The 56,504-nt window shown below is 67.1% G+C and carries 52 protein-coding genes and 1 pseudogene (1 of these 53 running past the window's edge); 30 read left to right on the plus strand and 23 right to left on the minus strand.

Annotation, left to right across the window (positions count from 1 at the left end):
• Positions 1–687 precede the first annotated feature (687 nt).
• A complete protein-coding gene (locus FV242_RS09660; protein ID WP_147938762.1) occupies positions 688–1,923 on the plus strand; it encodes a DUF3095 domain-containing protein in 1,236 nt (411 codons plus the stop codon).
• Positions 1,924–1,951: 28 nt separating this feature from the next.
• Positions 1,952–2,125, plus strand: coding sequence for a hypothetical protein (locus FV242_RS34465; RefSeq protein ID WP_187278378.1), 174 nt, complete (start codon positions 1,952–1,954; stop codon positions 2,123–2,125).
• Between the two features lie 131 nt (positions 2,126–2,256).
• On the opposite strand, the gene FV242_RS09665 is transcribed toward FV242_RS34465, so the two are convergent.
• Together FV242_RS09665 and FV242_RS09670 are read right to left on the minus strand one after the other, a co-directional pair.
• Positions 2,257–4,023 carry a monovalent cation:proton antiporter-2 (CPA2) family protein gene (locus FV242_RS09665; protein WP_147938763.1) on the minus strand — a complete coding sequence of 589 codons (1,767 nt, stop codon included), beginning with the start codon at positions 4,021–4,023 and terminating at the stop codon, positions 2,257–2,259.
• A gap of 104 nt (positions 4,024–4,127) precedes the next feature.
• Positions 4,128–5,066 (minus strand): pirin family protein, encoded by a 939-nt coding sequence (locus tag FV242_RS09670; protein ID WP_147938764.1) that lies wholly within the window; start codon positions 5,064–5,066, stop codon positions 4,128–4,130.
• Positions 5,067–5,747: 681 nt separating this feature from the next.
• Between FV242_RS09670 and FV242_RS09675 the strand changes: the two genes are divergently transcribed.
• Both FV242_RS09675 and FV242_RS09680 read left to right on the plus strand, forming a co-directional pair.
• Positions 5,748–7,319, plus strand: a complete 1,572-nt coding sequence (locus tag FV242_RS09675; RefSeq protein WP_147938765.1) for an ABC transporter substrate-binding protein — start codon at positions 5,748–5,750, stop codon at positions 7,317–7,319.
• Positions 7,320–7,560: 241 nt separating this feature from the next.
• Positions 7,561–8,580: an SMP-30/gluconolactonase/LRE family protein gene (locus tag FV242_RS09680; RefSeq protein WP_147938766.1), complete on the plus strand. Its 1,020-nt coding sequence runs from the start codon at positions 7,561–7,563 to the stop codon at positions 8,578–8,580.
• 310 nt (positions 8,581–8,890) lie between these two features.
• Here FV242_RS09680 and FV242_RS09685 read toward each other — a convergent pair whose 3' ends face one another.
• Positions 8,891–9,637: a dienelactone hydrolase family protein gene (locus FV242_RS09685; RefSeq protein WP_147938767.1), complete on the minus strand. Its 747-nt coding sequence runs from the start codon at positions 9,635–9,637 to the stop codon at positions 8,891–8,893.
• Positions 9,638–9,870: 233 nt separating this feature from the next.
• Between FV242_RS09685 and FV242_RS09690 the strand changes: the two genes are divergently transcribed.
• From FV242_RS09690 to FV242_RS09700, 4 genes are all read left to right on the plus strand, one after another.
• Positions 9,871–12,258: an EAL domain-containing protein gene (locus tag FV242_RS09690; protein ID WP_147938768.1), complete on the plus strand. Its 2,388-nt coding sequence runs from the start codon at positions 9,871–9,873 to the stop codon at positions 12,256–12,258.
• 83 nt (positions 12,259–12,341) lie between these two features.
• Positions 12,342–12,611, plus strand: a complete 270-nt coding sequence (locus tag FV242_RS34470) for a hypothetical protein (RefSeq protein WP_210248927.1) — start codon at positions 12,342–12,344, stop codon at positions 12,609–12,611.
• Positions 12,608–13,183 carry a PilZ domain-containing protein gene (locus FV242_RS09695; protein ID WP_187278380.1) on the plus strand — a complete coding sequence of 192 codons (576 nt, stop codon included), beginning with the start codon at positions 12,608–12,610 and terminating at the stop codon, positions 13,181–13,183. The genes FV242_RS34470 and FV242_RS09695 overlap by 4 nt, the downstream gene beginning before the upstream one ends.
• 518 nt (positions 13,184–13,701) lie before the next feature.
• Positions 13,702–14,064 carry a transposase gene (locus FV242_RS09700; protein WP_147938770.1) on the plus strand — a complete coding sequence of 121 codons (363 nt, stop codon included), beginning with the start codon at positions 13,702–13,704 and terminating at the stop codon, positions 14,062–14,064.
• A 53-nt stretch (positions 14,065–14,117) separates the two neighbouring features.
• On the opposite strand, the gene FV242_RS09705 is transcribed toward FV242_RS09700, so the two are convergent.
• From FV242_RS09705 to FV242_RS09730, 6 genes are read right to left on the minus strand one after another with little or no spacing between them, the layout of a single operon-like run.
• Positions 14,118–15,080 (minus strand): acetamidase/formamidase family protein, encoded by a 963-nt coding sequence (locus tag FV242_RS09705; RefSeq protein WP_147938771.1) that lies wholly within the window; start codon positions 15,078–15,080, stop codon positions 14,118–14,120.
• A 20-nt stretch (positions 15,081–15,100) separates the two neighbouring features.
• Positions 15,101–15,808: an urea ABC transporter ATP-binding subunit UrtE gene (urtE, locus tag FV242_RS09710; protein WP_147938772.1), complete on the minus strand. Its 708-nt coding sequence runs from the start codon at positions 15,806–15,808 to the stop codon at positions 15,101–15,103.
• On the minus strand, positions 15,805–16,515 hold the full coding sequence (locus tag FV242_RS09715; protein ID WP_147938773.1) for an ATP-binding cassette domain-containing protein: 711 nt from the start codon (positions 16,513–16,515) through the stop codon (positions 15,805–15,807). The genes urtE and FV242_RS09715 overlap by 4 nt, the downstream gene beginning before the upstream one ends.
• Complete coding sequence (urtC, locus tag FV242_RS09720; RefSeq protein ID WP_187278381.1) at positions 16,512–17,612, minus strand: urea ABC transporter permease subunit UrtC; 1,101 nt, start codon at positions 17,610–17,612, stop codon at positions 16,512–16,514. Before urtC ends, FV242_RS09715 begins: the two co-directional genes overlap by 4 nt.
• Complete coding sequence (urtB, locus tag FV242_RS09725) at positions 17,609–19,285, minus strand: urea ABC transporter permease subunit UrtB (RefSeq protein WP_246692652.1); 1,677 nt, start codon at positions 19,283–19,285, stop codon at positions 17,609–17,611. The genes urtC and urtB overlap by 4 nt, the downstream gene beginning before the upstream one ends.
• Complete coding sequence (locus tag FV242_RS09730; RefSeq protein WP_147938774.1) at positions 19,278–20,504, minus strand: transporter substrate-binding protein; 1,227 nt, start codon at positions 20,502–20,504, stop codon at positions 19,278–19,280. Before FV242_RS09730 ends, urtB begins: the two co-directional genes overlap by 8 nt.
• Before the next feature lie 510 nt (positions 20,505–21,014).
• Here FV242_RS09730 and FV242_RS09735 point away from each other — a divergent pair.
• Genes FV242_RS09735 through FV242_RS09755 form a run of 5 tightly spaced genes read left to right on the plus strand, consistent with a single transcriptional unit; the run spans position 21,015 to position 26,164 of the window.
• On the plus strand, positions 21,015–22,067 hold the full coding sequence (locus tag FV242_RS09735; protein WP_147938775.1) for an ABC transporter substrate-binding protein: 1,053 nt from the start codon (positions 21,015–21,017) through the stop codon (positions 22,065–22,067).
• Between the two features lie 4 nt (positions 22,068–22,071).
• Positions 22,072–23,001: an ABC transporter permease gene (locus FV242_RS09740; protein ID WP_147908352.1), complete on the plus strand. Its 930-nt coding sequence runs from the start codon at positions 22,072–22,074 to the stop codon at positions 22,999–23,001.
• Positions 23,002–23,050: 49 nt separating this feature from the next.
• Entirely contained in the window at positions 23,051–23,827 is a 777-nt protein-coding gene (locus tag FV242_RS09745) for an ABC transporter ATP-binding protein (protein ID WP_244039868.1), read from the plus strand.
• A gap of 27 nt (positions 23,828–23,854) precedes the next feature.
• Positions 23,855–25,396 carry an amidohydrolase family protein gene (locus FV242_RS09750; RefSeq protein ID WP_147938776.1) on the plus strand — a complete coding sequence of 514 codons (1,542 nt, stop codon included), beginning with the start codon at positions 23,855–23,857 and terminating at the stop codon, positions 25,394–25,396.
• 3 nt (positions 25,397–25,399) lie between these two features.
• Complete coding sequence (locus FV242_RS09755; protein ID WP_147938777.1) at positions 25,400–26,164, plus strand: aspartate/glutamate racemase family protein; 765 nt, start codon at positions 25,400–25,402, stop codon at positions 26,162–26,164.
• Between the two features lie 10 nt (positions 26,165–26,174).
• Here FV242_RS09755 and FV242_RS09760 read toward each other — a convergent pair whose 3' ends face one another.
• Positions 26,175–26,876: an aspartate/glutamate racemase family protein gene (locus FV242_RS09760; RefSeq protein ID WP_246692653.1), complete on the minus strand. Its 702-nt coding sequence runs from the start codon at positions 26,874–26,876 to the stop codon at positions 26,175–26,177.
• Between the two features lie 402 nt (positions 26,877–27,278).
• Here FV242_RS09760 and FV242_RS09765 point away from each other — a divergent pair, with 402 nt between their 5' ends.
• The 7 genes from FV242_RS09765 (at position 27,279) to FV242_RS09795 (ending at position 35,156) form a co-directional block, all read left to right on the plus strand.
• The gene (locus FV242_RS09765) at positions 27,279–28,781 is read left to right on the plus strand and encodes an ABC transporter substrate-binding protein (protein ID WP_147938779.1); all 1,503 of its coding nucleotides are present in this window, start codon (positions 27,279–27,281) and stop codon (positions 28,779–28,781) included.
• A gap of 4 nt (positions 28,782–28,785) precedes the next feature.
• On the plus strand, positions 28,786–29,757 hold the full coding sequence (locus tag FV242_RS09770; protein ID WP_147938780.1) for an ABC transporter permease: 972 nt from the start codon (positions 28,786–28,788) through the stop codon (positions 29,755–29,757).
• 2 nt (positions 29,758–29,759) lie between these two features.
• Complete coding sequence (locus FV242_RS09775) at positions 29,760–30,587, plus strand: ABC transporter permease (protein WP_147938781.1); 828 nt, start codon at positions 29,760–29,762, stop codon at positions 30,585–30,587.
• Entirely contained in the window at positions 30,584–32,200 is a 1,617-nt protein-coding gene (locus tag FV242_RS09780; protein WP_147938782.1) for an ABC transporter ATP-binding protein, read from the plus strand. The genes FV242_RS09775 and FV242_RS09780 overlap by 4 nt, the downstream gene beginning before the upstream one ends.
• Positions 32,197–33,381, plus strand: coding sequence for an amidase (locus FV242_RS09785; protein WP_147938783.1), 1,185 nt, complete (start codon positions 32,197–32,199; stop codon positions 33,379–33,381). Before FV242_RS09780 ends, FV242_RS09785 begins: the two co-directional genes overlap by 4 nt.
• Positions 33,382–33,780 carry an oxalurate catabolism protein HpxZ gene (hpxZ, locus tag FV242_RS09790; RefSeq protein WP_147908362.1) on the plus strand — a complete coding sequence of 133 codons (399 nt, stop codon included), beginning with the start codon at positions 33,382–33,384 and terminating at the stop codon, positions 33,778–33,780.
• 83 nt (positions 33,781–33,863) lie between these two features.
• Positions 33,864–35,156 (plus strand): hydantoinase/carbamoylase family amidase, encoded by a 1,293-nt coding sequence (locus FV242_RS09795; protein ID WP_147938784.1) that lies wholly within the window; start codon positions 33,864–33,866, stop codon positions 35,154–35,156.
• A 15-nt stretch (positions 35,157–35,171) separates the two neighbouring features.
• Here FV242_RS09795 and FV242_RS09800 read toward each other — a convergent pair whose 3' ends face one another.
• Together FV242_RS09800 and FV242_RS09805 are read right to left on the minus strand one after the other, a co-directional pair.
• Positions 35,172–36,491 (minus strand): dihydroorotase, encoded by a 1,320-nt coding sequence (locus tag FV242_RS09800; RefSeq protein WP_147938785.1) that lies wholly within the window; start codon positions 36,489–36,491, stop codon positions 35,172–35,174.
• On the minus strand, positions 36,473–37,186 hold the full coding sequence (locus tag FV242_RS09805) for an aspartate/glutamate racemase family protein (RefSeq protein ID WP_147938786.1): 714 nt from the start codon (positions 37,184–37,186) through the stop codon (positions 36,473–36,475). Before FV242_RS09805 ends, FV242_RS09800 begins: the two co-directional genes overlap by 19 nt.
• Before the next feature lie 295 nt (positions 37,187–37,481).
• On the opposite strand from FV242_RS09805, the gene FV242_RS09810 reads away from it, so the two are divergent.
• Positions 37,482–38,948, plus strand: coding sequence for an amidohydrolase family protein (locus FV242_RS09810; protein WP_147938787.1), 1,467 nt, complete (start codon positions 37,482–37,484; stop codon positions 38,946–38,948).
• An 18-nt stretch (positions 38,949–38,966) separates the two neighbouring features.
• Here FV242_RS09810 and FV242_RS09815 read toward each other — a convergent pair whose 3' ends face one another.
• Both FV242_RS09815 and FV242_RS09820 read right to left on the minus strand, forming a co-directional pair.
• A complete protein-coding gene (locus FV242_RS09815; protein ID WP_147938788.1) occupies positions 38,967–40,559 on the minus strand; it encodes an ABC transporter substrate-binding protein in 1,593 nt (530 codons plus the stop codon).
• 334 nt (positions 40,560–40,893) lie between these two features.
• On the minus strand, positions 40,894–41,505 hold the full coding sequence (locus tag FV242_RS09820) for a helix-turn-helix domain-containing protein (RefSeq protein WP_147908367.1): 612 nt from the start codon (positions 41,503–41,505) through the stop codon (positions 40,894–40,896).
• A gap of 201 nt (positions 41,506–41,706) precedes the next feature.
• Here FV242_RS09820 and FV242_RS09825 point away from each other — a divergent pair, with 201 nt between their 5' ends.
• The 4 genes from FV242_RS09825 to FV242_RS09840 all read left to right on the plus strand — a co-directional run bounded on the left by FV242_RS09825 (position 41,707) and on the right by FV242_RS09840 (position 45,011).
• Positions 41,707–43,005, plus strand: coding sequence for an MFS transporter (locus FV242_RS09825; protein WP_187278389.1), 1,299 nt, complete (start codon positions 41,707–41,709; stop codon positions 43,003–43,005).
• Positions 43,006–43,100: 95 nt separating this feature from the next.
• Complete coding sequence (locus tag FV242_RS09830) at positions 43,101–43,493, plus strand: RidA family protein (RefSeq protein ID WP_147908368.1); 393 nt, start codon at positions 43,101–43,103, stop codon at positions 43,491–43,493.
• A complete protein-coding gene (locus tag FV242_RS09835; protein ID WP_147908369.1) occupies positions 43,490–44,059 on the plus strand; it encodes an MOSC domain-containing protein in 570 nt (189 codons plus the stop codon). The genes FV242_RS09830 and FV242_RS09835 overlap by 4 nt, the downstream gene beginning before the upstream one ends.
• A 4-nt stretch (positions 44,060–44,063) precedes the next feature.
• Positions 44,064–45,011: a PDR/VanB family oxidoreductase gene (locus FV242_RS09840; protein WP_147908370.1), complete on the plus strand. Its 948-nt coding sequence runs from the start codon at positions 44,064–44,066 to the stop codon at positions 45,009–45,011.
• On the opposite strand, the gene FV242_RS09845 is transcribed toward FV242_RS09840, so the two are convergent.
• The gene (locus tag FV242_RS09845) at positions 44,995–45,291 is read right to left on the minus strand and encodes a PAS domain-containing protein (RefSeq protein WP_147938790.1); all 297 of its coding nucleotides are present in this window, start codon (positions 45,289–45,291) and stop codon (positions 44,995–44,997) included. The two genes, FV242_RS09840 and FV242_RS09845, sit on opposite strands and share 17 nt — an antisense overlap.
• A 71-nt stretch (positions 45,292–45,362) precedes the next feature.
• Between FV242_RS09845 and FV242_RS34475 the strand changes: the two genes are divergently transcribed.
• Together FV242_RS34475 and FV242_RS09850 are read left to right on the plus strand one after the other, a co-directional pair.
• Positions 45,363–45,512: a hypothetical protein gene (locus tag FV242_RS34475; RefSeq protein ID WP_187278382.1), complete on the plus strand. Its 150-nt coding sequence runs from the start codon at positions 45,363–45,365 to the stop codon at positions 45,510–45,512.
• Between the two features lie 81 nt (positions 45,513–45,593).
• Positions 45,594–45,707, plus strand: a pseudogene (locus tag FV242_RS09850) (IS481 family transposase); the annotation flags it as partial.
• A 237-nt stretch (positions 45,708–45,944) separates the two neighbouring features.
• Here FV242_RS09850 and FV242_RS09855 read toward each other — a convergent pair.
• Positions 45,945–47,123 (minus strand): peptidoglycan-binding protein, encoded by a 1,179-nt coding sequence (locus tag FV242_RS09855; protein WP_147908372.1) that lies wholly within the window; start codon positions 47,121–47,123, stop codon positions 45,945–45,947.
• Positions 47,124–47,362: 239 nt separating this feature from the next.
• On the opposite strand from FV242_RS09855, the gene FV242_RS09860 reads away from it, so the two are divergent.
• The 3 genes from FV242_RS09860 (at position 47,363) to FV242_RS09870 (ending at position 49,688) form a co-directional block, all read left to right on the plus strand.
• The gene (locus FV242_RS09860) at positions 47,363–47,596 is read left to right on the plus strand and encodes a hypothetical protein (RefSeq protein ID WP_147938791.1); all 234 of its coding nucleotides are present in this window, start codon (positions 47,363–47,365) and stop codon (positions 47,594–47,596) included.
• A 99-nt stretch (positions 47,597–47,695) separates the two neighbouring features.
• Positions 47,696–48,793 (plus strand): two pore domain potassium channel family protein, encoded by a 1,098-nt coding sequence (locus FV242_RS09865; protein WP_147938792.1) that lies wholly within the window; start codon positions 47,696–47,698, stop codon positions 48,791–48,793.
• A gap of 67 nt (positions 48,794–48,860) precedes the next feature.
• Positions 48,861–49,688: a Crp/Fnr family transcriptional regulator gene (locus tag FV242_RS09870; protein WP_147938793.1), complete on the plus strand. Its 828-nt coding sequence runs from the start codon at positions 48,861–48,863 to the stop codon at positions 49,686–49,688.
• Positions 49,689–49,813: 125 nt separating this feature from the next.
• Here FV242_RS09870 and FV242_RS35395 read toward each other — a convergent pair whose 3' ends face one another.
• From FV242_RS35395 to FV242_RS09905, 7 genes are all read right to left on the minus strand, one after another.
• The gene (locus FV242_RS35395) at positions 49,814–50,473 is read right to left on the minus strand and encodes a response regulator transcription factor (RefSeq protein WP_246692654.1); all 660 of its coding nucleotides are present in this window, start codon (positions 50,471–50,473) and stop codon (positions 49,814–49,816) included.
• A gap of 120 nt (positions 50,474–50,593) precedes the next feature.
• Positions 50,594–52,009 (minus strand): PAS domain S-box protein, encoded by a 1,416-nt coding sequence (locus tag FV242_RS35400; RefSeq protein ID WP_246692655.1) that lies wholly within the window; start codon positions 52,007–52,009, stop codon positions 50,594–50,596.
• Positions 52,010–52,231: 222 nt separating this feature from the next.
• Positions 52,232–52,822: a hypothetical protein gene (locus tag FV242_RS09885; RefSeq protein WP_147908377.1), complete on the minus strand. Its 591-nt coding sequence runs from the start codon at positions 52,820–52,822 to the stop codon at positions 52,232–52,234.
• Between the two features lie 17 nt (positions 52,823–52,839).
• On the minus strand, positions 52,840–54,015 hold the full coding sequence (locus tag FV242_RS09890; protein ID WP_147938794.1) for a zinc-dependent alcohol dehydrogenase: 1,176 nt from the start codon (positions 54,013–54,015) through the stop codon (positions 52,840–52,842).
• Positions 54,016–54,218: 203 nt separating this feature from the next.
• Complete coding sequence (locus FV242_RS09895) at positions 54,219–55,388, minus strand: zinc-dependent alcohol dehydrogenase (RefSeq protein ID WP_147908379.1); 1,170 nt, start codon at positions 55,386–55,388, stop codon at positions 54,219–54,221.
• 14 nt (positions 55,389–55,402) lie between these two features.
• Entirely contained in the window at positions 55,403–55,942 is a 540-nt protein-coding gene (locus FV242_RS09900) for an SRPBCC family protein (RefSeq protein WP_246692068.1), read from the minus strand.
• A 381-nt stretch (positions 55,943–56,323) separates the two neighbouring features.
• Positions 56,324–56,504, minus strand: the 3' portion of a protein-coding gene (locus tag FV242_RS09905) for a hypothetical protein (protein WP_147938796.1). Its footprint extends 44 nt past the window's final position; the window shows 181 of its 225 coding nt (coding positions 45–225); its start codon lies beyond the right edge, outside the window; its stop codon occupies positions 56,324–56,326.

The following is a 56,504-nucleotide window of genomic DNA, read 5'->3' on the forward strand; positions in this document are numbered from 1 at the left end:
CCAACCCGGCGTCGCCTTCGGCTACGTCGGCTGAGCCGGGTGGGCTGAACCGGACGGCGCCCGCCCGAACGGGCCGCCGCCACACGGACGCCCTCGACGCCCCGCGGGCCCACGACCAGGTCCGCGGAAATGGATAGAGACAGAAACACATATTTTTAAACATCAGGAATACCAACCCTGATCGGGCGGGACTCACGGGGTCAGCATCGGCGGCTGTGGGGCGATTCTGTCTTCGGGTTTGGAGCCTGGGGGGATGCAGTGGCTACTCCGGTGCCACTGCTCTCGGTCTTTGACGCAGAGGGCCTGCGCGCCTTGGCAAGGCGAAGCGTTTCGACATGCCATGCTCGGCAACGACGTTGTCGACATACTCTCAGCGGCGAGCCGGGCTCAGAAGTTTCCCGAGGCTTCCTCCTTCGGGATCAGCTTCTCCAAAGGTCAGGTCTAAGATCGTCCGCGGAGGCTCCGGTTCTCGCTCTCCGGAGACTTCATCCGCTTGACTTAGTCGCCCTTCAGGCCGCCGTACTTGGGCTCGCTCCTGCGCAGAGCGGTCGCGAGTGTGTCGCCGCCGTAGCGCGTTCGCCTAAAAGCGTGCACGTGACCGTGGTGATGGTGGTTCCACCGAGGATGATGTCGGTTCCGGGATCGGGGCGCGTCACGCGGCCGGAGGCTGCGCCGGGGAGCAGGGCGATGGCGGCGATGCGGAAATCGGCAGGTACAGCTCGGCAGGGCGAGCTCGCCATGCGCCGCACGGCCCCTGATTTCTACCGGAGCCTGCCCCGGTTCACCGCCTTCTCCAGCCTCATGGATCCAGGCCTGTATCGGCCGCTGCCCGCGACCTGGTGGCTCGGTGTGGCCGATGTCGTCTGCTCCCAGCAGCAGATCGGGCTCGGCCGCTACAAGGCGGTCAATGCGGCCGGCGCCGCCACCATCGCGGCCGTTTCGAATGCCCTCGGCCGGCGCGAGTTCCCCTTCGTTTTCGGCGGTGACGGAGCAAGCCTCGCCATTGCCTCGGAAGACGTTGACACCGCCAGAGACGCGCTGGCGGCAACGGCCGTCTGGGTCCGTGAGGCGCTGCAACTCGAGCTGCGCACCGCTCTCCTGCCGGTCGCAGCCGTGCGCGATCGCGGGCTTGACGTGCGCGTCGCGCGCTACGCGCCCAGTCCCCACGTGTCCTACGCCATGTTCAGCGGAGGCGGCCTTCCTTGGGCGGAAGCCGCCATGAAGGCCGGCGACTATGCCGTCGCGCCGGCCGAGCCCGGCAGCCAGCCTGACCTGACCGGCCTCTCCTGCCGCTGGCAGGAGATCCGTCCCCGCCACGCGTTGATGCTCTCGCTCATGCTTGTGCCGAAGCACAGCGGCGACGCGCCGGCCTTCCGGCAACTCGTGCAGGAGATCCTGCACAGCCTGGATATCAGTGACGAGGTCGCACGTCCGATGCAGGATGAGGGACCGCAGATGCGCGGACCGTGGGCGGGGCTGGATCTTGAACTGCGCGCCGTGCCGGGCTCTCGTAGGAGCCGCCTCTGGCGCAAGCTTCACATCGTAGCACGATCAATTCCGGAATACCTGATCTATCGCTCAGGCTTGAGGGTAGGAGCGTTCGATCCAGCGGTGCTTCGGCATGAGATCGTCGGGAACACGGACTTCCGCAAATACGATGATGCGCTGCGGATGACACTGGACTGCACCGAGGTCTTCGCGGATCAGCTAGAGGCGCAGCTCACCGCTGCCGAGGCGCAGGGGATCTGCCATTTCGGCCTGGAGCGGCAATTGGCTGCGCAGTTGACCTGCATCAGCCCTCCGGTGCCCGGCAGCGGGCACATGCACTTCATCGATGGCGCTGGCGGAGGCTACGCCGCGGCCGCCGCAAGGCTGAAAGGTCGGGCGGCAAGCGTCGGGGCCGTGGTGCCGAGCAACCCGTGAGGGGGCTGTGAAGCGTGGCTGATGCCGGATGAAGCGCGGGCGCTCGGGACGACCTCCTCGAGCGGTGTTCAAGATCATTGTGCAGCACCGCATCAGCGAGCATTTGGTCGATGGCGGGACCTTCGCGGTCGGCGCCAGCCTGATCCGTGCCGATGCCTGCGAGCGGCGACCGGTCGAAGGCGCGAAAATCTTCACCGTGTAGGAGCTTTTCCGGCCCGGGATCTTTTCTGATGGGATGTCCGCTTCGGCGCTTTCTCGAAACGGGCTGAATGATCGAGATGGGCGCGGCGCCGAACGTCCGCTTCCTGGCCAAGTACCAAGTCGCTTGCAGTGCTAACCTACCTTGTGCGCCGAGCCTTCAATGTTGCCTTGGAGCAGTTCTCGACCAGCGTAGATGCCGCCCACGACTTCCAGATCGAGCCGCTCCGTGTCGCGACGGCGAACCTGCTCCATGATCGCGCTCGCCACTTCAGGCTCGGCCCCGACCGTCAGGAGCGCCTGCTTGCCCAGTGCCAGGGCTGACTCGGCCGTCTCGCGGATCTGGTAGGCTACTCCGGCCTCAATGAGCGCGACCGCATGTTCCCGGTCGCGGGCGCGGGCGAGAACCGGCACCGGGGGGAACTCGGCCTTGGCGAGTTCGGCGATGCGCTTTGCCATCGCGGGGTCGTCGACGCAGATCAGGATCGCCCGTGCGGTCTCGGCGCCCGCCGCGCGCAGGATGTCGAGCCGGGTGCCGTCGCCGTAATAGACCTTGAAGCCGAAGCTTTCGGCAAGGCGTATGTTCTGGGCGTTCGTGTCGATGATCGATACGAAGCAGCCCTGCGAGATCAATGGCTGGCTGGCGATCTGCCCGAAGCGGCCGAACCCGACGATCAGGGCGCTCCCGACGAGGTCCTCCGGCGCATCAACGCCGTCAGTCGAGGTCACCGCCTTCGGCACGAGCAGGTCGAAGGCTATTACCATCAAGGGCGTGATCGCCATCGACAGGATGACGGTCGCGGTCAGGACGGAGTTGGTCGTGCCGTCGATGATGCCCGCGCTTGCGGCCGCTGCGTATAGGACGAAGGCGAATTCGCCGCCCTGGGCCATCAGGGCCGCGCGCTCCAGCGATTCGGCGTGCGAGGCGCGCAAGAGCCGGGCGACACTGTAGATGAACAGGGCTTTGACGGCCATGTAGGCGGCGACGCCCATGAGGATCAGGCCCGTATTCGCCGCGATCACGGTTAGGTCGAGCGACATGCCGACGCCGAGGAAGAATAAGCCGAGCAGGATACCGCGAAACGGCTCGACATCTGCCTCTAGTTGGTGGCGGAAGCTCGACTCTGAGAGGAGCACGCCGGCCAGGAAGGCGCCCATCGCCATGGAGAGGCCGCCGAGTTGCATCGCGAGCGCCGAGCCGAGCACTACCAGAAGAGCCGCAGCCGTCATTACCTCCCGCGCCTTAGCGGCAGCGAGGATATGGAACAGCGGGTTGAGCAGCCAGCGACCCGCGGCCACAAGCGCCGCGACCGAGCCCAGGGCGATGGCGACTGCGACGGCGCGCTCCGTCCCGCTGGACTCGACGCCGCCCGGCGCCAGCAGCGCGACGATGGCGAAGAGGGGAACGATGGCGAGGTCTTCGAGCAGCAGGATCGCCACGATCCGCTGGCCCTTCGGCGTGGAGAGCGCGCGGCGCTCCTCCAGCAGTTGCATGACGATGGCGGTCGAGGTCAGCACGAAGCCGGTGCCGGCCACGAAGGCCACGGTGACCGAGAACCCCAGGCCGATCCCGACCAGGGTGAGGGCGGCGATACAGGCACTGACCTGAACAAGGCCGAGCCCGAAGATCGACCGGCGCATGCCCCAGAGCCGGGAGGGCTCCATCTCCAGCCCGATGATGAAGAGGAACATCACGACGCCGAGTTCGGCAACGTGCAGGATGGCGTGGGCGTCATTGAACAGGCCGAGGCCGAAGGGGCCGATGGCCAACCCCGCCAGAAGATAGCCGAGGACCGAGCCGAGGCCGAGCCGCTTGAACAGCGGCACGGCGACGACCCCCGCCGCCAGCAGGGCGACGACTTGCACGAGATCGCTTCCCGCGCCGGACGCTTCGACAGCCATGGCGTTGTTCAACCTCGTGCGTGCGGGAGCGCCCGCGATGGGCCGCGGAACCTTGTATCAGCCACGATCACGCCGCCGTGAACGGGAGCGGCGCTGGCGTCGACTCACGGATAGCGGACCGGAGGCGGATCCTCGGGCAGCGGGATGAACTCGGCATCGTTCGGCACAGTATCGAACCGGCCCTGGCGCCAATCCTCCTTGGCCTGTGCGATCCGCTCGGGCCGCGAGGATACGAAATTCCACCAGAGGTGACGCGGCCCGTCCATCGGCTCGCCGCCGAGTACCATGAACCGGGCGGCTTCCGTCGCGCGGATGCTGATTCGGTCACCGGGGCGGAATACCAGCAGTTGCCCGGGCCCAAAGCCGTCGCCGGCGATCTCGATAGCGCCCGAGACCGTGTAGATTGCCCGCTCGTCGTAGGTCGGATCAAGGGGGAGCACAGCGCCCGCCTCCAGCGCCACGTCGGCGTAGACCATTGGACTTGAGGTCCGCACCGGCGAGCGCGCCCCGAAGGCCTCGCCCGCGATCAGCCGGACAGTCTTGCCCTCGCCGGTCAGGACCGGTAGCGACGGCGCGTCGTAGTGCTCGAAGGCTGGCGCCGTCTCCTCGTCCTTTGAACTCAGGGCAACCCAGCTCTGGATCCCGAACAGTTTCGAGCCAGTCTGCCGGAGGGTCGACGCGGTGCGCTCGGAGTGTGTGATGCCGCGTCCGGCGGTCATCCAGTTCAACTCGCCCGGCCGGATCGGCAGCGCGGTGCCGAGGCTGTCGCGATGCATGATCTCGCCGTCGAACAGGTAGGTGACGGTCGAGAGACCGATATGCGGGTGGGGCCGCACGTCCATCCCGGTGCCGAGCAGGAACTCGGAGGGGCCCATCTGGTCGAAGAAGATAAACGGCCCGACCATCCGACACTCGGTCGAGGGCAGTGCGCGGCGCACTGCGAAGGAGCCAAGGTCCCGCGAGCGCGGGACGATCAAGGTCTGGATCGCGTCGCAGCTGAAATGGTCGCCCGGAACCGGATCATCCGCACTGTGCCAGCTCATCACTCTTTCTCCTGTTTTGGCCAAGGCCGACCGGGTGATACGGGATGCGCCCTGACGACGCGTCGCCGGAAGCACATTGCGTGATCCTGTCAGCGTCGAATATGGAAACCGGCGAAACGCAACGTTTCCATTTCTGAGCGCAGACCCTTGGCCTTGGGTGGTCGTCAAGTCGTTATCGGCTGGGTCATTCGCCGGCTGCTCGTGCGGCGTCACGGATCAGGCACTGTGGTATGATCTCGCGTGTGAGGATCTCACGCCAGTAGCGATCCTCAACTGCCTGCAAGACCTAGACTGCAGGTGCGAGCCTCCACGAGGTCTGCTTGCGGGCTACCGTCGAGCAGTGCTGTACGGCAGCAATGGGCGCATTGCGGATCTTCCGCTTGCGGTAGGCGGTCATCTTCCGCGCCTGACCCAGCGCAGGCCCTCGCAACATCCGCTTGAAGGCGGTCTGATCAGCGGCGTGAGCTACTGACGGTGGCCGGTAGCGGGCGCATACCACACTGATCCGGGACGCTCGGAGCAAACTCTACGGTTGCCCTCAACTAATGCGCCGGGCGCTTCGCGGGCCGTTCTTCCGCAGCAATCGGGAGGCACTGTGACAGCGATTGCAAAGACATGGCGCGCGCCCTCTCGCGTTGGTCCGGCGGTTGCTATGCTGGTGCGTCTCGTTGGGGGGCCACGATGAAGCGACGCACATTCCTCGCCGCAGGTGCCTCGACACTGGCAGCGCCAATCGTCGGCCGAGCGCAAGACGCCCGGGTGCTGCGCATGGTGCCCCAGGCGAACGTGACGTCCATTGACCCGATCTGGACGACCGCGATCGTGACGCGCAATCACGCCTATATCATCTATGATACCCTGTTCGGCCTCGATGCCGACCTGCAGCCCCAGCCCCAGATGGCGGCCGGCTACCGGGTCGAGCAGGATGGGCGGAAAGTGACGATCGCCCTCCGCGAGGGGCTGCGCTTTCATGACGGGACCCCCGTCCTCGCGCGCGATTGCGTCGCCAGCATCAGGCGGTGGGCCGCGCGGAACGGGTTTGGCCAGACGTTGATGGCCGCGACCGACGAGATCGTGCACGATGGTGATGCGAACATCGTCTTCCGTTTGAAGGCGCCTTTCCCGCTGCTGCCGAACGCACTGGCGAGCGTCAGCCAACCCGCCTTCATTATGCCGGAGCGGATCGCGCAGACTGATCCGTTCAAGCAGATCACGGATGCCACCGGCTCCGGGCCGTTCCGCTGGAAGGCGGACGAGTTCAACTCGGGCAGCTTGATGGTTTACGAGCGGCACGCGGGATATGCGCCCGCTCCCGGTGCCCCGAGCCTGACCGCCGGCGGCAAAGTCGCCCATTTTGACAGGGTCGAGTGGCAGATCATCGCCGACGGCGCCACTGCGGCGGCTGCGCTGCAGAACGGCGAGATCGACTGGTACGAGCAGCCACCGCCGGAACTCCAGCAGCTCCTCGCCCGCAATCGTAACATCGTCGTGGAAGGGCTCGACCGCTTCACCAATCCAGCCATCCTGCGCATGAATCACCTGCAGCCACCGTTCGACGATGTCGAGGTGCGCCGGGCTGTGCTGCCGGCCATCATCCAGAGCGACTTCATGGCAGCCGTGGCCGGTGATGATCCCGCCAACTATGACGACCGGTGCGGGATCTTCACGCCGAGAACGCCTATGGCGACGGATGCCGGCATGGAGGTGCTCACGGCCTCGCGAAGCATCGAGAAGGCGCGGGCGGCGCTGAAAGCCGCGGGCTATAACGGCGCGAAGGTTCGGCTGATCGGTCCGACGGATATCCTGGCGCCCTCGGCGATCACCCAGGTCGCGGCCGATCTGCTGCCCCGTATCGGCTTCAATGTGGATCTGGCCCTGAGCGACTGGGGTACGGTCATCCAACGCCGCGTCTCACGCGAGCCCGTTGATAAGGGCGGCTGGTCCGTGCTGCTGACTACGTTCTCGTCGTTCGACAATGCTGATCCGGCGGCGCTTCAACCGCTCAGAGCCAACGGCGCGGGTGCCTGGTTCGGCTGGCCGTCGATTCCGAAGCTGGAGGAACTCCGCGCCGCCTGGTTCACCGCTCCGGATGTGCTTGTGCGCAAAGCGCTCTGCGCGGAGATGCAGCGGGTCGCACTCGACCAAGTGGCCTACGTACCAGTCGGCTCCTATCGATCCATGACCTCTTTCCGGCGCAATCTGACGGGCCGGGTCCTCGGATTTCCCATCCTCTGGAACATCAGAAAGACCTGAGCGAAACGTCCGGTCACCGAAGGCCGCCGGAGGTTTTTGGTGGGATCAGCCGGGCCGGTTCTCGCCGGGTCTGCGTATCTTTCCGCCGGCCATGGTGTCTCTCTCACGAACGCACCGCCTCCCCGTTCCACGTCCGGATCCAGCACCATCCCCTCATCCATCAGAAAACCACGAGACAGAGTGCCCGGCTTCCATAAAATCCTCCGGTCGGGCACGAAGACCGGACCGGAGGAGACGAGTGATGAATAGACGTGATGTCCTCGCGGGCGCCGCCGCCCTGACGGCGACCACGGTCGCGGCCCAGGCCGACCGGCTGCCCCTCGGCGACCTGCTGGGTACCCGCTATCCCGATCCGCGGGTCGAGGCGCTCGACAAGCGCTTCCGCTACAAGGTCGGCAACGCCGCAATTGAGCGCATCGCCACTGGCTTCCGCTGGGCGGAAGGCCCCGTCTATTTTAGGGATGGCGGATACTTGTTGTGGAGCGACATCCCGAACAACCGGATCATGCGCTGGCTCGAGAACGGCCACGTCAGCGTCTATCGGGCGAACTCGAACTACTCGAACGGCAACACCCGCGACCGCCAGGGCCGACTGATCACCTGCGAGCACGATACCCGCCGGGTGACCCGCACCGAGCCGGACGGGAAGATCACGGTCTTGATCGACACGTTCGACGGCAAACCGCTCAACGCTCCCAACGACGTGGTGGTGGCCTCCGACAACGCGATCTGGTTCACCGATCCGGGCTACGGCATCGACGGGTTCTACGAGGGTCACAAGGACAAGGCGGAACTGCCGACCCGGGTCTACCGGCTCGATCCCTCGACCGGGCAGGCCAAGGTCACGGCTGAGGGCATCGATCGGCCCAACGGCCTCGCCTTTTCACCCGACGAGAAGATCCTCTACGTCGTTGATTCAGGCATCACCCATGGTGGGCGGGCCAATATCCGCGCCTTCACGGTCGAGGGCGACCGGCTCATCGGCGACCGCGTCTTCGCCGAAGGCTTCGCGCCGGGCTTCACAGACGGAGTCCGCACCGATGTCGACGGCAATGTCTGGTGCTCGATGGGCTGGGCCGACCCGAAGGAGGACGGAGTGCGCTGCTACATGCCGTCGGGCGACCTGATTGGCAAAATCAACCTGCCCGAGACCTGCGCCAATCTCTGCTTCGGGGGGCCGAAGAAGAACCGGCTGTTCATGGCGGCGAGCACCTCGATCTACGCGGTCTATGTCGAGACGCAGGGAGCAATGGTGCCGTAGGGTACCTCGGCCGCCCCACAACGACTGCCGCGCGTGAACTCTCAACCCTTGCGCAGGAGAGGCTGGGTCGCCTGTGGGCATGACGGCAGCGTCTAATTCGACGAGTTTTCGCTCGGAAGTGGACAGGCGGGTTCCACCCATCTGAGACATTCATGCGAGCGATGCGACGCGGCTGATGCTGGCCGATTGCGGTCTGTCCGCTTCGGGGCAAGGCTGCCGGGAAAGCAAACGATCTCCTACCGACCCGATCTTGCCGTTCAGACCATTCCACTGCCTGCCGAGAAAGGAAATGTTGGATCAGGGCCACGCGTCATCTTTCGCCGCCGTACAGGGTTCGCCCAAAGAGCGCGAGCATTGCGCTCCAGCCACGCTCGGCAGCGGCATGATCGTAGACTGGAAAGTCCGGCATCATCCAACCGTGCGCGGCTGGATACGTTTGCGATGTATAGCGTACGCAGGCCTCCGTCAGAGATCGCTGCAGCCGCTCGGCCATCGCAGGCGGGTAGCTGCCGTCGTTCTCGGCAGCGCCAATATAGACCTCCGCCCTCAGCTTCGGCGCGAACAGGTGGGGGCTCGTGGGCGCATCGGTCGCGAGATTGCCCCCGTGAAAGCTTGCGGCTGCAGCGAACCGCTCGGGGTAGGTTCCCGCTGTGGCTAAGGCCATGCCGCCGCCCATGCAGAAGCCCACCACCCCGACCGCCCGACCTCTGACGTCGTCGCGCGTGTCGAGATAAGCGAGCATGGCCTCTGCATCTTCCGCGGCCTTGAGGGGACTGGTTGTAGCCATGAGCGGCCCGAGGACAGCGCGAAAGTCACCTGCGAACACCTCCTTGGGCACGAATGGCCCGTAGGGTCCGTAGCGGTAGAAGAGATCCGGCAGCAGGACGATGTAGCCAGAGGCAGCGAGTTGCTGTGCCATGTCGAGCATCGCCGGCCGGATACCGCCGGCGTCCATGTAGACGATCACCGCGGGCCATGGTCCGCCGCTGGCGGGGATCACCACGTGCGAAGGGCAATCGCCATCGCGTGTCCGGATCGTGACTTGTTCGATTGGCATGAGGGGCTCCTCGGCGGGACGTCTGCGATGTCCGCTTTGAACCACTGGCGACCGTCAGCCAATGGACCACAAACCATTTGATCCAGTTACCCTTCTATGACCTACAATCTGTGGTTGGATAATAAATGGGTTTTAGACATAATATACCATAAGACACATCCCGTTCAAGATTAACGATCTAAAAACGCGTACATGCCAAGGATAGTATCATTATACCTGCTTGGTTACATCGCATGCTTAAGGTTATTGGCTGTTTCTCGGACTCACATGATTTTTGGCTCGTCGGTCTGGCGGCTGTCATGTGTGCGCTCGCTGCGATCACATGCGTCGAGCTGCTGCGCCACGCTGGCAAAGCAAGCCCGCGGATGCGCGCGATCTGGCTCGGCGTCGCGGCTGTGGCCGGTGGCTCCGGCATCTGGGCGACACACTTCATCGCGATGCTTGCGTTCGAGCCAGGCCTGCCGAGCGCCTATCACGTCGGCCTGACCAGCCTCTCGCTCGTCTACGCCATCGCCATGACCGGGCTTGGCCTTACCATCGCGCTCGCTCGCGCCATCCCGTTCGCAGCCACGCTCGGCGGCGCGATCCTGGGGCTCGGCATTGCGGCCATGCACTACACCGGGATGGCCGCGTTCGAGATCGCTGGTCACATCATATGGGACCCCGCCCTCGTGGCGGCTTCATTGATCCTCGGCGGTGTGCTTGGCAGCGTTGCCCTCCCGGTCGCCCTCGTAGGCGAGAGCCTGCGCGGGCGCACGACTGGCGCGCTGTTGCTCCTGCTCGCGATCTGCAGCCACCACTTCATCGCCATGGGTGCGGTCACGATCGTTCCTGATCCGAGCGTCCTGATCTCAGAGAGTGCCATCCCGGCCCGCTGGCTTGCGGTCGGCATCGCCCTGGCGAGCCTCGCCATCCTGTTCCTCGCAAGTGCGGCGCTGGCCCTCGACATCCGCGACCGGCGCCACGTGGCGCTGGAACGGGATCGCCTACACAGCCTCGCCAACGCGGCCGTCGAAGGACTGGTCGTGTGCCGGGGTGACCTCATCATCAGCGCCAACGACAGCTTCGGCAAACTCGTTGGCCTCGCTGCGACTGAACTCACCGGGGCTGCGCTGTCGCGGTTCCTGCCCGAAGCTGCAACCCGCCTCGCGCTGACTGAACCGTCGGATCAGCTGATCGATGCCGAGCTGACGCGCGCGGACGATGGCACGATCCCCGTCGAGTTGATCATGCGTCCGGTCACCTACGGCAACCAGCCGCACTACGCGGTCGCCGTGCGCGACCTGCGCGCTCGGCGACGGGCCGAGGGACAGATCGAGTTCCTCGCCCATCACGACGCGCTCACCGGGCTCGCCAATCGCGCGAGCTTCAATCAACGCCTCGACCAGGAGCTGAAGGTCGCCGAAGCGACCGGCCGAAAGCTCGCGGTTCTCTGCCTCGACCTCGATCGGTTCAAAGAGGTCAACGATCTCTTCGGTCACGCGGCCGGTGACACCATGCTGGTCACCGTCGCCCGCTCCGTCACGACACTCCTCGACGAGACGCAGTTGATGGCCCGTCTTGGCGGCGACGAGTTCGCGATCCTGATCCCCTGCGAGCAAGCGGTCGCAGCCGGGCGCCTGGCCGAGCAGGTCCTAGAAGCGCTGCGCAGCAGCAGCGCCGATGCCACCGGTCCGATGATCGCCACCAGCATCGGTATCGCCCTCTACCCGGACGACGCGGATGAGCGCGCGCTGCTCCTGAGCTACGCCGACACGGCGCTCTACAAAGCCAAGGCCGAGGGTCGAGGCACTTACCGCTTCTTTGAAGCCAAGCTGGGTACGCAGGTTCGAGAGCGGCGCCTCCTCGAACACGACATGCGCCACGCCGTGGCCCGCGGCGAGATGCACCTCGTCTACCAGCCTCAGACCGACGTGCAGACCGGTACCGTACTCGGCTTCGAGGTGCTGCTGCGTTGGCAGCATCCCCAGCGCGGTCCAGTTTCGCCTGGCGTGTTCATCCCGATCGCGGAGGAGAGCAGCGCGATCCTGCAGATCGGCGAGTGGGTGTTGCGGGAAGCTTGTCGTGAGGCGACGAGCTGGCCGAACCCACTCACGATTGCCGTCAACGTCTCCGCCGTGCAGCTACACGCGCCGCACTTCGCCCAGCTCGTTCACGAAGTCCTGTTCCAGACTGGGCTCAAGCCCAATCGCTTGGAGATCGAGATCACCGAGACGGCACTCATCCGTGATCCTGGTCGGGCCCAGTCCACCCTGCGCCAGCTGAAGGCTCTCGGAGTCCGCATCGCAATGGACGATTTCGGGACCGGTTACTCGTCCCTGTCGAACTTGCGCGCCTACCCGTTCGACAAGATCAAGATCGACGGCTCTTTCATCCGGGCGGTCGATGTCAACGAGCAGACGGCCGCGATCGTGCGGTCGGTTCTCGGGCTCGGCCGCGGTCTGGGACTTCCGGTTCTCGCCGAGGGAGTCGAGACGCAGGCGGAGTTGAGCTTCCTGGCAGGCGAGAACTGCCAATCGGCACAGGGCTACCTGATAGGCCGACCCGCTGCGATCAAGACTTTCAATGAGCACACGCATGGTGCTCGATCTGATAGCGACCGTCACGCCTTGGTAGCCTAGCGCAGTTTCAAATGCGTCGCGGCGGGGAGCGGCACGAGGCCGTCGGTTCTAACCGTGTGAGCTAGAACTCAGAAAGTCGATGTATGGTGAGCCATCTCGCGCTGATCACGGATGCCCCGCGCCGTGGCGAGTGCCCTGTACGCGCCCTCAGCGCGGTCGACGCCTGCCGTATGCACGACCTCGACCAGGCGATAGCTTCGATCTGGAAGGTTTATGCAACGCTGATCGACCGGCAGCCCTACCGGCAGCTCATGTCTGCGAAAGCACTGGCAATCTTGAACGATATGGTAGGTCCAATCGCCGGCTCGCTCGGGGGTGCTTACTGTCCTGTCGCTGCGGCGATCGACGCATGAGCGAGCGTCGAGCCGCCGCTCGGCACCCCGTCGTCGTCCCCGCTCTGTGCCTTCGCAGCGACGGATCCGAGTTCCACGCGGTCACTGTGGACATCTCGTCTGAAGGGTTGAGACTGCGATCAGCAACGCTGCCGGTGGTCGACGAGCGTTTAATCTGCAACATCCGTGACATTGGACCCATTCAGGTTCGTGTCGTGTGGGCGGGGAGCTGCGACTTTGCCGTGCGCGTCATCGGCACGACTCCTTCACCCGGCGACGTGGCGCGACGCTTCATCGAGCTGGCGCGCCGGCAAGCGAAGTTGTCCGAGGTCGTGCGGGTTCACCGACGGATCGTTCCAGAGCGCACGGCCGTAGAGGTCGAACTGGCGGATGGTCGGCGCGTGCCGGCGCAGATCCTGAACCTGTCGGCCTCGGGCGTGGCGCTGTCATTGGATACTGCTCCAGCGCTGGGCGAAATAATCCGAGTTGGGCGACGTCAGGCGACAGTCGCGCGTCGAATTGAGCGAGGCGTCGGCGCGGCCTTTCTCGAACCGCTCGAGGACGCGGCGGTCGGCGAGCACACTGTGCTTTGAGGCGCGGTGTTTAGGCCGTCGCGTACGTATCAGCGACCGTGATCCATGACGTCAATGATCAAGATTAAATCCGAGCTTCGCGGGTACTGAAAGTCGCTCTTATGTGAATGCCTCGGCGGCAAGGCCGTGACGCGCAATGTCTGCTTTGAGGGAGCTGCCAAGACCGCTTGAATGACTGGGATGGGCGCAGAGCCGAACGACCGCTTTGGCGCGGGTCGGCGATCCGGCATGGCGTAGTCTGGCCGAACGCAGAACGGCTGCTTTAGAGCGCCTGGAATCAACAACCGGACATGCCGCAGCCGCGGCGCAAATCCAGGCGCTTACAAAAAATGTCCGCAGTCTCGTGCGAAGCAAAACACAGAGCTGGACGCTGGCTGCGCGAGGCGGTGTCTGCCAAGCGGGCTCGCCGATGCTGGCACCTGTAAAAACTTCGGAACCGAGGCGTCGAAGCCGGTCCGCTTCTTGCTCCTCCTGCGCTCGCTGGATGCACTCATGGCTGCCGAATCCGGAGATTCCGCATGCGTCGATCCCTGCACACGGATCAGGAAATCGCCTTCCTGCTGGACGAGGCCGCGCGGGGCATCCCCATCGCCGACATCTGCGCGAGCGCCCATGTCTCGCTCGGCACCTTCTACCGCTGGCGTCGTCGGCTCGGCGGGCTGATGCCTGCGGGCCTGGTCCGGCTCGATCAGGTCGAGCGGGAGAATGCCGGCCTCCGGGCCGAGGTGCAGCGACTCCGCGCTGCCCTGCTCATGCAGCCGTTGCGCGCGGAGCCAACGCAACCGACACCGACGGAGCGCGTGGCCCTGCATCAAGGCCCGCGCCACCGCGGCGCCCACGCCTGTGTCGGCAGGTTTGCCTTCGTTCGAAGCGCGAACTGAACGCCGGAATCCCGTAGTCAGGGTCGGCGTGTCGCGGTCCCGTGTTTCCAGCCTCAGACCAATCCGGATGGCGCCGTCTCGAGGGCCGATTTGGGCATCATCATGTGCACGCCCTTGTTGCCGTCGACAGTCTGGGTGATCCGCAGGTTCCCGGCGAGCGAGCAAAGCATATAGGCCTGGTTGCGGGTGAGGCGCGTACGCGCGCAGACGAGGCGGACCATCTCCCGCACGGCTTGGCGCATGGCCTCGTCGAGGCTCTCGTGCAGGCCGATCGACATCAGGTCGGCGGGCGTCTCGGCGAAGGGCCACGCGCCCGGAAGGTCCTTGCGCACAGTGAGTCGGAAGGTGCCGCTTAGCCCCGTCTCCAGGGCGGTGATGCAGACCTCGCCGTCGCCCTGCACGCCGTGGCCGTCGCCCGCGTAGAAGCCGCCGCCGGGGTTGAACACCGGGAGGTAGAGGCTCGTACCGACCCGCATCTCCTTGTTATCCATGTTGCCGCCGAACGCGCGGGGCACCGGCGTCCCGACCCGACCCCAGGCGGCAGGTGGTGCGGTCCCCATGATGCCGAAGAACGGGTCGAGGGGCAGTTCCGTGCCCCAGGGCAGGCGGCAAACACCGCGCGCCGTGTCGATGTCGGCGTGGACTGTCTCGTAGTCGGTGAACTCGTCCGGCAAGGTGCCGAGCAGCGGCAGGATCGCCACGAAGCCCCAGTCGAGGCGGAACTTCAGGTCGAGGATGTCGATCTGCAGCATGTCTCCGGGCTCGGCGCCCTGCACGTGGACCGGGCCGGTGACGAAGTGCGGGCCGGGGCCGCGCTCCAGCGTGTCGAGGGCGTGCAGCAGGTCTGGCGGCACGCGGGCCGGGTCGGGGTGGAGCGACTCACGTCCACCCGCCGGATGCGAGTGCAGCGTGACGGTGTCGCCCGAGGCGACCGTCAGCACGGGCGGCAAGGCGGCGTCGAAGTAGCCGAGCACCATCGTTTCGGGCGTGGCGGGGATCTCGTGATGGGCGGACACGGCGTCTCCTGGGTTGTCCGTCAGATGGCGATGTGACGGGTAAGGATCTCGTGGTTCAGCGTGGCGGGGTCACCGCGCACGACGACGCTACCCCGGGACAACACCACCACGGCGTCGCCGACCCGAAGGGCGAAATCCAGATACTGCTCCACGAGCAGCACGGTGATCCGCCCTTTGAGCCCGGCGATCACCGCCTCGATGGCGGCGACGATCGAGGGCTGGATGCCTTCCGTCGGCTCGTCGAGCAGCAAGGCGCGGGGCCGTGTGGCGAGCGCTCGGGCAATGGCGAGCTGCTGCTGCTGGCCACCCGATAGGTTGCCCCCCGGACGGTGCCAGAGGTCGCGAAGCGCCGGGAACAGGGTGACCGCCTCGTCCACCGCGTCGGTCCGCCCGAGGCCGTGGGCCCGGGCCGCGACCCGCATGTTCTCGGCGACGGTCAGGTCGGGGAAGATCTCGCGCCCCTGCGGCACGTAGGCGAGGCCTGTCCGGGCGCGCCGGTCCGAGGACAGGCGCGTCAGTTCGGTCCCGTCGAGGGCGATCCGGCCTTGGCTCGCCGGGATCAGGCCGGTGAGGCAGCGCAGAAGCGTGGTCTTGCCGGCGCCGTTGCGGCCGAGAACGGCAAGGCAGCGCCCCGGCTCGACCGCGAAGCCGACCCCGCGCAGCACCTGCGCGCTGCCGTAATGCTGATCGAGCCCCTCGACGGCGAGGCGTGCGGGTGCATGCGTCATCGGCCGAGGAAGACCTCGATCACGCGGGCATCGCCGCGGGCACCCTGCATGCTGCCCTCGTAGAGCGTGCGGCCCTCGTGCAGCACCGTCACCCGGTCGGCGATGGCCTCGACGAAGGCCATGTCGTGCTCGATCACCAGGATCGCGCGGTCCGGCCGGCGCAGGTCCCGGATCAGCGCGGCGGTCTGGGCTGTCTCGGCGTCGGAGAGGCCGGCCACGGGCTCGTCGAGGAGGAGGAGCGCGGGCTCGGCGGCGAGCACCATGCCGATTTCCAACCACTGCTTCTCGCCATGCGCGAGGGCGCCGGCCTGCACGGCGGCCCGTGGGGCAAGGCTGATCTCGTCGAGAACGGCGGCCACGCGGGCGACGCGTGCGCGCGCCTTAAGGGCGGGTCCGCAGCCCATCTCGATGTTCTCGCGTACGGTGAGTGCCGGGAAGACGCTGGGCTTCTGGAACTTCCGCCGCACGCCGGCCCGGGCGATCTCGGCCTCCGAGCACTTCGTCAGGTCGATAGAATCGTCCAGCATCACCCGGCCGGAAACCGGTTTGGTGATCCCGGAAATCACATCGAGCAACGTGGTTTTGCCAGCGCCGTTCGGGCCGATCACAGCCCGCACCTCGCCCTGATCGACCGCGAGCGAGACGGCGTCGAGCGCCGTGAAGCGGCCGAAGGCGACGGTCAGGGCGTCGACCACGAGTGCGCTCATCGCCCCCTCCGCAACCAAATCGGGCGCGGGCGCAGGGCCGCCAGGTCGAGGAGGCCGTTCGGCAGGACCAGCACCACGAGGAGCACCAGCCCGGACAGGATGAAGGGCCACGCTTCCGGCATCGCTGCGCTGAGCCAGAACTTCAGGCCGTTGACGAGAACGGCGCCGATCACCGCCCCGCCGAGCCGCCCCAGCCCGCCAACCGCCACCCAGACGGCGATCTCGATGGAAAGGTCGGGGGCCAGAACGCGCGGGTTGATGATGCCGACCTGCGGCACGTACAGGATGCCCGCGAGCGCGGCGATCATGGCTGAGAGGCACCAGATCCCGAGCTTCAGCCGCGTGGTGCTGTAACCAAGGGTGCGCAGGCGGATCTCGTCGTCTCGGCAGGCGAGCATTCGCCGTCCGACGGCGCCGCCGACGAGAAGCCGCGTTCCGGCGAGCACCGCCGCCAGCGTCAGGAGGGCTGCGACGGCCAGCCCGATGCCCACGCGCGGCGAGCCCATCGGCCAGCCGAACAGCAGCGGGAACCCGGTCATGCCGTTGTTGCCGCCGAGCCCGGTATCGTTGCGGTACATCAACAGCATCGCGACGTAGACGAGAGCTTGGCTGATGATCGAGAAGTAGACGCCGTTGACCTGCGAGCGGAACGAGGCAAGCCCGAATACGAAGGCGACGAGGCCGGCGAGCGCAAGGGCGAGGACGAACGCGTAGGCGGCGAGGTCGAGGCCCGCCCAATAGGTCGGCAGGGTCTTCCAGCCCATGAACTGCACGAAGTCCGGCAGGACGCCGGTCACGGCTGCGCCGTGGGCCAGCAGGTGCATGGCGCAGACGTAGCCGCCGATGGCGAAGAACAACCCATGCCCAAGGCTCAGCATTCCGAGATAGCCCCAGACCAGGTCGAGGGACACGGCGAGGATCGCGAAGGCGGCGAGTTGGCCCAGAGCGTTGACGAGATACGGGGCGGGGGGCGCTGCGAGGAGCGCTGCGGCGGCCACGAGGCAGAGGACCACAAGCCCGGCCACCAGGGGATCGCGTATGGCGCGTAGCGCCGGTCCGGCGGGGCGCGCCCGGATGGTCTGCATCGCGCCGCTCATCGCCGCCGCCGGACGGCGAACAGGCCCTCGGGCCGTCGCTGCAGGAACAGGATGATGCCGACGAGCACGATCACCTTGGCGGCGACCGCACCGGAAATCGGTTCGATCAGCACGTTGGCGCCGCCGACCGCGACTGCCGCCACGAGGGTCCCGATGAGGCTTCCGACGCCGCCCAGCACCACGACCATGAAGCTGTCGACGATGAAGCCCGAACCCATACCGGGATTGACGCTGTAGATCGGGCAGAGTGCCACTCCGGCGAGCCCAGCCAGGCCCGAGCCGAGGCCGAAGGCAAGGCGGTCGATCCGGCGGGTCGGCAGGCCGAGGCAGGCGGCCATGTCGCGGTTCTGTGTCACGGCGCGGATGTCGAGCCCTAGCGGCGTGCGGCGCAGGATCAGCAGCGTCAGAATGAGGGTGGCCCCCGCAAAGCCGATCGCGAAGAGCCGGTTCCAGGTCATGACGAAGTCGGCATAGACCGGTACGCCACCGCTGACGTAGGCGGGCATCGAAAACTGAAGGTTCTGCGTGCCGACGGTGACGCGCACGAAGTTGACCAGAAACAAGCTCACCGCCCAGGTTGCGAGCAGGCTCATCAGCGGTCGCCGGTAGAGGTGGCGTAGGACCAGCGCCTCGACGCCGATGCCCACCAGAGCGACCGCCACGAAAGCCAACGGGATTGCCGCCACGAGGTAGAGGTCAAGCAGTCCCGGGACAAACCGGCGGAAGGCCTCCTGAACGCCATAAGTGGTGTAGGCACCGAGCATGATGAACTCGCCCTGGGCGAGATTGATCACGCCCATGAGCCCGAAGATGATGGCGAGCCCGGCCGCCGCCATGAACAGGATGCTTGCGAAGCTCAGCCCGTTGTAGACGATTGCGAGACCATCGCCGATCGCGACCGCGCGCCGGACCTGGGCCAGACCCGCATCGAGGGCGACCCGGAAGGCCGGGTCGGCACGGTAGGCAGGGTCGCTCTTCAAAGCGTCAAGCCGCGCCGCGGCAGCCCCGGACGGGCTCGCGGCCACGGCGGCGATCGCCGCCCGGCGTCGGACCGGATCGGGCGAGGACAGGGCGGCCGCCTCGGCGAGGCTGGCGATCGTACCCTTCAGCGCAGCATCACTCTCCGCATCCCGTGCCCGGTCGAGCACCGCTGCCGGAACGATGGTGATGCGCCGTTCCAGGACGGCAAGACCGGCGGCGCGAGCGGCGGGCGTCCCCTCCGTGAGCAGGGCCAAGACGCCGCGCGCCGTCTCGACGGCGGCACGCTGGCGCAGGCCGAGGACCGGCGCGCGCGCCTCCGCGGCCGGCCGGCGCGCGCCGGTCACGGCGTCCTGGCCCTCCGTCGCGTCCTGGCCCGCGAGCAGCAAGGCACCGTCCGGCAAGCAGGCGACGCGACGCTCGACGAGGGCGCCGAGGAGCCGCCCGGCGTAGGCGAGGTCGTCGGCCGGCAGATCGCCGCCGGCGCGGACGAGGCCCTCTGCCGCCCCAACCTGTGCCGCGCCATCCCCGCACAAGGCCCCGGCAAGTATCGCCCGGTCGAGCGGCGCTGCAAAGGCCGGCATTGCCGGGAGCGCCAGACACAAGAGCGCCAGGTACCAGAACGCCGGGTACCAGGGCGCCAGGTACCAGGGCGGCAGGCCTGCCTGGCGAGGACGCCCCCTCGGATCAGCCATAGGGGCTGAACGGGACCGGCTTCGGCGCGTCGGCAGATTGCCAGAGCACGTCGAAGCCGCGCTTCTCGTTGACCGAGCCGATGAAGACGCCGCGGGAGACGTAGTTGTTCTCGCCCGTCATGGTCAGCGTGTAGCCCGACGGATCGTCGAAGCTGAGGTTCGCGAAGGCTTGGCGCACCTCCGGTACTGCGAAGGAGCCCGCCTTGGCGGCGGCGAGCGCCCAGAGATGGACGCTGTCGTAGGCCGAGACCATCGGATCGATGACTGTGTCGGCGCTGAACGGGACGTTCTTGGCCTTCACGTAGGCGGCCCAGTCGCCAAGGAATTTCTTGTTCCGTTCGCCCTTGGCGGCCTGGAGATAGGCCCAGCAGTTCAGGTGGCCGACGAGCTTGGCGGTATCGAGCCCTTCGAGATCGGCCTCCACCATGTCGAGGCCGAGGATCGGCACGTCGGTGGCGGTGACGCCCTGGTTGGCGAATTCACGCAGGAAATCTGGGATCGAGGATCCGACGACGGTAAGCACCACAATCGCTTGGCCGCCGGGCTGGCTGGCGAAGCTGCGCACCTGGTTCACGAGCGTCTGGAAATTCGAGAAGCCGAATGGCACGTACTCCTCGCGCCACGCGGTCTCCGGGATGCCCTTGCTCTTCCAGTACCCCTTCAATTGCTTGTTGATCGTGCGCGGCCAGACGTAGTCCGAACCGATCATGAAGAAGCGCTTTGCGCCGACTCCTTCGGGGCCCATCAGGTAATCGACCGCCGGCAGCACGGAACTCGCGGGCGGCGAGTTCATGTAGACGACATTCTTTGAATTCTCGTCGCCCTCGAAGTGGAGCGGGTAGAACAGCAGCCCGTCGTTCTGCTCGACGACCGGCAGCACCGACTTGCGGGACACGGAGGTCCAGCAGCCGAACAGGGCCGCGACCTTCCCCTGTTGAAGCATTTGCCGGCCGACCTGGGCGTAGAGCGGCCAGTCCGAGGCGGGATCGGAAGTCAGGACCTCGATCTGGCGGCCGTTGACGCCGCCGCGTCCGTTGATCTCGTCGGCGGCCATGCGAACGACGTGGTTCAGCCGGCCCTCGAGATTGGCCATCGTGCCGGAGGACGAGAACAGGCACCCGAGCTTGACCGGGTCGGCTGCGAAGGATGGGCGGATGAGGGCTGGTGCCGCGAGCAGCGCCGCTGCGCCGACGAAGCTGCGCCGCGTGAGATGCGTCATCGATCCCGAAGCTCCCGTGGATTGGCCATCCGATTGTCGGCCGCCGTCCGGTCGACGGGAAGGGGAAAGAGGCCGCAGTCCGGCGAGGACTTTGCGCATATTAGCGGCACTTGCGCGCGTGGATGGCGGTATTCATCGGAGAACGTCAAAATTATCGTATTGAATACGAGCTTCTCCGCCGCCTGAACCGGGACGCGACGTCTTCAACATCACGACGGCGGGCGCATCCCGCCCCATCGCCGACGCGCAGGGATGTCTGGGTCTGCCGAAGCGCGTCTCATCGGACGTATTCGGTCGCGAATGGCACGCTTCTTGTGAGGAGCTCGCTAGCGCAGCGTCGCGTAGAGCGGCGACTACGGGTTGGCGTGCCGTCGATACTGAGAGCTGCCGGGTGACCGGATCTCCTCGACCGCTCTGCCCCCGTCACGACCTCGACATCGTCGCGCGTCCGGCCGGGAGCCGGCGCACCGCCTGAAAGACTCCGACATCCGCCTCCTGAGGAGAGCCGATATGTGCGACCGTCACGGCGATTATCGCGTTCCTGATTTCTCGCAGTTCAAACCCACCCGCAGACGCTTCCTCGGCGGAACCGCCGCGGCGCTCACGCTCGCCGTCGGGCCCGGCACGATCGGCCATGCGATGGCGGCCAACGGTATCCGAGCGACGCACGGGACCGGCTTCTGCAACCTGAACTTCTTCCTGGCCGAGGCGATGCAGCTCGCCAAGGACGACGGTCTCACCATCGACTTCGTGAACACGCCGACCTTCTCCGATCAGGTCACCTTCCTCGGGATGGGTCAGGTCGATGCCGGCGTGATGCCCTACACCAGCTTCATGGCACTCTACGATGCGGGTGCCCCGGTGAAGATCGTGGCGGGCGGCGGCATCGAGGGCTGCGTGCTCGTAGCCCAGCCGGGCCTCGACAGTCCGGAGAAGCTCAAGGGCAAGACGCTCGGCACCTTCCAGCTCGATACGCTCGAAGTGCTGCCCTACGACTGGCTGAAGAAGAATGGCGTCGCCTTCAAGGACATCACGGTCCGCTACATGGGCTCGACCCCGGAGGCCGTGGAGGCGTTCCGCGCCGGCGCCCTCGACATCATCTCCACGATCGAGCCCTACGGCACGGCGCTGTTGACCGACGTGAAGGGCGCCGTAAAGCTCTCCGACGGCACCGACATCTACGGCAAGGGCTATACTGACTGCGTGCTCGCCGTGCGCAATGAGCTGATCGCCAAGAACCCAGCGGCAGTCAAAGCCCTGATCAAAGGCATGATGAAGGCCCAGGCCGTGGCAGAGGGCGACCCTCAGACCGCCCTGAACAAGCTCGTCGGCTCCTACTACAAGACCTCGATGAGCAACGCCCAACTCGCCATGGGCCGGCAGCCCTCGGTGGTGGACGCCCGCAACCAGACGCAGTTCATCCTCGACCGGACCGATTCCGTCGCCGAGATGGGCTACATCAAGAAGAAGCCCGGCCGCGACGCGATCGACTGGACCCTGCTGGAACAGGTCATCGCCGAAAACCCGGAGCTCTACGGCAAGCTCAAGCTGAAGTCGGCCTGAGCGGATGGCCATCGATCTCGCCCGCGCCGCCGCCGTCCCGCACGGCCAGCCGCGTCTCCCGTTCGCACGGCGCCTGGCGCTGCCCGACGGGTTCGTCCCACTGCTGCAACGGATCGGCTGGATGCTGGTCTCGGTCGGATGCTTCGCCGGCCTCTGGGAGCTGCTCTGGGCGTTCGGCATCGCCGATGCCAAGCTGCTGCCGCCACCCCACATCTTCCTCGGCAACCTCGTCGAGCAGGCGCGTTTCTTCAATACCGCGCAGCGCTGGCAGATCGGCACCGGCATGAACGCCGGCCCGAGCCCCGCCATGGCGGTGTTGATCACCGTGCTCGCCTCCACCGGGCGGGTGTTGGCAGGGTTGTTCCTGGCCGCAACCCTGTCGATCCTGGTCGGCGTGGCGATCCGCTACGTCGTGCTGTTCGAGCGGTTGACCCTGCCGACCATCACGCTCCTGGCCCCGGTCTCGCCGATCGCGTGGCTGCCCGTGGCGATCTTCATGTTCGGGATCGGCAACGCTCCGGCGATCTTCATGGTGTTCATCGCCCTGTTCTTCACGATGGTCCTCTCGACCATCCATCAGATCGACGGGGTCAACCGGAACTACATCAACGTCGCCCGGACGATGGGTGCGTCGAAGCGCCAGATCTACGCGCGGGTTATCGTGCCGGCGATCCTGCCGGGGCTGCTCGCGGTGCTGCGCCTCAACCTGTTCGGGGCCTGGATGGTGGTGCTCGTCGCCGAGGCGACCGGCGTCGGCTACGGTCTCGGGCAGGTGATCATGCTGGCGCGCAACACCTTCAACCCGTCGCTGGTCTTCTTCACCATTACGCTGATCGGCTTCCTCGGCTTCGCCTTCGACCTAATGTTCCGGCTGGTTCAGCGGCGGATGCTCTATTGGCTGCCACGCGACGCGGGGTCTTCCCTTGGGCTCTGACCGTCTCTCCGTTGCCGATCGCCCGGCCGTGTCCGGCGAGAGCGACGCCGTGTCCTGCCGTGGCGTTTCCAAGGTCTGGGCCGCTGGCACCGCCCGCGCCCACGAGGCCCTGCGCGACATTGACCTCGACGTGCAGCCCGGCGAGTTCGTGGTGTTCCTCGGCCCGTCCGGCTGCGGGAAGAGCACGCTGCTCTACCTGATCGCCGGGCTCGAGGCCGCCACGGGGGGGCGGATCCAGTCCTTCGGCGAGCCGGTGGCTGGACCATCCCCCGAACGCAGCCTGATCTTCCAGGAGACCTCGCTCTTCCCTTGGCTCAGCGTCTGGCAGAACGTCAGCTTTGGCCTGTCGCTGAAGGGTGTGCCGGAATTGGAGCGCCGGAGCATCGCGCGGGCCGCACTCCAGCGGGTCGGCCTCGCCGAGGCGTTCGACAAGCGGCCCGACGAGTTGTCGGGCGGCATGCGTCAGCGCGTAGCGGTCGCCCGGGCGCTCGCCATGCGCCCCAAAGTCCTGCTGATGGACGAGCCCTTCGCGGCGCTCGACGTGCAGACCCGCCAGAAGATGCAGGACTTCCTGCTCGATGTCTGGCGCGACAGCGGCGCCTCGGTGCTGTTCGTGACCCACCACATCGACGAGGCGGTGGCGCTCGCCGATCGCGTGGTGGTGTTCACCGCTCGCCCGGGGCGGATCAAGACGATCGTGGTCAACACCCTGCCGCGCCCCCGCGACCCGTTCTCGCCCGACGCCGAAGCGATGCGGCGGCATCTCACCGAACTCCTGCGCGATGAGGTCGACAGGGCCTTCGCCGAGCAGGAAGCCCTCGCCTGACCAATTCCGACCATAACGGACCGAAGCATGGCCACATCGTTGATTCGCAGCCGGCAGATGATCACCCGCACCCTCGACCGCGAGCGCTGGGAGGAGGTCGCCGACGGAGCTGTGCTCCAGAAGGACGGGGTAATCGAGGCGGTCGGCACCTACGCGGAGTTGCATGCGCGCTATCCCGACGCGCCCGTCATCGGCTCCGGCCGCGAGATCCTGCTGCCGGGCTTTGTCAACGGGCATCATCATGTCGGCCTGACGCCGGTCCAGCTCGGCTCCCCCGACATGCCGCTGGAGCTGTGGTTCGTCACCCGCATGGTGGCGCGCAACCTGAACCTCTACCTCGACACCCTGTACTCGGCCTTCGAGATGGTCGGCTCCGGGATCACCACGGTCCAGCACATCCACGGCTGGATGCCTGGAAGCCTGGAAGAGGTCGAAGCGCGCTCGAACGAGGTGCTGCGCGCCTATCGCGACATCGGCATGCGGGTCTCGTACTGCTTCGCAGTGCGCGACCAGAACCGACTCGTCTACCAGGCGGACATGGATTTCGTGGCGAGCCTGCCGACGTCGCTTCAGGACCCGATGAAGCGCTGGTTCGAACGCTTTCAGATGTCGCTGGAGGACAACTTCGCGCTGTTCCGTAGCTTGCATTCAGGCCAGGCCGGGGCTGCCCGAGCCAAGATCCAGCTTGCTCCGGCCAACCTCCACTGGTGCTCCGACGCGGCGCTCGAGGGCCTGTCCGGGCTATCCGAATCCTACAATGTGCCGATGCACATGCATCTGGTCGAGACCGCCTACCAGAAGGCCTACGCGGAAAAGCGCAGCGGCGGGACGGCAGTGGAACATCTTGACCGGTTCGGCTTGCTCGGGCCGCGCATGACGCTCGGCCACGGCGTCTGGCTGAACGAGGCCGACATCGACCGCGTGGCCGCGACCGGAACCTGCATCTGCCACAACTGCTCCTCAAACTTCCGTCTGCGTTCGGGCGTGGCGGCGCTCAACCGCTTCGAGGCAAAGGGCATCAACACCGCGATTGGCCTCGACGAAGCAGGCATCAACGACGATCGCGACATGCTCCAGGAGATGCGGCTCGTGCTGCGCGCCCACCGGGTGCCCGGCATGGACGAGGCCGACGTGCCGGGCATGGCCCAGGTGCTGCGCATGGCGACTGTCGGGGGCGCCCGCACCACCGGCTTCGGCGACAGCCTCGGCACGATCGAGGTCGGCAAAGCCGCCGACCTCGTGCTGCTGGACTGGGACCAGATCGCATATCCCTACCTCGACGCCGAGACGCCGCTGCTCGACGCGGTGATCCAGCGCGCCAAGACCGGCGGCGTCACGACGGTGCTGTGCGACGGCGAGGTGCTCTACGCTGATGGCCGTTTCACCCGGGTCGACCGCGACGCCGCCCTGAAGGCCCTGCACGACGACTTGGCACGCGCCCTGTCGGACGATGAGGTCGAGCGTCGTCAGCTCTCAAAGGCCCTCCTTCCCCATGCCCGGCGCTTTTACGCGGACTATATCGACCCCGCTCGGCACGAGCCGTTCTACCGCCCGAGTTCGCGCGTCTGAGGCGTGCGTATCCTCCTCGTCAACCCGAACACCTCGGCGGCCATGACGGCCCGGATGGAGGCTGCCGCCGCCAGCGCGCTGGCCCCGGACGTGCGGCTCACTGCGCTGACGGCGGCGCACGGCCTCCCCTACATCGCGAGCCGAGCGGAGGCGCAGCTCGCCGGCGCAGCGGTGCTGGAGACTCTGGCCGAACATCAATCCGGCTTCGACGCCGCCGTGATCGCAGCTTTTGGCGATCCCGGCCTGATCGCAGCACGCGAGCTGTTCGACCTGCCCGTCGTTGGGATGGCCGAGGCGGCGATGCTCACCGCCTGCATGCTCGGCCAGCGCTTCGGTGTCGTGACGTTCTCGGGCACCCTGCTGCCCTGGTACGAGGATGCGGTGCTGCTGGCCGGACTCTCTGCCCGATGCGCCTGCGTCCGGTCTGTTGCGGCCGGCTTCCGGTCGGTCACGGAGGTGCAGCACGAGCTTGAGGCCGAGATCATCGCCCTCGCGAACCGCGTTGTGACCGAGGATGGTGTCGACGCGGTGATCCTGGCCGGAGCGCCGCTGACTGGCCTGGCCGCTCGGATTGCCGAGGCGGTCCCGGTGCCGCTGATCGATCCGCTCTCTGCCGCGCTCGGGCAGGCGCAGGTCATGGTCCGGCTCGGCGTGAAGCCCCCGCGGGCGGGCCGCTTCGCGCGTCCGCCGGCCAAGCCGGCCACCGGCTTCGCGCCGTCCCTGCGGCGGTGGATCGAGCGCCGCAAAGCCGAGGATGACGCCTGCTGAGGCAGGTCGCTCAGGCAGTCGCGAACACGTCGCCCCATCCAATGAGTGCCTCGGTGCCTGCGCCGGCAAGGTCTATCGCCTTCCACAGGCTGACCGCGACCGAATCGTAGACCGGGATGCCGAGTTCGGCCTCCAGGGCTGCGGCGATCGCGCCGCCCGCGAGGTTGGTGCAGACGATGGCCGCGGCCTGCGCGCCCTCGGCCGCGACGGCGCGCACCATCCCGGCGATCTCGCTTGTGCGGGCCAAAGCGAATTCGAAGTTCTCTGACAGACCGAGATGCCGCTCTGCCGAGCAGTCGAACCCGTCGGAGCGCCAATTCGCCTGGATCCGCGCCTGGACGTCCCCGGTATAGGGGGTCACCAGCCCAATGCGTTCGATGCCGCGTCGCCGAAACAGGTCGCGGAAAGCAAGCGCGGAGGTCGAGGCCGGCACGCCGGTTCGCTCGGTCACTGCCGCTGCGAGCGCCACGTCATTGTCGAAGCCAAGCCAGGCACCCGCAGTCCCGTTCCAAAGGATCGAGGCGACCCGCGCATCGGCGAGCAGGTCGGCGGCCGCGAGCATCGGTTCCTGCGCGAATTGGCCCAGTGCGACGGCTGACAGGCCGATCTGGGTCACACGCACGCGCGAGAAGTGGGCCGTGACCCCGTCCTGCCCGGCCAGAATGCGCGCCGTCATCGGTTCGAGCACGCTGTTCGACGAAGGGGTGAGCATCCCCAGTCTGATCGTCCGTCCGGATTCGCGCATCGTGACCAAGGGCTCCAAGCACGAGCCAGGGACGGCTCGGCCGCAGCTCATGGCAAGGTTCGTTCCGACGCGAACCTCCGGCATCCGGCATCCGGCCGCCGAGATCAAGATTTCCTCTCAGTTTGCTTTTATGCCGTATTCGAGGCTCGGCACAGATCACCCCCGATCAATCGACATGATACCGGGGTGAATCTACCAATCGGGTGGCACGACCGTTGCTGAGGCCCCCTACAGCTTCAGGGGTCCTTCGGCTTGTCTCGCACACCTCACGTGACTGATCTCTCTCGCCGCACCGTTCTGGCGCTCCCGCTCGGCCTCGCCGCGGCCTCGAACGGCGCAAGCGCCGCCGAACCGCGGCGGGGCGGCACGATGGTGATGATCGTGCATCCAGAGCCTTCGACCTTAGCGCATTACGCCGTATCGGCCGGCAATATCCCGCCGATCGCCACGCAGGTCTATGAAGGGCTGTGCACCTACGACTGGGATTTGAACCCACGGCCCAACCTGGCCAAGTCGTGGGATGTCTCGGCGGACGGAAAGACCATCACATTCACGCTCCAGGAGGGCGTGACTTTCCACAACGGCAAACCGTTCACCAGCGCGGACGTGCAATACTCCTTCATGGAGATCTTGAAGAAGTATAATCCGATCGCCCCAGTAATGCTCGCCGAACTGGTAGCCGTCGACACGCCCGATCCGATGACCGCGGTGCTGCGGCTCGCCAACCCGGCTCCGTACATCATGAAAGCGCTCTCTGGGCGCGACCTGCCGATCTTGTGCCGATCGGTGTTCGAGGGAACCGATGTCCTCCAGAACCCGACCGCCAACAAGCCGATCGGGACCGGCCCGTTCAAGTTCGTGAGCTGGGAGCGCGGTCAGTCCGTGCGGCTGGACCGCAACGAGAGTTACTGGAAGCCGGGGCTGCCGTACCTCAACCGTATCGTCGCCCGCTTCATCCCGGATGCCGCAACGCGTTCGGCCGCCATGGAGGCCGGGGAAGCCCATTTCGCCGGCTACAGCGCGGTGAACTATGCCGATCTCGCGCGGATGAAGACCAATCCAGTCCTCGACCTGACCACCAAGGGCTACGAGATGACGCCGGCTCAGAGCGTCCTGGAGCTGAACGGCCGCCATCCGCAGCTTCAGAAGAAGGCGGTGCGCCAAGCCATCGCCTACGCGATCGACCGCAACGTCATCCTCAGGGACGTGATGTTTGGCTACGGCCTGCCCGCCTCGGGTCCACTCAGCCGCAAATTTAAGACGGCCGGCCTCTACACCGACGACGTGCGCCAGTATGACGTGCCGGATCGGCTGGAGATCGCCAACCGGCTGCTCGATGAGGCCGGCGCACCCCGCGGCGCGGGCGGGATGCGCTTCGCCCTCCATCTGGAGGTGAACTCGTTCGGCGAACAGTGGCTGCGGCAGGCCGAATACTTGAAGCAGGCCCTCGCCGCGGTGGGCATCGACGTGACTCTGCGCTCAGAAGACACCGCCACCTGGCTGCGGCGCGTCTACACGAACTATGATTACGACATCAACGAGCCGTTCCTGAGCCAGGGCGTCGATCCGGTCTACGGGTTGAACAAGCAGTTCCTGACCTCGCAGATCCGAAAAGGTGTCACCTTCGTCAACGACACGTTCTATTCGAACCCGGAAGTCGACCGCATGCTCGGCGAGGGCGCGCGCGAGCTGGATCCGGAAAAGCGCGGGGCGATCTATAAGAAGGTCCAGCAGATCCTGGCCGAAGACAGCCCGATGATCTGGCTGATCGACGTGCAATACGTGAGCGTCTTCAACCGGAGTCTCAAGGATCACACCACCGGACCGCTGGGCACACAACAGGCGTTCGAGCGAGCCTGGATGGACAAGTAATCCGGTGCGGCTCGCGCGCTTTCTCGGTCACCGGTTTTTGCTGGCGATCCCGGTGATCCTGGGTATCGTCGTGCTGAACTTCTTCCTGATTCACCTGGCGCCTGGCGACGCCGCGTCGGTTCTTGCTGGCGAAAGTGGCGCGGCCAGTCCGGAATACATGGAGCAGCTGCGCCGCAAGTTCGGCCTGGACCAACCGATGGCGACGCAATTCGGCGTCTACCTGCTCAACATGCTCCACCTCGATCTCGGCTACTCGTTCCGCAACGACAGCCCCGTGGCGAGCCTGATCCTCGACCGGTTGTGGCCGACGAGCCTGCTGATGCTGACCGCCTTCGGGACCGCCCTGGTGATCGGTACGCTCCTCGGCCTCGTAGCGGCCACCGGGCGCAACTCCTGGCGCGACGCGGTGATCTCGCTTGTGAGCCTGGTGGCCTATGCCACGCCGGGGTTCTGGCTCGGGCTGATGATGATCGTGATCTTCGCGATCCGGCTCGGCTGGCTTCCCACTAGTGGCTTCGACACGGTGGGGGCCGACAACGAGGGCTGGGACGAGGTCTGGGACGTCGGGCGTCACTTGGTCATGCCGGCCGTCGCCCTCTCGCTCTTCTACCTCGCGGTCTACGCCCGGGTGATGCGCGCTTCCGTGCTGGAACAGGTCGGCATGGACTACGTCACCACGGCCCGGGCCAAGGGCCAGACCGAGGCCCGGGTGATGACCGGCCACGTCCTGCGCAACGCCCTACTGCCGGTGGTCACCATGGCGGGGGTACAGGCCGGCAACCTGATCGGCGGCTCGATCGTGGTCGAGACGGTGTTCGGCTGGCCGGGGGTTGGCACCCTGGCCTTCAACGCGCTCCAGTCGCGCGACCTCAACCTCCTGCTTGGAATCTTTTTTGTCTCGGCCTGCCTCGTCGTCGTGATCAACCTCGCCGTGGACCTCGTCTACGTCTGCCTCGATCCTCGGATGGAGCTGTAGCGATGCGGGCCGCTCTGGCGCGTTTTGCGCGCAACCGTCTGGCGCTCCTCGGTGCAGCTGTACTGCTCGGGCTGCTCGCCCTGGTGGTGCTGACGCCTCTGCAGTTTCCCGGCGACCCGTTCCGCCTGGTCGGGCCCGCGCTCCAGCCGCCGGGCGGCCGCTTCCTGCTTGGCACCGACACGCTCGGGCGGGATGTGGCCGCGGAGATCGCCTACGGCGCGCGCACTTCGCTGATGATCGGGCTCGGCGCGACGCTTGCCGCGATCCTGTTCGGAACCCTCGTCGGAGGGTTGGCCGGCTATTACCGGGGTGGCGTCGAGCTCGCGCTGATGCGGCTCACGGAGTTCTTCCAGACGATCCCGGCCTTCGTGCTGGCGATCCTCATCGTGGCGATCCTGTCGCCATCGCTCACCAGCGAGATCGTGGCCATCGCGGCGGTGTCCTGGCCGGGGATCGCCCGTCTGGTGCGGGGTGAGTTCGTGGCGCTCGGCGGGCGCGAATTCGTGCTCGCCTGCGACGGCCTCGGGGCAGGCGACGCCCGCATCATCTTCCGCCACATGCTGCCGAACTGCACCTCGGCGATCATCGCCGTGGGATCGCTGCTGATCGGGACGGCGATCCTGATCGAGGCGGGCCTCGCGTTCCTCGGGCTCGGCGACCCGAACGTGATGAGCTGGGGCCTGATCATCAGTGCGGGACGCGCGGTCCTTCGCTCGGCGTGGTGGATCTGCACCTTCCCGGGCATCGCGATCCTGCTCACCGTCCTCGGCATCAATCTCGTTGGCGATGGCTTGAACGAGGCACTGAACCCGAGGCTCCGCGAGCGATGAGCGACTCCGTCCTCGACATCGAGAAGCTGACGATCGCGTTGCCCCCGGGTGCGGACCGGCCGAACGCGGTCACCGACGTGGACCTTGTGCTGCGGCCGGGCGCCGTCACCTGCCTCATCGGCGAGAGCGGATCGGGCAAGTCGCTGGTGGCGCGGGCGATTCTCGGATTGCTGCCGGGGCCGCACGTGCGCGTCTCCGGCGGGCGCATCGACTTCGAGGGCGAGGACCTCGCGACGATCACGCCGAAGCGGATGCGCCGCATCCGGGGGGCGCGCATCGCGATGATCTTCCAGGAGCCGATGACGGCTCTCAACCCGCTCCACACGATCGGGCGCCAGCTGGACGAGGTCCTGCGCATCCATACGGCGCTCGGCCGCGCCGACCGGCGGGCCCGGGTCGTCGCGCTGCTCGACAGCGTCCACCTGCCTGAGCCCGCTCGGCTCCTGCGCTCCTATCCCCACCAGCTTTCCGGCGGCCAGCGCCAGCGCGCGATGATCGCCATGGCGCTGGCGCTGAACCCACGGCTTCTCATCGCCGACGAGCCGACCACCGCGCTGGACGTGACCACCCAGGCGCAGATCCTTCACCTGATCCGGGAATTGCAGCGCGAGCACGGGACCAGCGTCCTGTTCATCACACACGATTTCGGGGTGGTCGCCGACATCGCCGACACGGTCGCGGTGCTGCAGAAAGGCACACTGGTCGAGCAGGGCCCCGCGGCTTCGGTTCTTGGCGCCCCGAAGCATCCCTATACGCGCGCCTTGATCGCGGCGGTGCCCAGGCTGACGCCGCCGCCGCAACGACCGCCCAGCACGGCCCCTCGGGTGGTCGAAGCCCGGGCGGTCGAGAAAACCTACGGCGCGCGCGGCCTGTTCGGCGGGCGCGTCACCCGTGCGCTCGACGGCGTCGATCTGGAGCTGCGGCGGGGGGAGACCCTGGGGCTCGTCGGCGAGAGCGGCTCGGGCAAGAGCACCTTGGCGCGGGCGATCACCCGGCTGATGCCCGTCGATAGCGGCGAGATCCTTCTCTCCGGGCACAGCGTCGCCGCGCTGAGCCGCCGCCAGATGCGTCCGCACCGCAAGCGGGTGCAGATGGTGTTCCAGGACCCCTACGGATCCCTCGACCCGCGCCAGCGCGTCGTCGACATCGTGGCCGAGGGCCCGATCATACACGGCACCATGCCGGAGGTCGCCAAGGCCCAAGCCCGCGAGATGCTGGCGCTCGTCGGCCTCGACCCCGCGGCGGCGCAGCGCTTCCCACACGAATTCAGCGGCGGCCAGCGCCAGCGGATCGGGATCGCCCGAGCTCTGGCCATGCAGCCCGAGGTGCTGGTGGCCGACGAGCCGGTGTCAGCCCTGGACGTCTCCGTGCAGGCCCAGGTTCTGGCGCTGCTCGCCGACATCAAGGCGCGATTGCACCTCAGCATGGTGTTCGTGACCCACGATCTGCGCGTCGCCCTGCAGGTCTGCGACCGGATCGCCGTGATGCGGGCCGGCCAGGTGGTCGAGGTCGCGCCGACATCCGAGATCTTCTTCGCGCCGAAGCACCCCTACACCCGGGCGCTGTTCGCGGCCGTGCCCGGCGCCCAATGGCAGGAACCGATCCCCGCATGATGCAAGAGCAGCCCATCGTATCCACCGATCCATTCCTGCCGGGTCCGCGCACCCGCGTCGCCGGTTCCGCGACGGGGCCGCTCGCCGGGCTCGGTTTCGCCGTCAAGGACCTGATCGACGTCGCCGGGATCCCCACCGGTGGCGGCAACCCGGATTGGCCGCGCATCGACCCGACTCCGGCGCGACACGCCTGGGTGGTACAGACGCTTCTCGACGCAGGTGCCTCAGTGGTGGGCAAGACGATCACCGACGAGGTCTCGCTGGGGATCCTCGGCGAGAATGCCCATGACGGCACCCCGCTGAATCCAGCCGCGCCGGACCGGGTGCCCGGGGGTTCATCCAGCGGCTCGGCATCAGCCGTCGCCTCGGGAGCCTGCGATTTCGCGCTCGGGACCGACAGCGGCGGCTCCGTGCGTGTGCCGGCGAGCTTCTGCGGTCTCTACGGGATCCGCCCGACCCACGGGCGCATCGATTTCTCCGGGATCTGCGTCCAGGCGCCGAGCGCCGATACCTGCGGCTGGTTCGCCCGCGATGCGGCCACCTTTGCCCGGGTCGGGGAGGTCCTGTTCGGCGCGTCGATGCCGGATCGGCTGCCCGATACGCTGCTGGTGGCCGCGGACGCGCTCGGCTTCGCCGACGAGGCCGTGCAGCAAGCGCTTATGCCGCTCATCGATCGTCTAGCCGCGCTGATCGGCAACCGGCGTGACGTGACGATGGCGCCGCAGGGCCTGTCAGTGTGGCAGCGGGCCCAGCGCGTCCTGCAGAGCAGCGAGGCGTGGCAGACCTTCGAGCCCTGGCTCGACACCTGCAATCCGCGCCTCGCCTTCTCGGTCGCCCGAGCGCTCGTCCAGGGCTCGATGATGTCAGAGGGCGAACGCAACGCCGCGATCCTGATGCGCATTGAGGCACGAGCCCGCCTCGCGCGGCTTCTGCCCCCCGGGACCATCCTGTGCCTTCCCACCACGCCGTTCCCGGCTCCCCTGCGCGGGCTGCCGCTCAGCACGCTCAACCCGCTGCGTGAGCGCATAGGCTGCTTGACGAGCCACGGAGGCCTCACCGGCGTCCCGCAGGTGAGTATCCCGGGCGGGCGGGTCGATGGCGCTCCGGTGGGCCTGTCTCTCATCGGCACGCGTGGATCCGACCTCGACCTGATCCGCACCGTTCTCGACTTGGAGGCCTGAATGGACACAACCCTGAACCGCCCCGAGGTCGTGGCTGAAGTCACCGCCCTGTTCGAACGCTACGAGCAGGCGCTGATCGACAAGGATGTCGGGGTGTTGGACGCAACATTCTGGGACAGCCCTCACACGATCCGCTACGCCGTGGGTGAGAATGGCTACGGCTTTGCGGCGATTCATGCCGCGCGCATCGCGGCCGATCCACCGCCTGGAGGCACGAAGGAAGCACGCATCCGGTTGGAGGTCCTGACCGTCGGCTCGGACGTGGCCACCGTGAATCTTGAGTTCAAGCCGCGCGGCAAGACCGGTATCGGGCGCCAGAGCCAGACATGGATGCGCCTCCCCGATCTTGGTTGGAAGGTGATCTCTGCACACGTATCGATCATGGCCGCGCAGGCCTGATGACCCGACCACTGGGTCATGATGGCGAGCCCAACGGGACCGCGTGAAGGCCAGGGGCCATTGCGCGGTCAGGGAGAAACCCATTGGAACACGCAACCGTCACCGCCGTTAGGGAGGCGGTCAGCGCACAGCGAGGCCGGATCGAGCACCTGCTGGCACAACTCGCCCGGTGCGGCCACGACGATCCCGGGTTTACCCGGCCTTCCTACAGCCCGGAGGAAACAGAAGCCCACGCGCGCGCGACGCACTGTGCGGCCGAGCTGGGTCTCCGGGTCCGCCGGGACGCGGCCGCCAACACCTACATGACGCTGCCCGGCCGGGATCGGACCCGGCCGCCGATTTTGATCGGCTCCCATCTCGACACCGTGTCGCACGGTGGCAACTTCGACGGCGCAGCCGGGGTCGTCGCCGGGCTCGCAGCTGTCGCGGCGATCCAAAGCCTCGGACTGATCCCGGAGCGCGATATCACCGTCATGGCGGTGCGCGCCGAGGAGAGCGTCTGGTTCCAGGTGTCCTATCTCGGAAGCCGAGCGGCGCTCGGCACCCTGCCGGAGGGTGCGCTCGCCATGCCCCGGGCCGATACGGGGCGCGACCTCGCCGATCACATCGCGGCCTCCGGCGGCGATCCCGAGGCTTTACGCGGCGATGCGCCGCCGCTTGATCCGTCCGCGATCCACGCCTTCCTCGAGGTGCATATCGAGCAGGCGCCGAGCCTCGTCGAGGCCGGAATTCCGGTCGGTCTCTGCACCGGGATCCCGGGCAACTTCCGTTATCCGGATGCTCGAATCCTCGGCCGCTACGACCATGTCGGCACGCCCCGCCGGTTCCGGCGCGATGCGGCCATGGCGGGCGCGGAGATCGCCCTGGCGCTCGACAAGATCTGGCAGGCCAACGAGGAGGCCGGCCGCCCGATGGCCGTCACGTTCGGCCGGTTCCACACCGACGGTGCAGCCCACGGGCTGACTACAGTCCCGGGCGAGTTCCGGTTCAGCCTGGACGTGCGCGCCTACGCGGCGAACATGCTGGCGGAGATCGAGACGCAGTTCCTGAGGCACGTCGCGACAATCGTGGCACGCCGCAACGTCGAGATCGTGCTCGGCCCGCGCGCCGAGGTGGCGGTCGGAGATGTCTCGCCACGGATCCGCAGCGGTCTGGAGGCCGCGGCCACAGCCCTCGGCATCGCCACCATGCCTCTCGGCAGCCCGGCCTCGCACGATGCCGCGGCCTTCGCCAAAGCCGGTGTTCCAATGGCGATGCTGTTCGTGCGCAACGCCAACGGCAGCCATAACCCCGATGAGGCCATGGAGATCGACGACCTCATGGACGCCGTCGCGATCCTCACCACCTGGCTGGTGGCCGAAACCGGATGCGCTTGATCCGGGCGCCTCGGCTCAGCCGGAGAAGCGCGCCAGGCGCCCGACCGGATCGCCCAAGACCTCGTCATCACGCATGACGGATCTGCCCCGGACAACGGTGGCAACCGGCCATCCGGTCACGCGTAGTCCCGCAAACGGAGTCCAACCGCAGGGCGACGCGATCCAAGAGTCCTCGATTGTGCGACGCGCCTTCAGATCCACCAGGGTAAAATCCGCGTCGTATCCGACTGAGATTCTCCCCTTGCCGAGCAGGCCGTAGACACGAGCCGGACCGGCCGCCATCAGGTCCACGAGGCGCGCCAGCGACAGGCGCCCGGCTGCGACATGATCGAGCATGACCGGGACCAGGGTCTGAACCCCCGTGAGGCCGGCCGGACAATCGGGCCAGGGCTGCTCCTTGGCTGCCCGGGCATGAGGCGCGTGGTCGCTGCCGATCGTATCGACAGTCCCGTTGCGCACGGCAGCCCATGCGGCTGCTCGATGCCGCTCGCCGCGGATCGGTGGGTTCATCACCGCGAGCCCGCCAAGCGTATCGTAGCAGTCGGGCGCCACCTGGGTCAGGTGGTTGACCAGAACCTCGACGGTCGCGACGTCGCGGAAATCGCGCAGGTATTCGAGTTCCTCGGCGGTCGAGACGTGGAGGATGTGCGTCGCCCGGCCGGTCCTGCGGGCCAGGGCCATCAGGCGCTGGGTCCCTAGGAAGGCGCATTCCTCGTCGCGCCATTCCATGTGGGTCCGGTACGGCTGCCCCCGGGCGAATAACGGCTTGCGCGCCTGCAACCGGAACTCGTCCTCGCTGTGGAAGGCCATGCGCCGGTGGCCGGCTCGCATGGCCCGCTCGAGATGGGCGTCGTCCTCAATCATCAGCGCCGCCGTGGAGCTGCCCGCAAACACCTTCACGGCGCAGACCCCTGGCTCGCGTTCCAGCGCCGCCAACCTGTCGATGTTGGTCTTGGCGCCCGCCACGTACAGGCCGATATCGCACCAGCTACGACCCGCCACGTAGCCGCGCTTCCACGTCAAGCGCTCGGTATCGGCGATTGGCGGAACCGTGTTGGGCATGTCGAACAGGGTGGCGATCCCGCCGAGGATCGCGGCCCGCGTGCCGGTCTCGATCGTTTCCACGGCTGGGTCGCCGGGATCACGCAGGTGGACGTGGCTGTCGATCAGGCCGGGCAGGACGTGCAGGCCTACCGCGTCGATCACCGTATCCGCGGTCGCGCCGATCGGCACACCGAGATCCGCGATCCGCCCGGCGCGGACGCCGAGATCGATCCCCTCGGTCCCCCAAGGCGTGACGCAGGTGCCGCCGCGGATCAGGAGGTCGTAGTGCATCGCCGGGTCCTTCCGAAGGAGGCGGTCTCGAGCAGAACGGCCCCGAGGGCTGCCGCCACCGCCTGCTGACAGGGCTCGACGACCGCGCACCCGACCGCGTCCTCGATTGCGCTCTGGTGCGGCGCCATGCCGGCGCAGCCGAGGACGATCACGTCGGCGCCGTCGCGCGCGATCAGCATGCGGGCCGCCGCGATCAGGCGGTCGCGGATCGCCTCGCCGGCCGTCTCGTCCGCCCGCGCCTCCACCGGCCGACTGCCGGCATAGCGTTCGCCGAGGCCCATCTGGCGGACCATCCGGCGCTGGCGCCGCACGCTGCCCTCCGATAGGGCGACGATGCCGAAGCGCTCGCCGAGGGTGAGCGACCGGAGGATGCCCCATTCGGCGATGCCCATCACGGGCCGGCCCCTGGCGACCTCGCGGGCCGTGTGCAGGCCCGGGTCGCTGAAGCAGGCGATCACGAAGGCGTCCGCCCCGTCCGCTGCGATGCGCCGGGCGAGCGGCATCACGACGGAATCGGCGTCCTGCTGGGACGCGATGCTCGCCGGCCCATCGGGCAGGTCCGTCACCGCGATGGCGGGGCCGCCGGCCAAGCGCAGCGGGTCGAGCGCCGCGTCGATGGCGGCGGTCACGGCCTGGGACGAGTTCGGGTTGATGACCAGGATCCGTGCGGGCTCGGTGGTATCGCGCTGGTGCATGCTGCCGTCCTTCCGAACACCGAATTTCACAGCGCATTCGGGCCTCGCCCCGTCGGCAACGGCGTTGCGCGGGCCAATCCCACTTCCAACCTCACCCTGAGAGGCTGTGAGTTGAACGGCCTCCTGGGGATATGTGGGCGTCCTGAGGCCGCCTCGTGCTGGTGCGTACAGCTGCCCGGTAGACCGACACGCCGTTGTTCAAGACGACCTAGCGAAACCCGGGCCGCAAACCCCTCGGTGCAACCGAATAGGCACCGATCTTGCCCGCCCCCTCGACCTGAGGAAGAGGTGATCGATGCACGACGATGCTGCGGACGGGGCTGTGGACGTCACCCTGGTGACGGGGGCCCGGTGGGTCGTCGCCTGGGACCCGGACAGCGGCGGTCACGTCTACCAGACCGGCGCTGATGTTGTCTTCGCGGACGGCGTCCTCACGCATGTCGGCCCGGGCTATACGGGGCCGCCGCCGGACCGAACCATCGACGCCTCCGGCTGCCTGGTCATGCCAGGGCTCGTCGACATCCACACGCACCTGTTCTCGGAGCCGATGAACAAGGGCATGTGGGACGAGGTCGGCAGCCAGCGCCTCTACAACACCTCGCTCTACGAGTATCTGCCGATCCTGCGGCCCGACGCGGAGGGGACGCGGGCCGCCTACGGGGTGGCGCTCGCCGAACTTGCCCTCTCCGGCGTCACCACCGTCTGCGATCTCGCCCTGCCGAGCGACGGCTGGCTCGACCTTCTCGGTGCCTCAGGCCTTCGGGTCTGCATCGCCCCGATGTTCCGGTCCGGCCGCTGGCTGACGAGGAACGGCCACAGCGTGGAGTACGAATGGGATGAGGCCGCGGGCTATCGCGGCCTGGAGCAGGCGCTCGCCGAGATCACCGCGGCGCAACGGCACGCGAGCGGGCGCCTGTTCGGCATGCTCTGTCCGGCTCAGGTCGACACCTGCACGGCGGCGCTGCTTCGAGATGCCCATGACGAGGCGGTCCGGCGCGACCTGCGTTTCCACACCCACGCGGCGCAGTCCCTGTCAGAGTTCCACGAGATCACCCGCCGCACCGGGATGACGCCTATCGAATGGCTCGACGATCTCGGCGTGCTGACTGAGCGCACCATCGTGGGCCACGGGATCTTTCTGGACGACCATCCCTGGACCCACTGGCACAGCCCCGGCACGGACCTGCGGCGCATGGCCCAGCGCGGTGCCACGGTCGCCCATTGTCCGACCGTCTTCGCCCGCCGCGGCATCGCGCTAAACGATTTCGGCCGATATCTGCAGGCCGGCGTCAACATGGGCATCGGCACCGACGTCTACCCGCACAACATGCTCGACGAGATGCGCCTCGTCTCGTACCTCGCCCGGGTCGTAGCCCAGAATCCGCGCGACACCCGGGCGGCAGACGTGTTCCACGCCGCAACCGTGGGAGGCGCCAAGGCGCTCGGACGCGGCGATATTGGCCGGCTCGCGCCGGGCTGCAAGGCCGATTTCGTGCTCGTCGATTGCGCGCATCCCGCCATGCGACCGTGCCGGGACCCCGTGCAGTCCCTGATGTACTCGGCCGGCGATCGCGCGGTCCGGCAGGTCTTCGTCGGTGGCCGCGAGATCGTCCGCGACGGTCGCGCCCTGTTGGTCGATTACGCAGCCTCCGCCGCCGCCCTGGAGGAGGCGCAGGTCCGGGCACTGGCGCAGATCCGGCAGCTCGACTGGGCGGGCCGCGGCGCCGATGCCATCGCGCCACCGACCTTCCCGGGGTTGTAAGGCGTAGCGGCCCGCCCCTCAGGCAGGCCGCACATTCCAGAATGATGGGAACCCGTCGAGGATGCCGGTGAGGCTGGACCGGTAGGCAGTCGGCTGCAAGTACTGGCCCAGAGGGTAGTAGGGCACGTCCTGCATCGCTTGAAGCTGGATGTCCCGGCAGACCGCGGAGCGGGCCGCCTCGTCCGGTGCGGTGAACCATGCGTCACGCAGGGCCTCGATCCGCGGAGTCGTAGCCCAGCCGGCATAACCGGTCTCGCCGGTGCCGCGCAGGGCGATGTAGCCGGCGGGGTTCAGCCAATCCATCCCCGACCAGTTGGTCACGAAGGCGCTCCAGCCGCCCTCGGAGACCGGCCCCTTGCGGTTGCGCCGCTGTAGCATTGCATTGAACTCGACTGCGTAGACCTCGACATTCATGCCGACGCGCTGGAGCAGGTCGGCTGCGACTTGGCCGAGCGCCAGGAGAGGCGCCGAGTTCGACGGCACCATTAGCAACACGGTCTCTCCGGTATAGCCGGCAGCTTTGAGGTCGGCGCGCACCCTGTTCGGATCGCGTGGCTCCGTGAGCGGCCCGAGCCCATCGGTCGAGGCCATCGGTGTGTCCGGACAGAAGAATCCGAGGGGTACGTGGAACAGGCTGGGATCATCCGCGCCCACAACCCCCTGCATGCAGGACGTCTGGTCGATCCCACCCCAGAGGGCCCGCCGGATGGCCGGATTGTTGAACGGCGGCTGCAGGTGGTTGACTCGCAACATCGTCACGAAGCCAGTCGAATCGAGGACGCGGGTGGTCACGCCCCTGGCCGCCTTCAAGAGACCCAGCTGATCGTGAGAGGCGTATTCCTGCCAGTCGGCCTCGCCGGCGATCAGCGCCGAGGTGGCCGTGGAGGTATCGCCGATCACGCGCCACTCAACTCGGTCATAATGGACGACTTTCGGCCCGGAGGTCCAAGTGGGCGCGCCGTCCTTGCGTGGCACGTAGCCCTCAAAGCGGGTGTAGACTGCGCGGTCGCCGGGCACACGCTCGTCCGCCTTGAAACGGAACGGCCCGGAGCCGATCAGCTCCGGCACCTGCTGGAACGGGTCGGTGACAGCAAGGCGCTCCGGCATCATGGCGCAGAGCGGCACGGAAGCCTTGCCCAGAGCGATCGGCAGAAGTGGAAACGCGCGCTTGAGCCGAAACCGGATGGTCCGGTCATCGGCCGCCGACAGTTCGTCGGTGGCCTCCATGAGTGAGCCGCCGAACGGGTCGCGCTTGGCCCAGCGCCGCAGGGAGGCAACGCAGTCGCGAGCGAGAACGGAGGTCCCGTCGTGGAAGCGCAGGCCTTCGCGCAGTGTCAGGTCCCAGCGACGCCCATCCTGCTCGACGCGGTGGCCCTCAACCATTTGCGGCGTGGCGCGGTAGTTTCCGTCCATGCCGTAGAGGGTATCGAAGACCATGTAGCCGTGATTGCGGGTAATGTACGCGAAGGTCGTAACCGGATCGAGTGTGACGAGATCTTGCTGTGGGATGAAGCGTAGGGTCGTGGCGGCCTCGGCACGGACTAGGGCTGGCGCCCCGATCGCATTGGCCACGAAAGCCCCGGCTCCCTGCAACAGTGTACGCCTTTTCATCGGGCAACTCTCACTCTGCTTGGGCGGTATTCGCTCGACTGCCAGCGCTGATCCGGAACGCACACCGAACCCGTCGCACCCCGGCTTGCAGGAACGAGGCCGCGGCCTAGTCGGGGGAGAAAGCCCTGCGGAGTTCGACTCATCTATCCGCTTCAGCGACCAGTGCCACTCTGCTGAACGACCGAGTTGGATCGGCACAACAAGTCCGCTTCCGGGAAAGAGCTACGATTTTGCGCATGACTGGGAAGGGCGCGAAGCGGCTGGCCAGATCTAGCTGATTTTACGCTGACTGCCTTTGAGCCGGCCGAGCGAGGAGCACCCTCGCGGGCGAGAGTCAGCGCAGACGCGTAGCGTCGATCACCAGGAAGTACTGGCACGCCTCCGCGCCCAAATTGGTGAAGGTGTGCCCGGCATCTGCCTCAAAATACAAACTGTCGCCCTCTTCGACCACGACCGCGCGGTCGCCGATCGTGGCGCGCAGGCGCCCCTTCAGTACGAAGATGTATTCCGACACGCCGCGGCGGTGGGCGACGAACTCTCCCGTGGTTGCGCCTGGCGGGAGCGTGTTGAGCACCCAATCGATCCCTCGCCCGGGCAGCACCGGAGAAAGGCAGCGGCGTAGGAAGCCCGAAGCTTCATCGCGCAGCACAGGCTGGCGGGACGCCGGGATCAGCAGCACCTCAACTTCGGTGGCGGGTGACATCAGCCTGGAGAAGGTTACACCCAGCGCCTCAGCGAGGCGTGAAAGCACCACTGTCGAAGGCGCGGCTTCTCCGCGCTCGATCTTGGAGATCATCGAGCGGCTTACCCCAGACAGGGACGCCAGTGCCTCGAGGGAGAGATCCCGCTCCCTGCGTCTGCGTCGGATCTCGTCAGCAAGCACCTGGATCTGGGAGCGAGCCTCTGCTTCGATCCGGACTCGCCGCACCTCTGTCGTCACCGTCATCTGTGTCTCGTCCTAGTCCCCCGGCCATTCCTCGTCCCTGAGCGCTGGGGGCTGATCGACCGGTGCTTAGCACAGGCGGCGTGGTCGCGCCCGGACCACCGCCCACCAGGATTGGCACGCGGCTTGTATTGCTATGAGTGGAAATTCATCTCTGAAAGTGGATGCCCACCCATGGTCGATGCCACGATGCCGTCGGATGCGATGCGGAACGCCGAGCGCGGCGTGGTCACGATCGCAGAACGGCGCCAAATCGTCTGGTCAAGCGTCATCGGCACCACCGTCGAGTGGTACGATTTCCTGATCTACGGCACAGCCAGCGCTCTCGTCTTTAACAAGCTGTTCTTCCCCAGCATCGACCCGGTAGTCGGCACGATCGCGGCGTTCGGCTCTTACGCCGTCGGGTTCCTAGCCCGTCCACTGGGCGGGGCCGTCTTCGGCCATTTCGGCGACAGGATCGGTCGCAAGGCCATGCTGTCGCTAACCCTGATGATCATGGGTCTCGGCACCTTTCTGATCGGGTGCCTGCCGACCTATGGGCAGATCGGCATCCTCGCGCCTATCCTCTTGGTAGCATTGCGCCTCGTCCAGGGCATCGGAATCGGCGGCGAGTGGGGCGGAGCCGTACTGATGGTGGTAGAAAGCGTGCCGGCGGAACGGCGCGGGTTCTTCGGGAGCATCGTCCAGCTCGGGTACCCGATCGGCGTGATCCTCTCGATCGGCGCGTTCGCGCTGACAGGGCTGATGCCCGAGGCAGCGTTCCTGTCTTGGGGCTGGCGTGTTCCGTTCCTGGCGAGCGCGCTCCTCGTGGGGGTCGGCCTGTTCATCCGCCTGCGGCTTCACGAGACGCCGGCGTTCAGGCGGATCAAAGCGCGCGCGGTGACGGCACGGTTGCCGGTTATGGAGATCCTTACCGAACATCCCGGCATGTTCCTGAAGGCCGTCGGCCTGAAGGTCTCAGAGATCGCGTATGTGAGCGTCGTGACGGTCTTTTCGATCTCGTACGTCACGGGCCAGCTCGGACTGTCACGGAGTGTGATCCTCAACGGCATCCTGGTCGCCGCCGTCATCGAACTCTTCACGATCCCCGTCTTCGGCTGGCTGTCCGACCGCTACGGACGCAAAACGTTGTTCATCGCGGCCTGCCTGTTCTCGGTCGCCTTCGCCTTCCCGATGTTCAAGCTCCTCGACACGCGCGACCCGACGATCATCACGCTGACCGTCGCGGTGGCGCTGAGCTTTGGACAGGGCATCATGTTCGGGACCGGGGCCGCGTGGATGTCCGAACTGTTCGATGCCCGCTTGCGCTACACCGGCGCCTCGCTTGGCTTCCAAGTCGGCGCGGCACTGAGCGGCGGCTTCACGCCACTTATCGCCTCAGCCCTGCTTGCCTGGAGCGGCGGGGCGACGTGGCCGATCTCGGTCTACCTCATCGTGCTCGCATGCATCACCCTCGTGGCGACGTTCGCAGCGCCAGAGACTGCCCGCCGGCAGATAGACTGAACGGCTCCGCGGCGCCTAAATTCAGACCAGGCAGTGGACGAATATCCACTGTGATGGAATAGTGATGAAAGCGATCACAAGACGGGGAGACGGACTTGGATAGGACCATCATCGCCACGAAGGATGCGGCCCCGGCCGTCGGCCCCTACGCGCAGGCGACCCGCGTCGGCGACCTCGTGTTCGCTTCCGGGCAGTTACCGATCGACCCGGCCACCGGGGCGTTCCCAGAAGGCATCGAAGCGCAAACTCGCCGCTCACTTTCGAACCTTGCGGCCGTGCTGGAGGCCGGGGGCGCCAGCCTCGGGAGCGTGGCAAAGACCACCGTCTTCCTGAAGGACATGAACGACTTTGCCGCGATGAATGCCGTCTACGCCGAGCACTTCCCCAGCGATGCACCAGCGCGTTCGACCGTCGAGGTTGCGCGTCTGCCCCGCGATGCGCTGGTCGAGGTCGAGGCGATCGCGCTGGCGACGGGACCGGCACGATGAGCGAGACTTCCGCCCCCCGCCACGTCGAGGCCTTCGTGCATGCGGCCGGCTCGTTAGCTATCGGCGTGCCCGGCGGCGCGACCGGTTGGCAGGGCACGCTGCTCAACATTCACATCGCGCCGGCAGCCAGCTACGAGATGGAGGAATTGGACGAGGCCCACTGCGTTGCCGGCCGCGGCATCGAAGGTGACCGCTACTTCCTCGGGACGGGTACCTACTCGCCCAAGCCGGATACCCGCGAGATCACCCTCATTGAGCAGGAGGTGCTCGAAGCCCTCGCGCGGAACGATCCGCCTCTCCAGGGCGGCCCGATCAACCTCGCGCCCATCGATCACCGTAGGAACCTCACGGTGCTTGGCGTACCGCTCAATCACCTTGTGGGACGTCGCTTCCAAGTGGGTGAGGTGATCCTGCGCGGCGGTCGTCTCAATTTTCCTTGCAAGTACCTGGAGGAACTACTCGGATCGCCGGTCTACCTGCCGCTCTACAACCGCTCGGGCCTGAACTGTGGGATCGAGCGTGGCGGGATCATCCGCCCGGGCGACCCGATCTCGCTGGTGGATTGAGCCGGTGTCCGCTCGCATCGTCATGAAGTTGAAGGTCGTAGAGGCAGTCGCCACCACACCGGAGGTGCTGCGCCTGACGCTCGTCCACCCTCAGCGTCCCGAACTTCCGTCATGGGAGCCCGGTGCGCATGTCGACCTGCGCCTACCGGATGGCCGCACGCGCCAGTATTCGCTCTGTGGCGATCCAGCCGACCGTGGCCGATACGTTCTGGCGATCAAGCGTGAGGATGCCGGTCGCGGCGGCTCGCTGTGGACGCATAACAACTTGGTTGCGGGCGCCGTCGCGCACGTCTCGCAGCCGCGCAACAACTTCGGGCTCGCCGCCGACGCGCAGCGTCATCTGCTGATCGGCGGCGGAATCGGCGTGACGCCGCTCGCCGCCATGGCCCGGCGCCTCGCTTCGACCGGTGCAGACTTCACCCTCCACTTTTGCGCACGCTCTGCCGAGCAAGCGCCACTGCTACCCGAGTTGCTGGCCCTCTGCGGCGACCGGCTCCGCTGCTGGTTCTCCGCGGAAGGCTCGCGCTTCGGGCCCGCAATACTCGGATCTCCGGACGAGCGCATCCACGTCTACGCCTGCGGGCCTCAGCGGCTCACCGACGCGGTGCAGACCGGACTGACTGCCGCCGGATGGCCGGCGGAGCGGGTGCATGTCGAGCACTTCGTGCCAATGGCAGACGAGAACTACAAACCCGAACCCTTCGACGCACTGATCGCCTCGACTGGAGCGGTCGTCCACGTCCCGGCCGATGTCTCACTGCTCGACGTGTTGCGCCAGCGCGGCTTCGCGATGCCCTCGTCCTGCGAGATGGGCGTGTGCGGGTCCTGCGAGTGCGGCTACCGGGACGGTACCGTCATCCACCGCGATGTGGTGCTGCCAGTCGCCAAACGTCAGGACCGGATGATGCCTTGCGTCTCCCGCGCCCGCACGAAGGTCACGCTCGAACTCTGACAGGCAGCTGAAGCTCAAGACTTTCCATGTCCGATGCTGGCCGAAAGCAGAATGGCTGCTTTGAAGCAAAGCCGCCGAAAAAGTGGACGGCTTCCTCCTTCGCTTGGGGGCGCCGGTCGTCGATATGGGTGTCGGTGCAGCCCCATTGGGTCACAGCCCCAGCCGCATCCCTGACCGTCTGCGGTTGCGCCAGAAACCAGCGATGGGCGTCATCGGCGCTACGAATGCCCAACTCGACCTCGTATTGCTCGCCGGTCGCGATGGAGCGGTCCCAGCTCATCCGCGCCGCTGCGGATCATCCAGGGCGGCGGGTCGCAGGCAACTTCCTCCGCCATTAAGGATGTGCACACGGTGCTCACCGACAACGGCACCCAGTTCACCACTCTCTGCAACGTCGCTCTGGCCAATTCCATCATCATGGCGGCGATCGCAGCCGCCGAGATATTCTGGGCCCATAGCTTCGAACTTGCCTGCGCTCGCAACGGTATCGACCGCGGCTGATCAAACAGCGCCTCGCCTCGACGAACGGTTAGGTAAAGCGGATGAACGGCCGATCGAGTGCTTGCCCTCGCGAAGGCGGGGGACGCAACGGTCAAGCGCTACAACGACGACCGCCACGGGCAACTCCGTGGGCACTTGGCCAACTTCGTCAGCGCCTACAACTTCGTACGCCGCCTGAAGACCTTGCGCGGCCTCCGCTGCCGCCACTTGGCCTAGAATCTTGCGTTGGCAGCGGGGATCTCCAGCCTCGGACCGACCGCCCGCCCGGCTCGGAGGCCGGACAGGCGACCGACGTGGCGACGAGCACAAGGTCCGCCGCCTGAGCTGGGCTAGAGCCGTCCCCGCTCGCGTTGCAATCGGGAATGGCTCTCAGTTCTTGATGCAACGCGCTCGCCGACGCCGAACCGGTCTCCAATTCGGCGGGCGAGCGCTCTACCGCGCGCCCGACGTCCCCTGCGCATCGCTGCCATTCTGGTCGCTTTGCGCATTGGACTTCGCGGAGTCGCCGGATCCCGCGGCGCTCGTTGCGGCAGAGCCCGCATTCCCAGCTTGGTTGAAGGAGCCGGTCGTCTGTGGGTTCGGATTGCCCGGCGCGTTCGCCTGGGCCGTCATGCCGCCCAGCAACTCGCCCCGCTGCCAGCGTGACATGCCGACCGAGGCTAGCAGGTTGGTGGTCAACGTGCCGGTCGGCTCGAGACCCTGCGCCTGCTGGAAGTGAGTCGCCGCGATCGTCGTGTCGTTGTTCCAGCTGCCGTCGAGATGACCGGCCGCATAGCCCCGCTGGTTCAGCACCTGCTGGATTTGGCGCACTGCGTCGGCATTCATCCAAAGCGGTTCGCCGGGGGTATCGGTGCGCTCCACGGCGATGCGCTGGTTGTCGACCTGCCGGTCGCCGCCCGACCCGCTCGCCTGCGTCGGCTGCGGTCGTGCCACGTTGGCAGCCTGCGGGCCTGTGCCGTGCCCGGCCGAGAAGATCGGATCGGTTAGACCGAGTGCGGAGATCAGGCCAACCTCCAGCCGTCCCGACGGCTCGAGCCCGTGCACCTGCTGGTAGCTGCGCGCGGCCTGCACGGTCGCGGGTCCCCAGCGTCCATCCACCTGTCCGGTATTCCACCCCTGCTGGTTCAGGGCCTGCTGGATCTGCCTGACTCCCGCGGGGCTGACATAGAGGGGCGTGCCGCGGCTATCCGCGCGCTCGACGACGACGCGCTGGTTGTCGGCCTGCTTCGTCCCCTGGTCGCGCGCTTGGTCCCCGGCCTTTCCGCCGCGATTGCCCGAGATGATGTCCTGCTCGAGACCAAGACCGTAGACCAGCGGGATGGTGAGCGTGCCGGTCGGCTCCATGTTCTGCGCCTGCTGGAAGCTGCGCGCCGCTGCCGCAGTCTGCGAGTTCCAACGGCCGTCCACGTTGCCCGTGCTGTAGCCCTTCTGGGTCAACGCCTGCTGGATCTGCCGCACGCCCGCCGAGCTGACGAAGATCTGAGTGCCTTGCCCGTCCGATTGGTCCTGGGTCACACGCTGGTTGCTGACAGCCGATTGCTGAGCCTGTGCGTAACCACCGGTCAATGCGACGAGCACCGTGCTCGCGAGGAAGATATGCCTCAGTTTCATGAACACCTCCTGTTGGTGACGTAGGGGCGAACCGGCACGGCCAGCACCCGTTTCCTACGGACGATCCCTCAGGACACCTCCTGGTTGCACGGTTTCCGAGGCGTGGAGAGGACTTGCAGCGCGGGCGGACAGGCACCGCGTCCAACCTACGGATATGCCCGGATCGCCCTGCGCGATGTGCGGGGCCATTTTCGCGCCCACGCGGGTGTCTCGGCTGCCCGCCGACCCGGAGTGCCGCCGTGACCGATGTTGTTCCGCAGGACGATCGATACGAACCAGACGACCCTGTCATCTGTGCGCGCGAAGCCATCGCGGTGATCGAAGCGGTGCTCGATCGCCGGGGTCCCGAGATGAGGATCGCGTTCTGGACCGCCGTCGACCGGCACTATCGGTTGGACACCCAGGCCGCCCACCGGACCGATCGAGCGGCGAGATCGGGCCTGGATGCGCGGCCATCCGTGGAGGAACGATAGGGATCGTCCTACGGACATATCGCAGGAACGGAGGCGGCAACCGCCGGTTCGCGCCGAGAGCGGTGCGAGCGGCGCCGGAAGCCACGTGGAAGCCTGCCCATGCTGTCCGCCCTCGAAGGCGCGTCCGGTGCCCTGGTCATGGGGATCGTCCTCTCCGACGTGTTCCTCACCGTCCTGTACGCGCGCATCGGGACCGGGCTGCTCGCCGAGCGTGCCGCGCATCTCACCTGGATTGCCTTCCGCCGCGCTGCTGAGGCAGCCGGCTCACGACGCGGTACGGTGCTGTCGTTCTGCGGACCAGTCATCCTTCTGCTCTACGTCCTGCTCTGGGCTGGCGGCCTGACCCTCGGCGCGGCGCTGATCATCCATCCAGGCCTCGGCACGGGCGTGCAGGCGAGCAACGGCCCCACACCCACGGATTTCCTCACCGCGCTCTATGCCGGGGGCAGCAGCATGGCGATCGTCGGTGCCAGCGACTTCAAGCCGACGAACGACGCCTACCGCGTCGTCTACCTGGCGAACTCGCTGATCGGGATGTCCGTGACCTCGCTGGTTCTGACCTACGTCATGCAGGTCTACGGCGCCCTCCTGCGGCGCAACGCACTCGGGCTGCAGCTCCACGTCCTCTCGGGGGAGACGTCCGACGCGGGTGAGTTGCTGGCGCGGCTTGGGCCTTGTGGGCAGTTCAGCGCTGGGTACAGCCATCTGGTCTCGCTGTGCGACGCGATGGCCGAGATGAAGGAAGCGCATCACTTCTACCCGGTGTTGTTCTACTTCCGATTCCAGCAGCCGTACTACTCGGTCTCGGCGCAGGCTCACCTCGCACTCGATACGGCGTCGCTGATCCGCAGCACACTTGCGGGCGAGGAGGCGGCGTTGCTGAGGGAGGCGGCGGCGGTCGAAGCACTCTGGCGGGTGGCTCACAGGCTGGTCGTCACGCTGGAAACGGCCTTCCTGGCGGGGGCTCCGCCGCGGGCGCTGGCGGCCGATCCCGAGGCGCGGCAGCGGTGGCGCGCCCATTCGGACAGAGCCGCATCCCGGCTCGCCGAGGCGGGGATCGCGGTCGTGCGGGATGACGCAGCCGTGCAAGCCTATCTCGACCTGCGCGCGCAATGGTCCCCGCACATCGCGCGGCTCGCCCCCGCGATGGCCTACCGGAGCGAAGATATCGCAGCGGGCGGACCGGAGGGCTCCTAAGGGACCAACCGGATGCCCGCACTCCGCGACGGCGGGAGAATGCGGCAACGATCCCGGAGGAAGCCCGATGGAGACACGCGCCCTGATCACCGTGACGGATGTTTCCGTCGCCGGGGCCGCTCGCGTGCCGCGGCTTTCGGCTCCGGCCCGGGAGGGGGGCGGCGCCGTCTGTGCGCTGGCCCGCAAGCTCGACAGCTTTGCGCCGCTGACGGAGGAGGATCGTGCGGCCCTTCAGGGCTGGACCGACTATGTCCGGCCGGTCGCGCGGCACACGGTTCTGGTGGAACAGGGACGCGTGGCCGACCACGCGCTGATCGTCCTTGCTGGGTTCGCCAACCGTCATAAGTGCCGGATGTCGGGTCGTCGCCAGATCCTGGCCTATCTGGTGCCCGGTGATCTTTGCGACCGCGGCGCCCTCCAGGGCTACCCGCTCGACCACGCGATCGAGGCGCTCACGCCCTGTCGGGTCGCCAAGGTCCCGCGCGTCCCCTACATGGACCTGCTCGGCCGGCATCCCCGCATCGCTCTGGCGCTACAGCGCGCAAGGCTCGCGGAGGAGGCGATGGCGCGCGCGTGGCTGGTCAACCTCGGCATGCGCTCGGGCCCTGAACGCATGGCCCATCTCCTGTGCGAGCTGCTGGAACGGCTGGGCGCGATCGGCCAGACCGCGGACGGGCAGTACGATCTGCCGCTGACACAGGCGGATCTCGCCGACGCGCTCGGCCTGTCGAGCGTGCACGTGAACCGCGTGTTGCAGACCCTGCGGCGCGACGGGTTCATCTCGCTGCGCAAACGCCGCCTGCGCATCCTCGCGCCGCGTCGGCTGCGTCAGCTCGCAGAGTTTGAGGCTGGGTACCTCTCGCGTTCGCCGGCCGTCTCCGGCGACCCCTATTAGAGGGCCGGGCGCCGGCGCCGCGGCCGAGCGCATCGTGCCGGATATCGGAACCGGCACGATGCGCGAGCCCCCTGATCCGCATCCCCTCTTTCCGAAAGCCGGCGGACACCTTTCGGAACGCTGTTCTAGACGCCGTCCTGAACGGCGGGACAGACGCCGGCCACGGTCGCGATCAGGACCGCCTCCGGCAGGGTGCGAGCCCCGAGGGCTTCCATGACCCGGGCACGGTGGATCTCCACCGTCCGCGGACTTAGGCCCAGCGTGCGCGCGATGGTCTTGTTCGTGCCGCCCGCCAGCAATCCCTCCAGCACCGCACGCTCGCGTGCCGACAGGGCCGCGATCCGCCCGCGCGACTCGTCGCGCGCGCGTGTTTGCTCCGCGACGTCGCGGATCTCGGCCAGGGCAGTCTTGACGGCGAACAGCAGCGCTTCCGGCGTCCAGGGGTCTTCGAGGAAATCGACTGCGCCCGCCTTCATGACGCGGACCCCGAAGCCGACGTCGCCCCTGCTCGCACCGATTGCCACCACGGGCAGGTGCGTACGTGCCGCCTTCAGCTCGCTTGCGACGACCAGGTCGCCGGCCTCCTCGAATTCGAGCACGACGCAGCCCGGCATCAGCGAGCCCGCCACGGTGAGGAAGGCCCGTCCGCTCGCAAAGGCCTGCACTTCGTAACCGGCGGCCTCCAGGGCGCCGACGAGGCCACGCCTGGCGTCGTTTCCCGTCGCGATCACGTAGGCCCGCAGGTCGGTATCGGTGGTGACGTCCTGCGCGATCCCGCCGACCAATCGGATGTGCCCATCGAGCGCCGGGATCGGGAAGAAGGTGTCACGGATGCGGCGTACCGTGTGGTCCGCGGCGCGCAGGATCCGGTACTTCAGGACCAGGGTCTCGCCGCCGCCGACCCGCTAAAGCGCCCGCGATGCGGCGTCGCGGTCCTCCGGGTGGACGCTGGCGAGCCAGCCCGCGACATCCGGCATGTCCGCCGGGTCCATACCCCACACCTGCCGGAAGGCCGGGCTGAGGACATCGAGTTGTCCGCTCTCCAGGTCGGCGAGCCAGAGCACGTTCGTCGAATGCTCGGCGAAGCGACGGAAGCGCTCCTCGCTCTCCCGCAGGGCCGCCTCGGCCCGCTTCTCCCGATCGACGTCCTGCACCACCACGATGGCACCGTTGATCTCGCGGTCGACGTTGTGAAACGGGGCGGCACTCACGCGCGTCCAACACTCCCGACCGTCGGGATGGGTGAAAATGAAGTCGATGCCCGGGACGACCGTTTCGCCCCGGAGGGCCCGGGCCCCCGGATACTCGGCAGGGGGCAGCCGTCGCCCGTCTGGGGCGTACGCCTGCCAGCGCTTGTTCGACTGCGCCTCCAACGAGGGAATCCGTTCGAGTGCGTAGCGATTGAGCGCCGTGTTCGCCAGCGCGATGCTCCCGTTCGGGTCGGCCAGACCGACCCCGATCGGCAACTGGGCCAGCGTCGCCGAGAGACGATGCTCGCTCTCGCGCAACGCCGCCTCGGCACGCACCTGTGCGGTGATCTCCACGACGACGCCGACGAACGACGCCGGCCGCCCGTCCTCGAACCCGGTTCGGCCGTAGGTCGAGACCCAGCGCTCGATGCCGTCGCGGAGGCCGATCACGCGATACTTGATGTGGTAGACGCCGTCGCCGCTCGGGTCGGCGCAGCGCGCCGCCGCCGCCTCGACGCGCCGGCGGTCGTCCGGGTGGATGGCGGAGAACCACACCTGTTTGTCGACGGGCGCGTCGGGGGGGAGGCCCCACAGGGCCTTCACACGCGCATCCCAATCCAGCGCGCCGGTTTGCGGATCCCAGGAGTAGGGTGACAGGCCGACTAGATCTACGGCGGCCTGCAGCCGGGCCTCGCTCGCGCGGAGCCGGGCCTCGGCGCGTTTGCGGGCCGAGATGTCGGTGCCGATCATCGCCGCGCCGATGAAGCTCTCGTCACCGTCGTAGAGCGCGAATGCGTGCCATCGGACCGTCATTCCGGAGCCGTGGCGGAAATGCCGGAACCGCAACTCGCCTTCCCAACGGCCGCCGCGCAGCAGCGCCGGCAGCGCCACGTCGCGGACGACGGCGCGATCGGCCGGGTGGAAGAAGTCCGAGACCGGGATGATCGCGATGTCGTCGTCGGGCTGAAGTCCGACCATCCTGCGGCCGGCCGCGTTCAGGAACAGGGGGCGGAGTTGCGAGTCAACGAGACCGATGAACATCTGGGCCTGACGGGCAAACGCCGCCAGGAGGGTCTCCAGCCCCGGCACCATCACCGCGTCGGAGCGGTCCCGGGACTCATTTACGGCCATCGCGTCCGAGGCCAACCTGCCGTGATCCCGAGGTGATGCATGATCCAGGGGTGATGTATCCCGGCGCATCGCCGCCTCGCGCTGCTTGGCCGACGACGGGGCGCTTTCCTTGAGAGCCGAACAGGCGCGATAGGACGTGCTGGGTGGCCCTCCGTCGCCCGGCGGCGCGATCCGTCTCCGACATCGGGGACAGGATGGATCGCCTCGGAAACCCGCGCGGCCTCAAGCGGCAGACGTCCGCTTCGAGACTGAAGCGAGGGGCGGCGTGTGCCGCAGGTCAGGCGGTGTCTTGAAGTCCCGGGCCGCACCGCGGGACGCCTGGACACCGCGCGGAAAGCCGCTGCGGTCCCGGTACGATCGCTTCCGGCCCGCCCCGCGGCTGTGCCGCATCGTGGTGGCCTGGGCGTCGATCAGGTCGACCGCCGTGATGCCGAGCAGCAGCGCCAATGCCACGACGGCGTTGTCGCGCTTCGGGTTGTCCGCCCGCAGCGCCGTCATCACGGTCGCGATGTCGAGACCGTCGCCGGCGACCCGGCTCCAGAGCCCGAGCTTCTTGTCGATCGACAGCGAGAGGATGCCGCTGCCGATCTCACGGGCCCCGTAGGCACGCACCAAGGCCTCCTTGCCCTCCATGCCGAGGGCCTGCGTGATGCGCCTCGGCGCCAGGAGTTCGGTGAGGCCCAGGCCGAGGCTGAACCACCCGAGCCCTTTGGCAAGGCTGTCCGGTATGCCGCGCGAACTCGGCCCGGTGCGAATGACCTTCGGATCGCCCTCGGATCGCGTGATGTTCGAGAGGCTCGCGATGCTCGACATGCTCCCTCCGCACTGTGTCAGGGTTTGAGAACGACTTTGATGCAGCTGTCCTGCTTGTCCCGGAACGTCCGGTACATCTCCGCCCCCTTGTCGAGCGGGACCTCGTGCGTGATGACGAAGGAGGGGTCGATCTGCTCCTCCTCGATCCGGCGCAGGAGATCGCCGGTCCAGCGCTGGACGTGGGTCTGCCCCATACGGAACGTCAGGCCTTTGTTCATCGCCGCGCCCATTGGGATCTTGTCGGCCAGGCCGCCGTAGACCCCCGGGATCGAGATCAGGCCTCCGGGGCGGCAGACATGGATCATCTCGCGCAGCACGTGCGGCCGGTCGCTCTCGGCCATGAAGATCTGCTTGGCCCGGTCGTAGACCGTATCCGGCATGGTGGGGCTGACGTGGCTCTCCATGCCGATGCAGTCGATGCACTTCTCGGGACCCTCGCCACCGGTCAGCTCGTTCAGCCGCTCGACGACGTTCTCGTCGTCGAAATTGATCGTGATGGCGCCCCCCGCCTCGGCCATCTCCAATCGTTCCGGCAGGTGATCGATAGCGATGACCTGCTCGGCGCCCAGGAGGACGGCGGAGCGGATCGTCATCTGGCCGACCGGCCCGCAGCCCCAGATCGCCACGGTGTCGGTGGGCTGGATGTCGGCCTGGACGGCCGCCTGCCAACCGGTCGGGAAGATGTCCGAGAGGAAGAGCAGCTTCTCGTCGGGGATGCCGTCCGGCACCTTCTGGACGGTCGCATCGGCGAACGGAACGCGCAGATACTCGGCCTGACCGCCAGGGTATCCACCGGTGAGATGCGAGTACCCGAAAAGGCCGGCGGTGCCGTGGCCGAAGACCTTATCAGCGAGGTATTTCTTGCGGTTGCTTTTCTGACAGACGGAGAAGTAGCCGCGCTTGCACTGGTCGCACTCACCGCAGACGATGGTGAACGGCACCACGACCCGGTCGCCCTTCTTCAGCGTGCCGTTGAGCCCGCGCCCGGTCTCGACGACTTCGCCCATGGCCTCGTGGCCCATGATGTCGCCGGGCAGCATGGCGGGGATGAAGTTGTGGAACAGATGCAGGTCCGAGCCGCAGATCGCGCAGCTCGTGACCTTGACGATGACGTCACGCCCGTCCTCGATCTCCGGATCGGTGACGGTATCGCAGCGGATATCTTCCTTCCCGTGCCAGACCAGGGCTCGCATGCCGTTCTCCCGCCGGTTGGTTGCAGAGGTCCATTGCAGTTCAGAAGGGTCTGGTTGATCTGCGGACTCTGCGGAGATGATGGCTCCGATTTAGATCAGTATGCTTCACGGCCAGAAATTTAGCCTGTCGAACGCGATATCAGTGTATCTGTATTTCTAACTGGATCGACGTCTTAGGGTTTCCTCGGGGCCGCGATTTTCCGTCAGGGAATGAACACGGAGCGAACGCAGCCGTCATTCTTGTGCTTGAACATGGCGTAGCCCCGCGGCGCATCCTCCAGCGAGAAACGGTGCGTCGCCAGGAACGACGGATTCAGCTCACCCTTCTGGGCATGGTCGAGCAGCCGGCCCATGTAGGCCTGGCCGTGTTGCTGCGCCGTGCGCACGGTCAGGCCCTTGTTCATGATCGCGCCGATCGGGAATTTGTCCATCACGCCGTAGACGCCCAGGATCGATAGGGTGCCTCCCTTACGGCATGCCATGATCGCCTCGCGCAGCGCCTGGCCGCGATCGGTGTGCATGTACGCGAGCTGCTTGGCGCGGTCGTAGGCGTATTGCAGCCCGGTCCCGTGCGCCTCCATGCCGACCGCGTCGATGCAGGCGTCGGGGCCCCGACCGCCCGTCATCTCCCTGAGGACTTCGAGGACGCTGTCGACCTCCTCGTAGTTGATGGTCTCCGAGCCGACATGCGCGCGGGCCATCTGCAGGCGCTCCGGCAGGCGATCGATCCCGATCACCCGCTCGGCCCCCATTAGGAAGGCGCTCTTCTGGGCCATCAGGCCGACGCCGCCGCAACCCCACACGGCCACCACGTCGCCGCGCCGGATGTTGCAGAAATCCGCCCCCATGTAGCCGGTCGGGGCGGCGTCCGACAGAAACAGCACCTGCTCGTCCGGCAGGCCGTCCGGCGCCTTGAAGCAATCGTTGTCGGCGAACGGGACCCGCACATACTGGGCGTGCGCGCCGGCATAGCCGCCGAACGCGTGGGTGTAGCCGTAGATGCCTGCGGTCGGATACCCGAAGAGGGGTTCCTGCAGTTCGGGCTTGGGATGGGTGTTGTCGCAGAGCGAATGAAGCTTGTTCTTGCAGTACCAGCACTGGCCGCAGGTGATGAAGGACGGCACGACGACCCGGTCGCCCGCCTTGACCTTCTTCACTTCGGGCCCGACCTCCTCGACCACGCCCATGAACTCGTGGCCGATCACGTCGCCAGCCTTCATGGTCGGGATGTAGCCGTCGATGAAGTGCAGGTCGGAGCCACAGGTGGTCGACATGGTCACCCGCAGGATGCAGTCGTGCGGGTTGACGATCTCGGGATCCTTGACCGTTTCGACACGGAGGTCGTTGACGCCATTCCAGATGAGCGCACGCATAAAGAGCCTCCTCGTCAGCGCGGGTCGGGCCGAGCCGCCGGCTGGCGTTCGGTGGTGGGGATCTCTCCGGTCTGAACGAGAGCCTTGAAGTAGTGCAGCGACTTGCTCGCGAGGGCCGCCGGCACCGTATCGTTCAGCATCCGGGTCGCGACCCGGCCGAGCATGCCGCCGGGCGGATCGAGGCTGGCGCGCAGGACGACCACCGTGCCCCGGTTGCCCGCAGCGGAGCGGAAGCGGACGGACGCCTCCCGGATCAGGGCTCCCTCGTCCAGGGCCTCCCAGCGCATGAACGCGCCGGGCTCGTCGTCGGCCAAGCGCATGTCCCAGGAGCCGAGATCGTGGCCGGCGCTCCAGCGTGTCCGCCCGTCACCCGTGGGCTGGACATCCGCGAACGGCGCCATGATCCGCCGCAAGGTCTCCGGATCGCGCCAGCGACGATAGAGTTCGTCCTTAGGAATACCCTCGATCGTGATCGAGCGCTCGACCTCCGGCTCATGTCCCGCGGCCGACCGTCGGTTCGGCCCTCTTCCGGTTCGGCTACCCGTTGCGCTCATCTGAGCGCCGATCAGACCGATGGCGGCCACGCCGGCGGCGGCCAGGGCAAGCCCGACGAGGCTGGAACTTGGACGGATATCGGGGGCATCCTGCCGGTGCTGCCGGTGGTGGTCCGGCCGGGACCGTGCGTCTGCCGTTGTTTGCCTGAGACCCGGTCTATCGCGGCGATCGCGCGCGAGAATTTCACCGTCGTGTCCCGCCATGGCACACCTCAGAAGCGTCGAGGGCCATCCGAGCCTACCTGTGCGTGCGAGGGCTTCACACGATGGAGCGGCTCGGTGCTCTCAAGGGCTGCGAAATGTTGTGCTCGAGCTTTACTTTCGGAGAGCTGCCGGCACTCCGCCTTAGGAGATCCGATTGCGCTCGGTTTCTAACGTCGTTCACGCATCCAAAACAATAACATGCGTGAGACTTTTGACATTCGTTCGAATGGGTGGCCGCTCCAATGCTTCCTGCCTCAGATGCGATCGGGTCCGGTTGCCGACGAACACGGGTTGAACCCGATCGGGCGTCGCCTGCACGAGGGTCAGAACGCGGTGGTGCATCGCCCGGTGGCGGCGC

Origin of the sequence: Methylobacterium sp. WL64 (assembly GCF_008039945.1) — a bacterium.
In the GTDB taxonomy this organism is placed as follows: domain Bacteria; phylum Pseudomonadota; class Alphaproteobacteria; order Rhizobiales; family Beijerinckiaceae; genus Methylobacterium.

What these genes read in the sequence shown, in the direction of transcription:
- FV242_RS09660 (WP_147938762.1), top strand. Translation starts at nt 688, where the DNA reads ATGGCGGCGATGCGGAAATCGGCAGGTACAGCTCGGCAGGGCGAGCTC.
- FV242_RS34465 (WP_187278378.1), top strand. Translation starts at nt 1,952, where the DNA reads ATGAAGCGCGGGCGCTCGGGACGACCTCCTCGAGCGGTGTTCAAGATC.
- FV242_RS09665 (WP_147938763.1), bottom strand. Translation starts at nt 4,023, where the DNA reads ATGGCTGTCGAAGCGTCCGGCGCGGGAAGCGATCTCGTGCAAGTCGTC.
- FV242_RS09670 (WP_147938764.1), bottom strand. Translation starts at nt 5,066, where the DNA reads ATGAGCTGGCACAGTGCGGATGATCCGGTTCCGGGCGACCATTTCAGC.
- FV242_RS09675 (WP_147938765.1), top strand. Translation starts at nt 5,748, where the DNA reads ATGAAGCGACGCACATTCCTCGCCGCAGGTGCCTCGACACTGGCAGCG.
- FV242_RS09680 (WP_147938766.1), top strand. Translation starts at nt 7,561, where the DNA reads ATGAATAGACGTGATGTCCTCGCGGGCGCCGCCGCCCTGACGGCGACC.
- FV242_RS09685 (WP_147938767.1), bottom strand. Translation starts at nt 9,637, where the DNA reads ATGCCAATCGAACAAGTCACGATCCGGACACGCGATGGCGATTGCCCT.
- FV242_RS09690 (WP_147938768.1), top strand. Translation starts at nt 9,871, where the DNA reads ATGCTTAAGGTTATTGGCTGTTTCTCGGACTCACATGATTTTTGGCTC.
- FV242_RS34470 (WP_210248927.1), top strand. Translation starts at nt 12,342, where the DNA reads ATGGTGAGCCATCTCGCGCTGATCACGGATGCCCCGCGCCGTGGCGAG.
- FV242_RS09695 (WP_187278380.1), top strand. Translation starts at nt 12,608, where the DNA reads ATGAGCGAGCGTCGAGCCGCCGCTCGGCACCCCGTCGTCGTCCCCGCT.
- FV242_RS09700 (WP_147938770.1), top strand. Translation starts at nt 13,702, where the DNA reads ATGCGTCGATCCCTGCACACGGATCAGGAAATCGCCTTCCTGCTGGAC.
- urtE (WP_147938772.1), bottom strand. Translation starts at nt 15,808, where the DNA reads ATGACGCATGCACCCGCACGCCTCGCCGTCGAGGGGCTCGATCAGCAT.
- FV242_RS09715 (WP_147938773.1), bottom strand. Translation starts at nt 16,515, where the DNA reads ATGAGCGCACTCGTGGTCGACGCCCTGACCGTCGCCTTCGGCCGCTTC.
- urtC (WP_187278381.1), bottom strand. Translation starts at nt 17,612, where the DNA reads ATGAGCGGCGCGATGCAGACCATCCGGGCGCGCCCCGCCGGACCGGCG.
- urtB (WP_246692652.1), bottom strand. Translation starts at nt 19,285, where the DNA reads ATGGCTGATCCGAGGGGGCGTCCTCGCCAGGCAGGCCTGCCGCCCTGG.
- FV242_RS09730 (WP_147938774.1), bottom strand. Translation starts at nt 20,504, where the DNA reads ATGACGCATCTCACGCGGCGCAGCTTCGTCGGCGCAGCGGCGCTGCTC.
- FV242_RS09735 (WP_147938775.1), top strand. Translation starts at nt 21,015, where the DNA reads ATGTGCGACCGTCACGGCGATTATCGCGTTCCTGATTTCTCGCAGTTC.
- FV242_RS09740 (WP_147908352.1), top strand. Translation starts at nt 22,072, where the DNA reads ATGGCCATCGATCTCGCCCGCGCCGCCGCCGTCCCGCACGGCCAGCCG.
- FV242_RS09750 (WP_147938776.1), top strand. Translation starts at nt 23,855, where the DNA reads ATGGCCACATCGTTGATTCGCAGCCGGCAGATGATCACCCGCACCCTC.
- FV242_RS09760 (WP_246692653.1), bottom strand. Translation starts at nt 26,876, where the DNA reads ATGCTCACCCCTTCGTCGAACAGCGTGCTCGAACCGATGACGGCGCGC.
- FV242_RS09765 (WP_147938779.1), top strand. Translation starts at nt 27,279, where the DNA reads ATGGTGATGATCGTGCATCCAGAGCCTTCGACCTTAGCGCATTACGCC.
- FV242_RS09775 (WP_147938781.1), top strand. Translation starts at nt 29,760, where the DNA reads ATGCGGGCCGCTCTGGCGCGTTTTGCGCGCAACCGTCTGGCGCTCCTC.
- FV242_RS09780 (WP_147938782.1), top strand. Translation starts at nt 30,584, where the DNA reads ATGAGCGACTCCGTCCTCGACATCGAGAAGCTGACGATCGCGTTGCCC.
- FV242_RS09785 (WP_147938783.1), top strand. Translation starts at nt 32,197, where the DNA reads ATGATGCAAGAGCAGCCCATCGTATCCACCGATCCATTCCTGCCGGGT.
- hpxZ (WP_147908362.1), top strand. Translation starts at nt 33,382, where the DNA reads ATGGACACAACCCTGAACCGCCCCGAGGTCGTGGCTGAAGTCACCGCC.
- FV242_RS09800 (WP_147938785.1), bottom strand. Translation starts at nt 36,491, where the DNA reads ATGCACTACGACCTCCTGATCCGCGGCGGCACCTGCGTCACGCCTTGG.
- FV242_RS09805 (WP_147938786.1), bottom strand. Translation starts at nt 37,186, where the DNA reads ATGCACCAGCGCGATACCACCGAGCCCGCACGGATCCTGGTCATCAAC.
- FV242_RS09810 (WP_147938787.1), top strand. Translation starts at nt 37,482, where the DNA reads ATGCACGACGATGCTGCGGACGGGGCTGTGGACGTCACCCTGGTGACG.
- FV242_RS09815 (WP_147938788.1), bottom strand. Translation starts at nt 40,559, where the DNA reads ATGAAAAGGCGTACACTGTTGCAGGGAGCCGGGGCTTTCGTGGCCAAT.
- FV242_RS09820 (WP_147908367.1), bottom strand. Translation starts at nt 41,505, where the DNA reads ATGACGGTGACGACAGAGGTGCGGCGAGTCCGGATCGAAGCAGAGGCT.
- FV242_RS09825 (WP_187278389.1), top strand. Translation starts at nt 41,707, where the DNA reads ATGCGGAACGCCGAGCGCGGCGTGGTCACGATCGCAGAACGGCGCCAA.
- FV242_RS09835 (WP_147908369.1), top strand. Translation starts at nt 43,490, where the DNA reads ATGAGCGAGACTTCCGCCCCCCGCCACGTCGAGGCCTTCGTGCATGCG.
- FV242_RS09845 (WP_147938790.1), bottom strand. Translation starts at nt 45,291, where the DNA reads ATGAGCTGGGACCGCTCCATCGCGACCGGCGAGCAATACGAGGTCGAG.
- FV242_RS09855 (WP_147908372.1), bottom strand. Translation starts at nt 47,123, where the DNA reads ATGAAACTGAGGCATATCTTCCTCGCGAGCACGGTGCTCGTCGCATTG.
- FV242_RS09865 (WP_147938792.1), top strand. Translation starts at nt 47,696, where the DNA reads ATGCTGTCCGCCCTCGAAGGCGCGTCCGGTGCCCTGGTCATGGGGATC.
- FV242_RS09870 (WP_147938793.1), top strand. Translation starts at nt 48,861, where the DNA reads ATGGAGACACGCGCCCTGATCACCGTGACGGATGTTTCCGTCGCCGGG.
- FV242_RS35400 (WP_246692655.1), bottom strand. Translation starts at nt 52,009, where the DNA reads ATGGCCGTAAATGAGTCCCGGGACCGCTCCGACGCGGTGATGGTGCCG.
- FV242_RS09885 (WP_147908377.1), bottom strand. Translation starts at nt 52,822, where the DNA reads ATGTCGAGCATCGCGAGCCTCTCGAACATCACGCGATCCGAGGGCGAT.
- FV242_RS09890 (WP_147938794.1), bottom strand. Translation starts at nt 54,015, where the DNA reads ATGCGAGCCCTGGTCTGGCACGGGAAGGAAGATATCCGCTGCGATACC.
- FV242_RS09895 (WP_147908379.1), bottom strand. Translation starts at nt 55,388, where the DNA reads ATGCGTGCGCTCATCTGGAATGGCGTCAACGACCTCCGTGTCGAAACG.
- FV242_RS09900 (WP_246692068.1), bottom strand. Translation starts at nt 55,942, where the DNA reads ATGAGCGCAACGGGTAGCCGAACCGGAAGAGGGCCGAACCGACGGTCG.